Raw genomic sequence first — 55,142 nt, 5'->3', positions numbered from 1 at the left:
AACTGGGCCCGCATGACCGCGTCGCCGCCCACCGGCCGGCTGATCACCGCCTCATCGAGCACCACCCACAGATCGATCGGATCGTCCGGGTCAAGTAACGACTGACGGCCCAACCGGACACGCACCCGCTGGTCGACTTCCTCGGCGACCCAGTCCGGCCGGGCGGACCGGATCATCGCCTGGGCGTACTCCTCGGTCTGCAACAGCCCCGGCACGGTCTGCTGCTCGTACGCCCGGATCGAGGCGGCAGCCGCCTCCATCCCGACGTACGCCCCGGCGAGCACCGGGCTGTACGGATGCCACCAGCCCTTCTGTCGGGCCTCTCGGGCGATCTGGATCAGCTCGTCGCACTCGGCGCCCGTCACGCCGTAGATGCCGAGCATGTCCCGGACGTCCCGGACGGTGGCCGTGGTGTGGCCGGTCTCGATCCGGGACACCTTGGACGCGGAACATTCCAGCAACTCGGCGACGGCCTCGATCGTGACTCCGGCCTTCTCCCGGCGCTGGCGCAGCTCGGCTCCGAGCCGGCGGCGGCGGATGGTCGGGCTCCGGCGCTCGGTCACCGGGTCACCTCCGGACGATCAATTAGGGAGTCGGATTGCCGCCGCGCCTTCGACCGCCAACCGGCGGGGGATCATTCGCGGCGGATGGAGCGATGACCCTGTCGGCCGCAGGGGCCGAAACCGGGTCCAGTCTGCCGGTTCGACGCGCGGCGCATCAAGCGCCGTACAGACCACTATCGCCATCCCGGAGCAAAGGGCAAACTGCAACTTGCATTGATCATGTTCTTGATGCACCCTGTCCGTATGGCTCGGGCTACGCAGCGTTCCCCTCTGGTCAGGCGACGCAATGCTCCCCCATTCTCGCCTGACCGTGGGGACGGTCGTGCCGGCGGTACGGCGAGAAGCCCCGCTCCGGGGTAAGAGCCCCCGCCGCTGTATGCCAGGGCCGCTACGGCGGCTGGCGCGTCCCGGAGTCGACAGGTGTTGGCCGGGGCGATGTGATGGCAACGACGCATCGCCCCGGCCGACGCCCCACTCCGACCGGCCCCTGGTGTGACCTCAACCGCTCAGGACCATCCACCAGACCCCCGCCCGCCACTCCCGCCGGACCCGACCGGCGCCAGTCGGACAGGAGCTGATGTGCCCCTTCCCCGTTCCGGTGATGTGCTCCACGTGACCCGCGCGGCGAGCGTCCAGTTCGCCGAGCCGATCTACTTCCGGGTGATCCGGGTGCACGACTGGCAGACCTACCACGGCTGGGTCTGGCTCGACGGCTACGAACTCAACCCGAGCGGCGACGCGGTCGAGCGACGGTCGATATTCGTGCAGGTCAACGGGCTACGTCAGCTCCAGACCAACGCCGGGCGGCACAACTACCCGCAGGCCCGGCGGCCCGTCCGGACCAACTCCAGCACGCTCGCCGCGCGGGTCCGGGTCGGCTGAGCCGCATCTCCGCCGAACGCCGGGCGGCGCCCCGGTCACCGCCCTAGACTGGGCGTACCACCCCACGGGTTGACCAACCCGCACGTCGTCGAGGGCCCCTCACCTGGGAGCCGCCGATGGCCGTTGAGACCTCCGACCGACACCGGACGACGTGTCGGAGCATGCGGGTCAGCGTGTTGCTGATCCTGATCACCGTCGGCCTGCCCGGCTGCGCGAGCGGCACCGGCATCAGCCGCCCGGCGTCCGTACGACACCCGGCCGCCAGCCCGACGCCGCCGGCCGAGGCGGGGCGTCCCGAACCCGACCGGGGGCCCGCCGTCCCCGCCGACCCCTCCGGGCACGGCGGGGCGGCCACCTCGGCAGCCCCCGCCGACACCGAGCGGGGCTGGCTGGGCCGCCGCACCGGGCCGTGGCACCGGTTGCCGGCGCAGAGCGCCCGGGAGACACCGGACGCCGTCGGCACCGCCGACCAGGCCACCGATCCGGCCACCGGACCGGACGACAACCAGGATGCCTACCCGGCTCCGGCCGGTCGGGACCGAGAACCGGACGGTGCCGAGGAACAGCGGGCCGGGCCACCACTGTCCACCGACGGACCGCCGCCGGGCTATCAGCGTTCACTGGCGTACTCCGGCCTGCTCGGCCTGGTCATCTCGGCCGTCGGGCTGGTCATGGTGGGTACCAGACGCCGCTACTGGTGACCGGTCCGGACCCGTCTCCGGGCCGGCGACCGTGCCACCTCTCGCACGCCGCCCGACCGGACCGCTCGGGCCCGCCTCGCCTAGCTCATGCCCGCCTCGCCCAGATCGTTCCTGGGTCGTCCGGTCCTGCCGGGGCTGTGGCGGTGCCGAGGGCTCAGCCGTCCGGCGTGGGTTGGGTCGGGCCGGTGGGACCGGGTGCCGTGCTCGGCGGCGGGGTCGGCGGCTCGGCGACCACGAGGACGACCTCGCCACCCGGCTCGACCTCGGTACCGGTCGATGGCTCCGTGTCCAGCACGGTCCCCGGCGGCCGGCCGGAGGTCCGCGGCACGATCCGGGGCACCAGCCCCAGCCGCTCCAGCTCCGCCACCGCCTCCTGCTGGGACAGTCCGACGAGCGGAGGCAGCAGTACCGGTGCGCCGGTCGTGACGCTCGGGGTGGCGCTCGGCGTCGTCGCGGCGCTGGTCGGCGGGGCGGTGGTGGGCGTGGTGGGCGCCGCCGAGGTGGTCACCACCGGGGACGGCGAGCTGGGTACGTCGCGTCGGGCCGAGTCGACGATCGCCCAGCCGGCGACCACCAGGACGCCGAGCAGGATCACCGCCACCGTCCCGAGCAGGATCGGCATCCACCAGCGCCGGTCGTCCGGCTCGGCGCCGTAACTCCAGTCCGGCTGCGGCGGGCGGGGCGGATCCGCGCCCCGGGGCGGCACTCCGGCCCGGCCGGACCAGGCCGGCTCGCGGGGCGGGATCGGCGCGGTGGCGTCCGCCGTACCGGGCTGCTGGGCGGTCTCAGCGACCCGGGTGGCATCGTCCGGACCGGGCTGCCGGACAGTCTCACCACGCCGGGTGGCGTCTGCGGCGCCGGGCTGTTGAGCGGTCTCGCCGAGCCGGGTGGCGTCGTCCGGGCCGGCACCGGTGTCGGTGGGCGGCGCGCTCGGGCTCTCGTCCTCCGGCCGGCCGTCGGGTACGCCCCGGTCTCCGTCCACACCCCGGTCGTCCGGAGGCTGCCGCGGATCGTCGGCCATGCCACGTCCTCTCGCCATCGGACCAGGCGAACCGCGTCAAACCTATCCGGCCGGACGTGCTGCCGACCATCGTCGCGAGTCCGGGCGTGTCTGCCCGTTCGACGCTGGGTAGCCGGGTTACGGCGTCGGCGTTCCGCCCGAGGCGGGACCGTCGGAGCAGTAGAGCCGGGCTACGGCGTCGGCGTTGCGCCGGAGACGGGACCGTCGGAGCAGTAGAGCCGGACCCGGTCGTTCCAGCGCAGCACCGTACCGCCGGGCGGCTCCTGGTCGCGTACCTCGCCCCGCTCACCGGTCGGATAGTTGGGATAGAGGCCGTCGTCGACCAGTCGCCGTGCGGCCTGCTTGCACGACTCGCCGGCAAGTGCCGGTACCACCACCTCCGGTGCCGCGCCCACCACGGTGACCCGTACGGTGATGCCCCGCTTCACCGCGGTGCCACCCCTCGGGTTGGTACTGGCGACACTCGGGTCGTCACCCGCGCTGCCGAAGACGAACTGCACCCCGAGGCCGAGCCCGCGCAACTCCTCCCGGGCTCGCTGGAAGTCCTTGCCGACCAGGTCGGGCAGGATCATCTGGCCGATCGGCGGCGGGGTGCTGCTCGGCCGGCGGCTGGGGGTCCGGCTCGGCGTACTCCGGGGCGACTGCTCCGTCGCCTCCACCGTCGGGGTGGTACGCCCGGCGTCGAAGGGCGGCTCCGGGTCGCCGCCGCCGGCCAGCAGGTAGCCGCCGAGGGCACCGACGACGGCGCAGATGACCAGCCCGACCGCCGCGCCCGCGAACAGACCCGTCCGGTTCGAGGGATCGCCGTCCAGGTCCGGGTGCCTCGCCACAGCCTCATCCGTCATGCCGACCCTGCCTCACCATCCGGCGTACGAAAGCCACGCCGTTGTTCCGACCCGCCCGGTGGAAGTGTGTTGCCCGACAGCATCGGTGGCCCGGCCCTCGGAGCGCAACCGGCCACGGTTCGTGTCGGTGCGACTGCCCCCGGTTCGCGGCTCGCCCCCAGCGCCGGATGGACGCTACGCTGCCCCGCATGGCCGCACGAGGCTGGGGAGGATCCGTCGCGACGGCGGTCGGCGTTGCCGCCGGCGCCGGCGCCGCTCAACTGGGCTTCGGCTACGGGCTCGGCATCATCGCCTGGCTGCCGTCGGCCGGCGGCACGAGCGAGGCGGCCTGGGTCGCCAGCCTCACCTGGGCCGCCTGGATAGCCGCCACCTCGACCGTCGCCGGTGCGGTCTGCGCGCACCGGCTCGGCGGAGGTGGCCGACGTTCCGCCGGCCGCGCCGGGGATCCGCCGCCGACCCTGGCCACCTTCCTGTGGCGGGCCGCGCTCGCCGTCTCCAGTGCGATCGGCGCGTTGGTCACCGTGGTGCTGGTCGCCGTACCCGCCCGGGCGGCGGTACGGGCCGACACCTCCGCGCCACAGACCGTCGCGGCCGGCTACGCCATCCTCGGCATCCTGCTCGGGCTGGTGGCGGCGCTCTGGGCGATCTCGTCACCGGCGGTCGCCAGCAACGTGCTCGGTACGGTCTGCTGGCTCTGGGCACTCGCGGTGATCGCGGTCGTCGACGGCGTACTCTCCGGGCGCGGGCTCTCCGCCGCCCAGCTCGGGGTCTGGCAGTTGACCTCCGACGGCGAACGCTTCTGGTTCCGCGAATACTTCTACTGGCCCGGTGCCGCGCTGTCGCTCGGTTCGGCGCTGCTGATCGGTGCGCTCGCCGCCCGCTCGGCGGCCCGCCGGCCGGCGGCCCGGGTCGGTGCCGCCATCTCCGGCATCAGCGGGCCGTTGCTGGTGGCGATCGCCTACTTCCTCGCCGCACCCCGGCTGGTGGGCATCCGTCCCGAGCAGGTGTCGGCGCACCTGATGGCACCGTACGCGGTGGTCGCCGGTCTCGCCGGGTCCGCGCTGGTGGCGGCGCTGGCACAGCGATCGGAGACGATGGCCCGACGGGCGGAATCCGTCGACTCCCCCGCCGTGCCGCTCCCGCCCGGGACCGGGACGGACGCACCACCGGCCGCCGGCGGCAGCCCGGCGACCCCACCGCCCGGCACGGGCACCCGGTCGGGGAAGGCCGACCGGAAGGCCCGGCCGATCGACGCCCCCGTCCCGTCCACCGACCCTGGGCAGGAAACCGACCGCAGCGGCGATCCTGGGAGCGGTCCGTCGGGCGGTGCCGGCCGATCCGCGCGGCTGCCGGGTCAGCCCGGCCGCAAGGCGCGGCGCGGCGCCGACCAGGCCGACACCTCCGGGGTACCGTCGACCGCCGCCGCCCCCGCCCAGCGCCAGGACTCCGGGTCCGACGGCGTACCCGCGCCGGTCGGCGCCAAGCCGGAGGGTGCCACCGACGGGGCGACCGGGCCGGAGGAGTCCGCCGAGCCGGTCGCCGGGGGCGGTCTGAAGGGCAGGCTGGGCCGGTTGGGTCGCCGCTCCCGCTGACGGTGGCCGCTCTGTGGTCGCCGTGCTCGTCGAGGTCGTCAAGCGGGTGGTACGCCGACACGCGGAGTCAGTCGACCGGCCAGGTGTGCACGGGCTGGGCGGTCCGCTGGAGTTCGCCGTACCGGCGCAGCATGTGGTGCAGGGCCTGGGACCGGTCCATCCCTCGACCACGTTCGGCGGACTGCACCGCCTCGACCTGCCACACCGCCCCGTTGCGGCCGGTACGGCAGCGCTGCTCGATGATGCCGAGCAGCCGGTCCCGGTGGTCGGCACCGACCCCGAACCGGTCCAGCCCGGCCGCCGCCCTCGGCAGCAGTACGTCGAGTACCAGCTCGGTCACCTTCACCTCACCGAGCCGGGGCCAGGCGACGTGGGCGTCGATTCCGCGCCGGGAAGCCGAGTGGAAGTTCTCCTCGGCCGCGCTGAACGTCAGTTGACTCCAGATCGGCCGTTCGCCCTCGGCCAGGTCACGGGCCAGCCCGAAGTAGAAGGCGGCGTTGGCCAGCATGTCGAGCACGGTCGGCCCGGCCGGGAGTACCCGGTTCTCCACCCGCAGGTGCGGGCGGCCGTTCATGATGTCGTAGACCGGCCGGTTCCACCGGTAGACGGTGCCGTTGTGCAGCCGCAGTTCGGGTAGGCGGGGAATGCCGCCGTTGTGCAGCACCTCGACCGGGTCCTCGTCGTCGCAGATCGGCAGCAGCGGCGGGAAGTATCGGACGTTCTCCTCGAAGAGGTCGAAGATCGAGGTGATCCACCGCTCGCCGAACCAGACCCGGGGGCGTACCCCCTGGGCCTTGAGTTCGTCCGGCCGGGTGTCGGTGGCCTGCTCGAAGAGGGCGACCCGGGTCTCGGCCCAGAGCTGCCGGCCGTGCAGGAACGGCGAGTTGGCGCCGAGCGCGACCTGGACTCCGGCGATCGCCTGCGAGGCGTTCCAGTAGTCGGCGAAGCTGTCCGGCGCGACCTGGAGGTGGAACTGGAGACTGGTGCAGGCGGCCTCGGAGACGATCGAGTCGGTGTGGGTCTGCAACCGCTCGACGCCCCGGATGTCCAGTTCGATGTCCTCGCCCCGGGCGGCGACGATCTGGTCGTTGAGCACCTGGTAGCGCTCGTTGCTGGAGAGGTTGTCCCGGACCAGGTGCCGGGGGGTGAGGGTGGGCAGGATGCCGATCAGGATGATGTTGGCGTCGGACTTGACCGCCAACTCCTCCGCCCGGCCGAGGCTGGCCCGCAGGTCCTGCTCGTAGTCGGCGAAGCCGGCTCCCTCGATCAGCCGGGGCCGGGCGTTGAGTTCCAGGTTGAACTGGCCCAGCTCGGTCTGGAAGCTCGGGTCGGCGAGATTGTCCAGCACCTCCGCGTTGCGCATCGCCGGCTCGGCGTTCGCGTCCACCAGGTTCAGTTCGATCTCCAGGCCGGTGGTCGGCCGGTCGGCGTCGAAGCCGAAGTCGTCCAGCATGAGCGCGAAGACGTCCAGACAGCGGCGTACCTTCTGGCGGTATCGGATCCGGTCCTCCCGGGTGAAGGGGACCTCCGACACGTCCTGGCCCATCAACCCTCCCGCCGCGAGGCGCTGTCTGCGCAGTTCCGCAGGGCCGTGTCCAGCGGAAGCGCGTCCGGATCATTACCGTAGGAGCGCCGCGCACACATGGCCACAGCCACGGCGCCCGCCGGCCCAGGGTGAGCGAACGGCAGCGCTGCGTCCACCATCGCACACGATCGAGCTGCTCTCTCCACCGGGCGGATTACCCAATGAGGCGCCCCGGTCACCATCTGATCGGCGACCGGGGCATCCTCGTCTCGACCCGACCCGCGGTCGGGCGGCGGAAGTCAGCCCTGGCGGATGGCCTCGCCCTCGATCTCAATCTTGATCTTCTTGCCGACCAGTACGCCGCCGGTCTCCAGCGCGACGTTCCAGGTCAGCCCGAACTCCTCGCGGTCGATCTCGGTGGTCGCGGTGAAGCCGAAGATGTCCTGGCCGAACGGGCTGCGGCCGGCGCCCTCGAACTCGACCTCCAGGTCGACCTGCTTGGTGACGTCCTTGATCGTGAGGTCACCGGTGAGCACGAACTCGTTGCCGCTGTGCGACTTGACCCCGGTGCTGCGGAACTCCAGGGTCGGGTACTTCTCCGACTCCAGGAAGTCACCGCTGCGCAGGTGGTTGTCCCGGTCGGTCTGGCCGGTGTCGATGCTGCCGGCCTGGATGGTCGCGGTCACCGCGGACTCCAGCGGGTTCTCGGAGACGGTGACCGTCGCCTCCGCCTCGCGGAACTGGCCGCGGACCTTGCTCACCATCATGTGCCGGGCCACGAACCCGACGCGCTTGTGCGCCTGGTCGAGCAGGTAGGTGCCGGCGGTGGGGATCGTCAGCCCTTCCCACGTACGGGTGGTGGCGGGCTCGGCGCTGCTGGTCATGGTATGCCTTCCCAGGAATAGGTTGTATAGCCGATGACTGACGGAGCAACTATAGTCGTAGCAATATTCCCTGTGTCAACGACTGCTACGATGGCGGCGTGACCAAGAACCTCTACGACGACGCCCGGATCACGGCCGTGGGGCTGGTGATGGAGGTGTACGCCGGGCTCGCCGCCAGATTTGCCGCCCAGTTCGAGGAGCACGGGCTGTCGACGGTGGAGTTCGAGGTCCTGATGCGGCTGGCCCGCTCGCCCGAGCACCAACTCCGGATGACCGATCTCGCGGCGCAGACCTCGCTCTCCACCAGCGGCGTGACCCGGGTCGTCGACCGGATGGAGCGGGACGGCCTGCTCGGCCGCCGCGCCTGCCCCTCGGACCGGCGCAGCGCGTACGCGGTGGTGACGGAGTCCGGCATGGCACGGCTCGACGAGACGCTCCCCGGCCACATCCAGCTCATCCAGGACTGGTTCATCGGTCAACTCGAACCGGCCGACCTGGCGAGCCTGCTCGACTCGCTGCGGATCGTCCGGGACGCGGTCCATCCCGGGGCCACCGCCGGCAGCACCGGCGCCGCCGCCGGGGCGAACACTGCCTGTTGAACTCCGGGCACGGAGTGCCGACAATCGCCACGGATCCTGCTTATCACCCCGGAGGGGACGACGGATACCTCCAGGGACCACCGGCAGAAAGACCGGCAGAAGTCACGCACGTATCGCCAGTTCATCCATTAATCGGAAAAAACGGGCGCCTGCTGCTGGTTAACCTTCAGGCAGCCGGGGGGCTCTGGGGACGTGGCGCGGGCGGGTATCAGTGAGGGGCTCTGTCGGGGGGCTGTCCCGCTCGCGCCACGGCCCCAGTGGCGAAAGCCGCGCCACCGCCCAGGCGACGCGGTCCCGGTGGCAGAAGCCGACGCGGCCCCGAACTGGTGAAGGAGCCGGCCGGGGATCCAGGGTGTGGCGGAAGAGCCGCCCAGGCAGTCAGCTCTCGGCCCGTTCCACGTCCGGCTCGGTCCGCTCCACGTCCGGCTCGGCCCGGGCAACGTCCGCCGCGTCGACCAGCGCCCGCTCCCGAGGCAGCAGGACGATCCCGCCCTCCCGGCACACCTGGTCGAGGCGCTTGACCGCCGCCTCCCGGGCCGCCGGGTCGTCGGTGCTCGCCACCAGCCCGACCAGCGCCTCGGCCACGTCCCGCAGGTCACGGGACCCTTCGCAGGCCCGCACGGCCGCCGCGTACCACTCGGCCGCCCACTCCCGGTCGCCCCGCTGCACCGCCAGGCTCGCCTCGATCAGGGCACAGATCCCGTCGCCCCGGGGAGCGGTCTCGTCCGTCCGGGAACCCCCGGGCTCCCACTCGACCGGGCCGGTCCCGTCACCCGCCTTCCGGGCACGCAACTCGGCGAGTACCGCCGTCGCCTCGTCGATCCGGCCGTCCTGGGCGAGCGCCAGAGCGACCGTGCCGAGTACCCGCCGACGGTGCCCCGGGTCACCGAGGTCGGCCAGTGCCGCCACCACCCGACGACCGTGCCGGACCGCGTCCGCGTACCGGCCCTCCAGGCGGGCCACCTCGGCCAGGTTCGCCCGGGCCAGCACCCGGAGCCGCTCCTCGCCACACTCTCCGGCGAGCCGGTCCACCGCCGCCAGCCGGCGTCGGGCTGCGGCCAGGTCGCCGACCCGGATCTCGTGCCAGGTCAGATTGTTCTGCGCCACCGCCATGTCCCGGATCCGTCCGGTACGGGTGGCCAGCTCCAGGGCCGCCTCGCCGTGCTTCCGCGCCTCGTCGTGGCCGCCGATCGCGGTCCACAGTCCACAGAGCACGTTCCGGGCCGCCAGTTCACCGGGTACGTCGGCCAGCCGTTGGAACGCCGCCACCGCCGCCTCGGCCGCCGGCAACTCCTGCGGCCCGGCACCGTGCTCCTGGGCGAGTTGCGCGACACCGACCTGAGCCCACGCCCGGGCCGCCGGTTCGGCGTCAGCGGTACGCGGATCGTCCAGCAGCCGGCGCAGCCACTGCCGGCCGGCCACGTCCCGCCCCCGGTAGCGCCACCAGCGGGCGAGGTACCCGGCCAGCCGCAGCGCGGTCTGCGGATCGTCGTTCGCCGAGTACGCCAGGGCGGTCCACAGGTCACCGGCCACCTCGTCGAGCCGGCCGACCGCCTCGACGAGCCGCGCGCCGGCCAGATCTGGCGCGACCCGGGCGGCCAGCCCGGCGAATACCGACGCGTGTCGTCGGCGGATCCCGGCGAGTTCGCCGTTGGCGGTGGCGCGTTCGGCGGCGAAGTCCCGCACCACGTCCAGTACCCGGAACCGGAGCGGTCCGGTGCCCCTGGCGCCGATCATCCCGTGTGCCAGCAGACGGTCCAGCAACCGGACCGGATCGACCGGGCCGACCGGATCGTGGCCGGCACCGTGACCACGATCCCGGAGAAGCGCGGCATCGCTCCCGTCGCCGGGTGGCGCGTCGCCGTCGGTGAACTCCGGGTCAGCGGGCGAGGTCGGAGCGTCGGACGGGGCCGGTTCGGGGGCGAGCATCGCCTCGGCCAGCTCCACCGACCAGCGGTTGCGCAGCACCGAGAGGCGGCGCAGCGCGGCACGCTCGTCGGCGTCGAGCAGACGGTAACTCGCCGCCACCGCGTCCCGCAGCGTCACCACCGCCTCACGGGCCACCGATGGAGCACCGAGGTCGAGCAGGCGGTTGCCGTACCGGTCGAGGAGTTCGGGCAGGTTGAGTACCCGGCCGTGCGCGGCGGCCAGCTCGATGGCGAGGGGCAGTCCGCCGAGCCGGCGTACCAGCTCGACGAGCGCGACCACCTCGTCGGGCTGCGGGGGCTCGCGGCCGATCTGGCGCAGCCGGGCGAGCAGCAGCGCGACGGCCGGATAGTCCGCCACCGCCGCGAGCTCGGCCGGGACGTCGGCCGGCGGCACCTCCAGCGGGGTGACCGGGCGGACCCGTTCGCCGGAGAGCCCGACCGGGTGCCGGCCGGTGGTCAGCACCCGCAGCGTCGGCGCGATCTCGGCGAGCCGGTTCAGCCCCTCGGCAGCCGCACCGGGTGCCCGCTCGACTGCGTCCACCAGCAGCAACGAAGGCGCGTCCGAGAACCGGCCGGCGAGGTCACTGGCCCGGCCGACGCCGAAGACCGTGGCGACGACCGACAGGAAGTCGCCCTCGGTGGAACCCTCGATCATCACGATCCCGCTGGCACCGCCGGGAAAGTCGTCGGTCACCTCGCGGGCGACCTTGAGGGCCAGCCCGGTCTTGCCGACTCCGGCGAGGCCGACCAGGCTGACCACCCCGCGCGCCACCCTCGGCTGCTCGGTCAGCATCGCGGCCAGGTCGGCCACGTCCCGGTCCCGGCCGATCAGCTCACCCGGATCCGGCAGCCCGAAGCCGCGCGCCGGCAGGCGCCAGGACGTCGGCACCGCGAGGCTGCCCACCTCCAGCACCGGCCCGGCCTGGCCCCGGGCCAGCGCGACGAAGTCAGCCCGGTCCTGCCCGGCCAGACCGAGCGCGGCGGCGAGCAGCTCGACGGTCGTCCGCTGTGGCCGGGACGCCCGCCCCCGTTCGAGGTCACGGACTGTACGGATCCCGACGGCGGCCCGTTCGGCGAGTTCGGCCTGGGTCAGCCCGGCCGCCAGCCGGCACCGACGGAGCAACTCGGCGAAGCCACCCGGAACCCGGTCAGAGCCATGATCCGGAGTCATGGGCAGGAAGACTACGCAGCCGGGTACGGCCCGGGCATAGATACGTCGCGCTACCGACGGAAGAGGACATAGATATCCGACAGATCACTGATGGGGCGATCCGGCCCGTAACCGAACCCTCACGGTTCGCCACAAACCAGCCCTTCAGACGTGACGGAGGCCAGCCTTCAGGCGTGCGGGAAACCGGTCCTTCAGGGCGCGGTGGAAGTCGGTCTTTCAGGGCGTGGTGCCGTCGGCGCCACCCCGGCCCAGGTCGCCGAAGCGGGTACCGGAGCGGGCGGAACCGGTGCGCCGGCCGGCCGCTCCGAGTCGCCGGAGAACCGCTGGTGCAGCCGGCGCAGCGGGGCCGGCGCCCACCAGTTCCACTCGCCGAGCAGACTCATCACCGCCGGCATCAGCAATCCACGGACCACCGTGACGTCGAGCAGTACGGCCACTGCCATGCCGAAGCCGATCTCCTTGACGGCGGTCAGGTCGCCGAGCAGGAAACCCAGGAAGACGATGGTGATGCAGACCGCCGCCGAGGTCACCACCGGGCCGGTACGGGTGATCCCGGCCAACACCGCCCGCTGCCCGGCCCGGGTACGGGCCGCCGGGGTACGCAGACCCGACCGGCGGCGCCACTCCTCGCGGATCCGGGCCAACAGGAACACCTCGTAGTCCATCGACAGTCCGAAGACGAAGACGAAGAGCAGTACCGGGGTGGTGAGGTCGATCGCCCCCCAGGACTCCACTCCGAGCAGGGCAGCCCCCACACCCCACTGGAAGACCACCACCAGTACGCCGAGCGTGGCGAGCAGGGTCAGCACGTTCATCACCAGCGCCTTGACCGGGATGACCAGCGAACCGGTGAGTACGAAGAGCAGCCCGGTGGTGACCAGCAGCAACACGAGTGCGGCGTACGGGAGCCGGTCGGCGAGCGAGGACCGGTAGTCGACCACCTCGGCGGCGGGCCCGCCGACCAGCAGTGGCAGTGGCTGGTCGAGGGCGCGGACCGCGCGTACCAGGTCACGGGACTCGGGGCCGCCGGTCGCGCCACGCGGGGTCAGGTCGATCACCACCGCCGGACCCGGCACGTCGGGGCGGGGCTGCATCCGGATCACCTGGGGCAGGGTGTTGAGCTGGTTCATCAGGTCCCGCACCTCGGCACTGGCCGGGTCCGCCTCCACGACGACGGTGACCGGGGTGGCCCGGCCCGCCTCGAAGTCGCGCAGCAGTACGTCGTGCACCTGCCGGGCCTCCATCGACCGGGGCAGCGCCCGGGCATCGGAGTTGGCCAGATTGGCGCCGGCCAGGAACGGCAGGGCGAGCAACAGCAGAGCGGCGGAGACGCCGAACGCCACCGGGCCGGGCTTGCGCTGTGCGTACCCGGCGAGCCGGCCGAGCGGGCCGGGGTCGGCGGCCGGCGTACCCGATCGGGTCGTTGATCCCGGGCGGGTCGGGACGATCCGGGGGAGCGGGCGGGTGGCGGTGGCCAGGGCCCGGCGCACCCAGGTCCGGGCACCGGGTGCCGGGACGTGCCGGTGCGCGACGGCGATCAGCGCCGGCAGCAGGGTCAGCCCGGCGAGGGTGGCCAGCGCCACCGCGAGCGCGCCGCCCAGGGCCATCGCGGCGAGCAGCGGCTCGGCGAACGCGTAGAGGCCGACCATCGCCGCCGCGACCGCCAGACCGGAGATCAACACGGTACGACCGGCGGTCGCCATCGTCCGAGCCAGCGCCTCGACGGGATGGCTGGGATCGCCGGTATCGCTGGGATCGGCGGGCTCCGATCCGTCGCCGCGTTCCTCGCGGAACCGGGCGATCAGCAGCAGCGCGTAGTCCACGGTCAGGCCGATGCCGAGCAGCGTGACCACGTTGACGGTGAACTCGCCGACTCCGGTGACGGCGGTCAGGCCGTAGAGGCCGAGCAGGGTCACCGCGACGGCGGCGAGCGCGGCGAGCAGCGGAAGCACCCCGACCAGCAGGCCGCCGAGGATCACCACCAGCGCCACCAGGAGTACTCCGAGCGCGATCGACTCTCCGACGGCCGCGTCGTCGATCGCCTGTTCGGCGAAGGCCCGCTCGGCCAACTCCTCGCCGCCGACCAGTACCTGCGGGGCGTCGATGCCGCGCAGCAGGGCGGCGACCCGGTCCTCGGCGGCCTCCCGCTCGGCCGTCGGCAGCCCGTCGGCCAACTCGACCCGGACCAGCGTGCTGCGGTTGTCGGCGCCGATCCGGCCACCCGCCGCGTTGTAGAGGTCCTCGACCTCCTTCACCCCCGGTACGGCCCGCACGTCGGTGCGTACCCGGTTGACGCTGGCCACCAGCGCCGGGTCGTACGGGTCCCGGTCCCGGACGATCGCGACCACGGTCGGGCCCTCGGGGAGGAGTTCGGCGACCCGGCGGTCGGCCCGCTGCGACTCGGCGTCCGGGCGGAGGTTGTCGGTGTCGACCAGCCGGTCGAAGACCTGCCCGCCGAGGGTGGCTCCGGCCAGCACGAGTCCCAGCCAGCCGACCAGTACCGGCCAGCGCCATCGCCACAGCGACCGCCCGAACGCAGCGAACATGCCCCGAACCTCCCCGGCGCGACGCCTGCTCGTCGCCCTCGGCGCACATGCAAACACCCTGAGCAGTCAACCGTCAGCCGCTATCCGGTCAGAACTGACTGTCCGGTGTGTCGGGTCCGGTCGGGACGGGTCCCACTCGCGGGGAGCGGCCAGCCGCGCTCGGTGGCACGACCGGACCGGTCAGCCGCGTTCGATGGCGCAGCCGGCCTGGTCAGCCGCGTTCTGTGCCGCGGCGGGCGCGGTCAGCCTCGTTCGGAGGCGCGGCGGGCGCGGTCAGCCTCGTTCGGAGGCACGGCGGGCGCGGAGGCGTTCGGCGAGGGCGCCGAGTGCTGGAGCGGCGTCGGCCAGCTCGGCCCGCTGCTCGTCGCTGATGTCGGCCATCGCGTCGGCGAAGATCCGGGCCCAGGCGTCCTCGATCCGGGCCGAGCCGTGCGCCGCGTCGAGCGTCGCGTGCAGTCGTACGGCCCGCCGGTCGTTCGGGTCGGGCTCGCGGCGTACCAGGTTGCGGGCCACCAGGGCGCGGACGGTCGCGCTGACGTTGCTGGCGTGCAGGCCGAGGTCACGGGCGAGGGTGCTCACCGAGACGCCGGGGGCGTCGGCGACGTACCGGAGCACCTCCAGCTCGGAGGGCGGCAACTGGCCCAGCCCGGCCTCGTCGACGCCTTGCATCCGCATCACCCGGCTCAGTTGGTACAGAACCGGTACGAGTGTCCTCGCCTGCCGGAGGACCGTCTCGTCCGCCACGATCACTCGTTTCACTTCACGAGGATAACGCTAGACATAGTTATATAGGTATAGTAATTTGCCGTGGTGACTTCCGCCCCCTCGCGAAGCGAAGAGTCCAGCCCGCCGTCTCCCGCCGAGCAGCCTGAGCCGCCCGAGCCGCCCGAGCCCGCCGAGCGCTCCGGCCTCGCCGAGCAGCCCGAGTCGGAGTCGGAGTCGGAGTCGGAGGAGCCGCCGGTCAGGCGGCCCCGGCTGCTGCTTCCCGCCCTGGTGCTGCTGGCCTTCGTGCCACCGATGGGCATCGACATGTACCTGCCGGCCTTCCCCCGGATCGCCGACGAGTTCCGCACCGATCCCTCCGGGGTCCAACTCACCCTCACCGCGTTCGTGATCGGGCTGGCACTCGGTCAACTCGTGCTCGGCCCGCTCTCCGACCGGTACGGCCGCCGGCTGCTGATCCTCGCCGGTACGGCGGTCTGCGCAGCCTCCGCCGCAGCCTGCGCCTTTGCCCCGACCCTGGAGACCCTCACCGCACTCCGGTTCGTGATGGGATTCAGTGCGGCAGCCGGAGTGGTGGTCGGTCGGGCCGTCATCTCCGACACCGCCCAGGGGCCGGCCGCCGCCCGGATGTTCGGCATCCTGATGGCGCTCAGCGGCATCGCCCCGATCACCGCACCGCTGATCGGCGGCGTGGTGACCAGTGCCGCCGGCTGGCGCGCGGTGTGGTACACCCTCGCGGTCGGACTGCTGCTCACGCTGCTGGTCGCGCTGGTCGGCGTACCCGAAAGTCTGCCGCCGGAGCGCCGGCATGCCGGCGGGTTGCGCGCCACCCTGGCCACCGCGCGGTCGTTGCTGACCGACCGGGTCTATCTCGGCTACACCTTCGCGTTCGGCTTCGGGTTCGCGGCGCTGTTCTGCTACATCGCCGCCTCGCCCTTCTTCCTCCAGTACGTCCTGGGCCTCTCCGTCCGGCAGGCCGCCGTCGCCTTCGCCGCCGGCGCGTTGCTCGCCACCCTGAGCAGCGCGGTCAACGCCCGGGTCGTCGGCCGGGGCGCCTCACCGGCGATCCTGCTCCGGATCGGCCTGGCCATCATGCTGGCCACCACCGGCGGCCTGCTCGCCGCCACCCTCGCCGGCCAGCTCGACCGGGCGGTGGCGGTCGCACTGCTGCCCTTCTTCGTCGGACTGGGCATGATCATGGGGAACGCGACCGCGCTCGCGATCCAACGCGTACCGAAGGCGGCCGGCAGCGGGTCGGCGGTGCTCGGCACCCTTCAGGGCGTACTGGCCGCCGTGGCCGCCCCACTGATGGGCCTCGGCGGACGGAACAACGCCATTGCGCTGTTCCTGGGCATGACCATCTGCGTCACCATCGCCTGCCTAGCCCTACTACTCACCCGCGCCAACCAGCAAAACGCAGCATGATTCTTGGCGAGTTGTGGTTCGCCACGCGCCACAACTCGCCAAGAATCATGGCAGCCGGGCAAGCCACCTCGCGGTTGGTCAGCGGGGTGGGGGTAGCTCGATCGCGGTCAGGCCGCGTCGCCGGTAGACGTCGGGATGTCCGGTGAGCACGGAGCGGCCGGTCGGCCACTCGGCATCCGGCCACGCGACGACGACCGCGTGTGCGGTCCGCCAGTCCACCGCACCGGCGACGAGCCGTCCGACCATGGTCGCCGCCGAATAGCCGAGTTCGACGACCTCCATCGCCGGTAGCGCCCCGACGTGCTCACCGAGCGCCGGACGGTCGGCCGAGGCCGCCGCCAGGCAGAGTGCGGGGACGTAGATGTGCCGCCCCGCCTCCTGGTGCGCCGCCGCGACCAGGCCGGAGAGCAGCCGGTGGCCGGCGCCGAGCGCGAGCAGGGCGGTGTGGTCGAAGACGACCGCCGCCGCGAGCGGAGCGGTCACGCTCGCGGATCGTCGGACGAGGCGGCGCGGTCGAGAGTGGACGGTACGGCTCCCGACTCGACGTCCCGCCAGAAGTCTTCACCGGCGGAGACGTCGTCACCGTCGAGGTCGACACCGATCCGTGAGCGCAGGTATCGGGCCGCGCTGGCCGCGCGTTCCCGCAGCTCGGCGGCGGTCGGTGTGCCGTTGGACAGCTCGGCGACCAGATCCCGCACGGTCATGCCCCGCTCCCGTGCGATCGTGGCGAGCCGGTCCCGGACCACCGCGTCCACCTTGATCGTCGTGTCCACGGCGGAAGTATACCGACGGTATACCAGCGCCCGAGGTACCTCGCCGGGCGTGGCGGCCCGATATCCGAATCTGCCACCCGTACGGATGACGGAAGTTACTCTCCGGAGTATGACGCGAGGTTTGCTCATACTCAGAGTAGCCAGCGCCGTCCTGGTGCTGCCGTCGGTGACAATGGCCGGCGCACCCGGAGCCGCGATGGCGAGAACTCCGGCCCAGGCCCGAGCGGGTACGCCGTCCCGGCCCTGTCCGGCGCCGAACCCGCCGGTGGCCCGGCCGACCCACCCCGCCCCGCCACCACTCGACCCGGCAAGGGCAGCGGTCGGCGGTCCGGCGCTGGCCACCGCCGGTCTGGTCACCACGTCCGGCGTCGCCGAGCCTCCCGAGGTCACCGCCACCTCGTGGCTGGTCGCCGATCTGACCAGCGGCGCGGTACTCGGCGGCTGCGGCCCGCACGAGTACGGCGTACCGGCGAGTGTGCAGAAGCTGCTGCTGGCGGCGGCGGTGCTGCCACACCTCGACCCGCACCAGATCATCGAGGTGACCGAGTCGGATCTCGACTTCGAGCCGGGCAGCTCGGCGGTGGGGCTGGTACGCGGCGGCCGGTACTCGGTCGAGACGCTCTGGCTCGGCCTGATGCTCAACTCCGGCAACGACGCGGCGAACGTGCTGGCCCGGCTCGGCGGGGGGATCGGTGGCCAGGCCGGCGGGGTCGCGGCGATGAACGCCGAGGCGGCCCGGCTCGGCGCGTACCAGACGCACGCTGCCACACCGTCCGGACTGGACGGACCTGGGCAGTACACCAGCGCGTACGACCTGGCGCTGATCGCCCGCGCCTGCTTCGCGCACGCCGACTTCCGGCGGTACGCCGGCGCGAAGATGGCGGAGGTGCCGGCGCAGGCGGCGAACAACACCAAGGGTTACCCGATCTGGAACGACAACCAGCTCCTGCACCGCTATCCGGGTGCGCTGGGCGGCAAGACCGGCTACACCGACCTGGCCCGGCACAGCTTCGTCGGGGCGGCCGAGCGGAACGGGCGTACCCTGCTGGTCACCCTGCTCGGCGCGGAGTCGCAGCCGGCACCCGGCTGGCAGCAGGGCGCGGCGCTGCTCGACTGGGGATTCGGGCTGCCCGCCGACGCGACCGTCGGCCAGCTCGTCCCGCCGGCTCAGGCCGACTCCCGGAACCAGGTCTCGTCGGCGGCGGGCGGCGCCACCCGGGTACGTCCGGAGCGGGGCTTCCGCACCGACTGGCTGCTCGGCACGGTCGCCCCGGTGATCCTGGTCGGTACCCTTCTCGTGCTCCTGCTCCTCCAGCGGCGCCGGGCCGCCCGCCGCCGGGACGGCCGCTGACGGGACGGCCGCTGACGGGACGGCCGCTGACAGAACGGCCGCTGACCCGGGGTCCGGCTAGTGCGTCGGACGGGCCGCCGGGTCGACCTCGGAGACCTCCAGGACCCGGCCGGCGAGCGCGACGCCCGGCAGCTCCTCGTCCCGGTACGCCGCCCGGCGCGGATCGTCCAGATAGGACTGGTACCCGTCCCGCCCGGTGAACGACAGCAGGTGCACCTCGGTCCGGCCGTCCCCGGTACGCAGCCGCTGCTCCAGCCGGCCGCCGTGCTCGGCCAGCAGCGGCAGTACCCGGTCCTCGTAGCGGCCGAAGGCGGTCAGGTGCTCCTCGGGGACGTCGAGCAGCACGACCACCCGTACCCGCGACCGGGGTTCCGAGCCGTCCAACCGCTTGATGAAGTGCAGGTCGGCGTACCCGCCGGGAAAGCCCTCGCTGCGGCCGACCTGGACGTAGCCGTGCCGGCGGTAGAACGGCGGTGCCTGGAACTCGAAGGACGAGACGATCATTCGGTCACAGCCGCGCCGCCGCGCCGCGTCCTCGGCGGCCCGCAGCAGCCGGCCGCCCCAGCCGTGCCGCCGGTGCTCCTCGCGGACCCAGAGCATGCTGATCCCGCCGCAGCCGCCCCAGGTCCAGCCGGTCAGGCCGCCGACCAGCTCACCCGCCCCGTCGGTCAGCCGGACCGAGAGGTCGGCCTCGTCGGCGGCGCCGGTCGCCCGGTTGTTGAACGCACTCAGCTCCGCGTTGAGCCGCTTGGACAACTCCGGGTCGTCCCCGCCGACCGCGACCGCGAGCGGGGCGTCAGATTCCGTCGTCATCCGCGAAGTATGCGCAACGATGATCACCGGCGCGTCCCATCTCTCCGGGCACCTCTAGACATTCCCAAGGCACCAACAGGGCGGGGATAGGCTGCTCACCGGCGGGCAGGGTCGACCGAGGAGGCGGGATGGGTCGGTACGCGGCACTGCTCCGTGGCGTCAACCTCGGCTCGTACAACCGGATCGGCATGGCCGACCTGCGCCGGATCGTCACCGACCTCGGCCATCACGACGTCAAGACCTACCTACAGAGCGGGAACGTCGTCTTCGGAGCCGGGGCGGGGGACGGGGACGGGGACGGGGACGGGGACGGGGACGCCGATCCGGAACGGCTGGCCGGCGACATCCGGCGGGCCCTCGCCGACCGGTTGAGCATGGACGTGGCGGTACTGGTCCGTTCCGGACCGGAGTTGGCGGAGCTGACCGGCGGCAACCCGTACGCACCCGCCGAGCCGGACGAGGTCAAGTTGCTGGTGGCGTTCCTCGCCGAGCCGCCCGACGCCGACCGGGCGGCCGAGCTGTCCGTGCCGGGCGGCGAGACCTCCGAGTTCAGCTTCGCCGGCACCGGCCGGGACCTCTACCTGCACTACCCGGACGGGTACGGCCGGAGCAGGTTCAGCAACGCCTACCTGGAGAAGCGGCTCGCGGTCGCCTCGACCACCCGGAACTGGAAGACCGTCCGTGCCCTGGCCGAGCTGACCGCCACCGACTGAGCGGGGAGTCTCGGCGACCGGGCAGCAGCTCGGCAGGTCGACAGCTCGGCAAGGTGCCCCGGGTTGACCGGCCGGCCGAGCGAGCCTGAGTCGGCCGGCCGGAGCATTCCCGGCTACAGTCCCAGGTCGCGGGCGATGATCATCCGCTGCACCTCGGAGGTACCCTCGCCGATCTCCAGGATCTTCGAGTCCCGCCAGAACCGGGCCACCGCGAACTCGTTCATGAACCCGTACCCGCCGTGGATCTGGGTGGCCTCCCGGGCGTTGTCCACCGCGCACTCGCTGGCGTGCAACTTGGCGATGGCGGCGTGCCGCTTGAAGTCCTCGCCGGCCAGCATCCGGGCCGCCGCGTCGTAGTACGCCAGCCGGGAGGTGTGCGCCCGCCGTTCCATGTCAGCGATCTTGAACTGGATGGCTTGGAAGTTGCCGATCGGCTGGCCGAAGGCGTGCCGGTCCTTGGCGTACCGGACGGACTCGTCGACGCAGCCCTGGGCGAGGCCGACCGAGAGCGCCGCGATGGCGATCCGCCCCTCGTCGAGGATCCGCAGGAACTGGGCGAAGCCCCGGCCGCGCTGGCCGAGCAGGTTCTCCGCCGGCACCCGGCAGTCGTCGAAGGTCAGCTCGTGGGTGTCCGAGGCGCACCAGCCGACCTTCGAGTAGCCCGGCGCGACGGTGAAGCCCGGCGTACCGGACGGCACGATGATGGTGGAGAGTTCCTTGGAGCCGTCCGGGTTGGTGCCGGTGACCGCGGTGACCGTGACCAGGGCGGTGATCTCGGTACCGGAGTTGGTGATGAACGCCTTCGAGCCGTTGATCACCCACTCGTCGCCGTCCAGTACCGCCCGGGTGGCGGTGCCGCCCGCGTCGGAGCCGAAGCCCGGCTCGGTCAGCCCGAACCCGGCCAGCGCCTCGCCGGTGACCAGCTTCGGCAGCCACCGGGCGCGCTGCTCGGCGGTGCCGAACCGGTAGATCGGCATCGCGCCGAGCGAGACCGCCGCCTCCAGGGTGATCGCCACACTGGAGTCGACCCGGGCCAGTTCCTCCAGGGCGAGGCAGAGCGCGAAGTAGTCGCCGCCCATCCCGCCGTGCTCCTCCGGGAACGGCAGGCCGAACAGGCCCATCTTGCCCATCTGCGCGACGATCTCGTACGGGAAGGTGTGCCGCTCGTAGTGTTCGGCGATGACCGGTGCGACGACCTCGCGAGCGAAGGACCGTACGCTCGATCGCAGCGCCTCGTATTCCTCGCTGAGCCGGAAGTCCATGGGTTCCTCCATCGGGTCGGTCCGCCGGAAACGCTTGTGGCGCTACGGGCGGGGCTGCTGCTGCGGGGTGGACGGTTCCGCGTTCCGGTTCCGCGTTCCGGTTCCGGGTTCTGCGTTCCGGGTTCTGCGTTCCGGGTTCCGGGTTCTGCGTTCCGGGTTCCGGGTTCCGGGTTCCGGGATCCGCGACGGGCGGAACGTCGGGCCCGGGGGGGTCGGGCTGCTAGACGGGTGTGACGCCGTGCCGTCGGCGGGAGAACGTGCGGTCCTTGTGTCGGGCGGCGGCGAACCGCCGGACCAGTTCGGTCCGCAGGTCGGCCGGCTCGACGATCGCGTCCACGACCAGCTCGCTGGCCAGCCGGACGATGTCGATGTCCTGCTCGTAGTCGGCGCGCCGCTCCGCGACGAAGGCCGCCCGCTCGTCCGGGTCCTCGATCGCGGCGATCTTGTTGGCGTAGACGGCGTTCACCGCCGCCTCGGCGCCCATCACCGCGATCTTCGCGGTGGGCAGCGCGATCGTGGCGTCCGGCTCGAAGCCGGGACCGGCCATCGCGTAGAGCCCGGCACCGTACGCCTTGCGGACCACCACGCAGATCTTCGGTACGGTCGCCTCGCTGATCGCCGTGATCATCTTGGCGCCGTGCCGGATGATGCCCTGCTTCTCCACCGCCGTACCGACCATGAACCCGGGCACGTCGGAGAGGAAGAGCAGCGGCACGTTGAAGGCGTCGCAGAGCTGCACGAACCGGGTCGCCTTGTCGGCCGAGTCGACGAAGAGCACGCCGCCCTTGAACATCGAGTTGTTCGCCACCACGCCGACGACCTGGCCGTCCAGCCGGCCGAAGCCGATCGTCAGCTCCTTGGCCCAGAGCGCCTGGATCTCCAGGAAGGAGTCGGCGTCGAGCAGGCCCTTGACGTACCGGCGCATGTCGAACGCCTGTCGCTCGCTCGCCGGTACCAGCCCGGCCAGGTCGACCTTCTCGGGGGCGGCGACGGCCGGCGCGGCGGGCGGCGGAGACGTCCAGTTCGCCGGCAGGTACGACAGGTAGCGCCGGACCACGTCGAGCGCGTCCGCCTCGGTCTTGCAGAGGAAGTGCCCGACGCCGGACTCGGCGCAGTGCACCCGGGCCCCGCCCATCTCCTCCAGCGTGGTCTTCTCCCCGGTGACCATCTCGACCATCCGGTCGGAGCCGAGATACATGCTGGCGTTGCCGTCCACCATCGCCACCACGTCGCAGAACGCCGGAATGTACGCCCCGCCGGCCGCGCTCGGCCCGAACAGCGCGCAGACCTGCGGGATCGAGCCGGAGGCGCGTACCTGGTTCCAGAAGATCTTTCCGGCGCCACGGCGCCCGGGGAAGAGGTCGACCTGGTCGGTGATCCGGGCACCGGCCGAGTCGACCAGATAGACCATCGGCTGGCCGTTGGCGTACGCCCGCTCGATGATCCGGATGATCTTCTCGACCGTACGGGCGCCCCAGCTTCCGGCCTTGACCGTGGAGTCGTTGGCCATCAGGCAGACGGGTCGGCCGTCGATGCTGGCCTGGCCGGTGACCACGCCGTCGGCGGGCAGCCCGTCGGCGAGCGCGTTCGCGTGGAGCCCGTCCTCGACGAAGGAGCCCTCGTCGACCAGCAGCGCGATCCGTTCCCGGGCGAAGAGCTTGCCCTTGGCCGCGTTGGCGGCGTGGTATTTCTCCGCGCCGCCGGCTCGGACCCGCTTGCCGAGTCGCTCCAGCGCCGCACCGTCAAGTGTCACGCCGACCCCCTCGTCCGGACCGGGGTCCGTGACCCCGCGCCAACCGACCTGAACGATCGTTAGGCTACTGCATCCGGTCAGCCCCGGGCCACCCGACCGGCCCGCCATACCGAACGACCACGTATCCGGACAGGATGTTGTAATTGACATTTGTCTATAACTAGGCTGCTGGCACCCCCTACGCCCACCGGATCGGAGAGTGAGTCATGACCTCACGAATCAGCCGGCTACTGGTCGCGGTCGTCGCGACGGCAGGTGCCACCCTCGGCGTCACGCTGGCCAACCCGTCTCCCGCGTCCGCCGCCATGACCATCTGCTACAACACCAGCCAGGCGGGCAGCTTCGTCGGCGTCGCCGGCCAGGCCGCCACGATCTGGAACAACGCCACCTCGAACCTGACCCTCACGGCGAACTGCGGCTCGAACCTCCGGATCTACTCGATCACCGGTGGTGGCTCGTACGCGGTCCGGACCAGTCTGGGCAACGGTCGGGTCTACATCGACACCCAGCAGGCGCAGCAGTACAGCCCGCTGCGGATCATGAGTCACGAGATCGGGCACATCCTCGGGCTGCCGGACAACTACAACGGCAACTGCGCACTGCTGATGTCGGGTGGCAGCGCCGGCACGAGCTGCACCAACCCGTACCCGAGCAGCGCCGAGGCCAGCCGGGTCACCCAGCTCTTCGCCGGTACCCGGGTCGGGCCGGACCGGGCCGACAGCGTCGGTGGCCAGGTCTTCCGGGACAGCTGGCCCTCGACGATGCTCGCCCCGATCGGCTGAACTGCCGGACGAGGACCAGCACGTGACGGAGGGGCCGGCGGAACCGCCGGCCCCTCCCGCCGTCCACATCGACACTGATGGGGCAGTGCGGTGCGGTGCGGGACAGGGGCGGGGCGGGGGCGGGTCAGTCGAAGGTCACCGACTGGCCGGGCGGGATCCGGGAGTATTCGGTCTCGGCCTTCTGCTCGAACCAGCGGTCCACGATCGGCGCCCCGCGCTCGCTGACCACCGCGTCGTGGATCGAGTACGCCCGCCGGGGCTTGACCGCCCGGACGAAGTCGAGCGACTCGGCGACCTTCAGCCACGGCGCGCTGGTCGGCACCAGCAGGGTCGCCACCGGCAGATCGGGTACGAAGAACGCGTCGCCGGGGTGGTAGAGCCCGCCACCCGTCGTCCCGACGTCGACCACGAAGCCGAGGTTCGGAATTCCGGGCAGCCCCTGGTAGATCTCGGCGTGGTCCCGACCGACCGCCCGCACCCGGAAGCCGCCCGCGTCGAACTCGTCACCGGAGGCGACCGGAACCACCGCCGGACCGAGGTCGGCCAGTTGCCGGGCCACGTCCGCGTGGGTGTAGATCCGCAGCGCCGGGTTGGTGGCCACCGCCGCGCTGATCCGCTCGGTGTCGAGGTGGTCGAAATGCTCGTGCGTGACCAGCACGTGGTCGACGGAGTCCAGCGCCTCGGCCTCGGCCCAGATGCCCGGATCGATCAGCAGTGACCGTCCGTCCGCCTCCAGGCGTACGCAGGCGTGGGTGTACTTGATCATCCGCATTTGCCGAGCCTATCCCGGTTCGTCGGTGGTTACTCCGGTTACGCCGCCAGTCTGCTGCTTACGCCGCCAGTCTGCTGCGCGGGCCGGCCCGGAGCACCCCGGAGGGCAGCTCCCGGCCGACGAGCTGCTCGGCGTAGGCCGCCACCTCCAGCAGCGCGTCCAGGTCGACACCGGTCTCGATGCCCATGTCGTGCAGCATGTGCACCACCTCCTCGGTGGCCACGTTCCCGCTCGCCCCCGGGGCGTACGGGCAGCCGCCGAGCCCGCCGACGCTGGCGTCGTACTCGGTGACGCCGAGTTCGAGCGCGGTCAGCAGGTTCGCCAGCGCCGTACCCCGGGTGTTGTGGAAGTGCAGCAGCATCGGGATGTCGGGCTGGCGGTTCCGGACCGCGGTGACGAGTTCCCGGACCCGGCGCGGGGTGGCCATCCCGGTGGTGTCACCGAAGGCGACCCGGTCCGCCCCGTCGGCCACCACCCGGTTGACGATGCCGGCCACCCGGGACGGGTCGACATCCCCCTCGTACGGGCAGCCGAAGCTGGTCGCCACGATCACCTCGGCGGTCGCCCCGGCATCGTGCAACAGCGAGATCAGCCCGGCGATGTCGTCCAGCGACTCGGCGGTGGAGCGGTTGACGTTGCGCCGGTTGTGCGTGTCGCTGGCCGAGACCACCACCTCGATCTCGGTGAAGCCGGCGGCCAGGGCCCGCTGGGCGCCCTTCGAGTTCGGCACCAGCGCCGAATAGCGCACCTCCGGCGCCTTCCTCGCCCGGCTCCACACCTCGTCGGCGTCGGCCATCTGCGGGATCGCCTTCGGGTGCACGAAGGAGACCGCCTCGATCCGGCGTACGCCGGTGGTGCCGAGCAGGTCGAGCAGGCGTACCTTGCCGTCGGTCGGTACCACCTCCTCGTTCTGTAGGCCGTCGCGCGGTCCGACCTCCCGGATCGAGACCGCGCCCGGCAGGTCGGTCGTCATGCCGTCACCTCGTTCCGTCCACTCACTTCTTGGCCCGCATCCGGGCGACGATGCCGGTGTCGTAGTCGCCGCCGAGGAACTCGGGGTTGTCGAGCAGTTCGGCGAAGAACGGCAGGTTGCACTTCGGTCCGGCGATCTCGAATCCGGCCACCGCCACCCGGGCCCGGTCGATCGCCTCGGCGCGGTCGGCGCCGTACACGATCAGTTTTGCCATCAGCGAGTCGTAGAACGGGGTGACGGTGGTGCCGAGGGAATATCCGGAGTCGACCCGCACCCCGTCACCGGTCGGCTCCGTCCACGCGGTCACCGCACCCGGGCCGGGCAGGAACCGCTTCGGGTCCTCGGCGTTGATCCGCAGCTCGATCGCGTGTCCGCGCGGGGCGAGCGCGTCCGGGTCGAAGTTCGGGGCCAGCCCGGCGGCCACCCGGAGCTGCTCCTCGACGAGGTCGAGGCCGTGGACCAGCTCGGTCACCGGGTGCTCGACCTGGAGCCGGGTGTTCATCTCCAGGAAGAAGAACTCCCCGGTCGTCGGGTCGAGCAGGCACTCGACGGTGCCCGCGTTGCGGTAGCCGACCGCCTCGCCGGCCCGGACCGCCGCCGCCAGCAGCCGCGCCCGCAGCTCCGCCGAGACCGCCGGGGACGGGGACTCCTCGACCAGCTTCTGGTTGCGCCGCTGCACCGAGCACTCCCGCTCGCCGAGCGCCACCACCCGGCCGTCGGCCAGGCCGAGGATCTGCACCTCGACGTGCCGTACCCGGGGGAAGTATCGCTCGATCAGCACCGAACCGTCCCCGAACATCCGCTCGGCGAAGGCGCGCACCTTGTCGTACTCGGTGCGCAGGCTGGCCTCGTCGGCGGCGACCGCCATGCCCATCCCGCCGCCCCCGGCGGCGGCCTTGACCATGACCGGGAAGCCGATCTCCTCGGCGGCGGCGAGCGCGGCCTCGACCGTGCCGGCCGGGTCGGTGCTGCCGGGCGCGACCGGCACACCCGCGGCGGCCATCAGGTTCCGAGCATTGATCTTGTCGCCCATCGCGGTGATCGCGTCGGCGCCGGGTCCGACCCAGACCAGGCCGTTCGCCTCGACGGTACGGGCGAAGTCCGCATTTTCCGACAGGAAGCCGTAGCCGGGGTGGATCGCCCGTGCGCCGGTCGACTTGGCGGCGGCGAGGATCGCCTCGGAGTTCCGGTAGCTCTGCGCCGGGTTCGCCGGCCCGACACAGACCGCCTCGTCGGCCTCGCGGACGAACGGCAGGTCGGCATCTGCCTCGGAGTAGACCGCGACAGTCCGTACGCCGAGTCGCCGGGCGGTCCGGATGATCCGGCGGGCGATCTCGCCACGGTTCGCGACGAGCAGGGACTCGATCATGCTGGTGCTCCGCCTCTCAGTACTCGACCGGCCGCACCTCGTTGTACGGCCGTCCGCGACCCGCCTCAGTGAGCCTTCTTCAACCTCCCCCTGCGGTCGGGCGGACCGCAAGGTCGGACGCGGCGCCCGAGCGCCACGCGATTCGGGTCGAGAAAGGTTCAGTCGTCCGGGTCGGCGAGCAGTGCGGCCAGGGTAGCGGCCCGGAGCAGCGCCGCCCGGCGCTGGCGGTCCACCTCGCCACCGAGGAACGGCGTGGAGTTCATCAGACCGAACGCGGCATGGGCCAGCACCCGCGCCTCGCCCGCCGACAGCTTCGGGTGCAGCGCGGTCAGCACCCCCACCCACTCCTCGACGTAGAGCCGCTGGAGCCGGCGGATCTGTCGGCGGGGCTCCTCCGGCAGCCGGTCCAGCTCGTGCAGGTGCAGCGCGATGACCGCCGGGTTGGCCAGGGCGAACTCGACGTGGAAGTCGATCAGGGATTCGAGGGCCGTCCGGGCGCTGTCCGGATGCTCCGCGACCCGCTGCCGGCCACCGGCCAGCAGCCCGTCACTCACCGGCATCAGCGCGGCGACGAGCATCGCCTCCTTGCCGGCGAAGTGATGGTAAAGCGCCGGGCCGGTCACCCCGGCGGCCGAACCGATATCGTCCATCGAGACCCCGTGATAGCCGCGGGCCGCGAAGAGGCCGACCGCGATCTCCAGAATCTCCTCGCGCCGGGACCGCCGTCGCCGCACGCCGCTGGCGGGTGCGCCGGCCCCCGTCGCCATCACCTGCTCCTCCACCGTCACCCGACCAGCCTAGTCAGTTGTCAATCGCTGACTCTCCGCCGAGTGTCGGCCGCCACGTCGCGGGCAGCTCCGTCCGACCGGCGCGGGCAGGTCCGTACAGCCACCACCATTACCGGGCCGGCCGGGCCAGCCTGGTGCTCGGACGTGCGGGGTCCGGCCAGCCTGGTGCTCGGCCGGACGTGGATCGGGCCGGGCTGGTGCTCGGCCGGGCGAGGATCGGACCCGGCTGGTGCTCGGCCGGGCAAGGATCGGGCCGGGGCGGGCCGGGGTAGGGCCGGCTAATCGTCGTCGGAGTCGAGGTCGTAGCTGGCGCGTAGGGCGTCGGCCTCCGCCGTACGGCCGAGCGCGGCGAGCGCGACGGTGAGCAGCCAGGCTGCCCGGCGTACCGGCTCGGAGTGCGCGGGCAGGCTGTTCAGGGTGGCCCGGAGCAGCGGTTCGGCCTCGGCCGGGCGGTCCAGCCGGAGCAGTATCTCCCCGGTGAGCAGGTCCACGAGGAGCGCCTCGCCGAATGCCTGGATCGACCGCAGTGTGTCGGCGGCGCCGTCCAGCCGGGCCAGCGCCTCGTCCGGCCGCTCCGCGCCGAGGAACGCCCGGGCCGCGACGTCGGCCAGCATCGCCCGCTCCCAGTGCGCCGCCGCCGCCTCGTCGTCGGCGTCGTCGGAATCCGGCGTACCGGAGCCGTTCGGCAGGGCCGCCGCCACCCGGTCGGCCACCTCCAGCGCGGCCAGCGCCGCCGCCGGGTCGCCGGCCCAGTGCTGGGCGGCTACCTCCCGGCGCCGGACCCGCAGCTCGTCGAGGGGCAGCCCGGCGAGCCGGAACGCGGTCGCGGCGGCGCCGAACCGCTGCGCCGCGAGATTGTCCCGATCCTGGGCGTAGAGCAGCTCGCCGGCCTCCTCCAGCACTCCGGCCCGGGCGGGCAGGTTGTCGGGTCCGTCGAGGTTGTCGGCGAGTTCGTCCAGCAGGGTCAGGGCCGGGCCGTCCTCGCCGAGCGACCGGTAGACGGTGGCGAGCAGGTGCCGGCACTGGTCCGCGTCGGCCTGTCGTCCGAGCCGGTCCAGCTCGCCGACCGCCTCCTCCGCCGCCTCGGCCGCCTCCACCGCCCGGTCGGCCCGCCGGTAGGCGTCGGCCAGCTCCCAACGCAGGTAGGCGGCGCCGTCCACGATGCCCCGCTCGACGCAGAGCGCGACCGCCTCCACCAGGTCGTCGACCGCCTCGTCCGGGCGGCCGGCGGCGACCAGCGCCCGGGCCCGCCCGGTCCGGGCCGGCAGCGCCAGCTTGTCGGTGGCCAGCCGTACCGCCTCGTCGTACGCCGAAACCGCCTGCTCCGGGTCGTCGAGCGAGTTGGCGTAGCCGAGGGTGGCAACCGCCCGATGCTCGGGCAGGCCGAGTTCCTCGTAGAGGTCCCGGGCCCGCAGTGCCGCCTCGCCGACCTCGGCACCCCGGTCCAGCAGCTCCAGGACCCGGACCCTGGTCAACGCGACCCGCGCCACCAGATACCGGTCGTCGGAACCGGCCGCCTCGGTCGACGCCCGGTCCACCGCCGCCAGCGCCTCGGCACCCCGCCCCTGCTCGGCAAACGTGATCGCCAGCCGGTCCTGCGCGGCGGCCCGATGCCAGACGTCACCGTGCGCCATCAGGTGGTCGGCGGACTCCTCGACCAGCGGCACGCCCTCGTCCGGCTCGCCCGACATCACCAGCAGTACGCCCAGCCGGCCGGCCACCACCTGGGCGCGGAGCGGATCCGGGACCTGCCGGTGCAGCGCCAGCGCCTCCCGGTTCGCCGCCACCGCTCCGGCCACGTCGCCGGCCACCTGCCGCTCGACCGCCCGGAACTCGGCTCGGCGGGCGACGACGGACTGCTGCTGCGGCTGCCCGCCGAACCGTTCGTCGAAGACCGCCAGTATCCCGAACAGGTCGTCGTCCCGCTCGGTACGCCAGGCCGCCTCGGCCAGGTCGAGCAACCGCTCCGGGCCGGCGTCCGCCGGTACGTCGAGCGGGGCCGGTCGGTGAACGGACGCCGACCCGCTGGACGCTCCACCCGACCCCTCGGACGCTCCGCCGGCCCCGGTGTCTGGGCCGGACCCGGCCGGAGCAGACTCGTCGGTGCCATCGCCGCCGGGCCGGGCGACGCTGGTGGACGTGCCCGCACTGGCGGCGGGAGCCGGGCGGCGGCGGGCGGTCGGCGACAGCGGCAGATAGTCGCCGACCGGTTGCCGGGCGAGCACCTCCGCGACGATCGCCGACTGCGCCCCGGTGCCGTTCCGGGCGTCGAACCGGGCGGCCAGCTCCCGGGCCGTACCGGCCAGCTCGTCCGCCAGCACCGTCACCGGTACCTCGGCCGCCGGCCGGTCCAGGTGAGCAGGGCGCCGTACCGGCAACTCCCCGTGGCCGTCGGCGGCGAGCCGGTGCAGCAGCAGCGCCCCGCTGGCGGCGAAGGCCATCGCGTCGCCCGGCGAGGGTGCCTCGTCCAGCCAGCCCAGGTGCCGTTCCAGCAACTCCAGCCCGCGCGCCTCGTTGCCGGTCGACGCGCAGAACGCCAGGTGGTCACCGACCAGCGACATGTCCGCGATGTTGGTCCGGTGCCGGCGGTACGCCCGCAGGTGCGCGTCCCGGGCCTGCTCCCGCCGGCCGGTGTGCAGGTACGGCAGCAGCAGCGCGCTGAGGACGCACTGTGGCTGCTCGACACAGCCCAGCCGGCCCGCGAGCACCGGCTCGGCCAGCGCCACCGCCTCCTCGTACCGGCCGAGTGAGCCGAGGTATTCGATCCGGTCCGTCGGGTCGCAGCCGGCACAGTCGGAGAGCTCGTCCCGGGGTGCGGTGGTCCACCGGCGGTACCACTCGGCGGCCTCCTCCGCCGCACCGACGTGCACCGCCACCTGGTGCCGGTATTTGTAGACCATCTGGAGGCTGTGGCCGCTGTCGCGGTAGCGCCGCTCCATGTCGTCGAGTACCGCCATGGTGCGGTCCAGCGGCACCTCGGGAAACTCCAACAGCCCGCTGACCATGTGCTTGAAATACCAGAGCAGGGTGTGCAGGTGTCGCTGGTGGTAGGGCTTCGGGTCGCGGTCGAACTCGGCCAGGCACCAGGAGAAGGTGACGAACGACCGGGCCGGCTCGCCACCGTAGTAGTAGGCGGCGGTGCCGAGCATCCGGGCCGCGAAGGCGAGCTGCTCGTCACCGGTGGCGTCCACCTGCCGGAGGAGCTGTTCGGCGGCGGCGATCTGGCCGCTGCCGTACGGCATCTCACCGACCCGGTCGATCGTCCGCCAGAGGTCGTCGGTTTCCCCGCCCATGGTCACTCCTGTTCTGGGACGGCCCGACCGAGCAGGCCGAGGAACGAGCTGTTCAGCAGGGCGGCGTCGGCGGGGCGGATCGGGTGGTAGCCGAGCAGCAGCGCCTGGCCGTAGAGGGCCTCGACGGCGAGCCCGACCAGCGCCGGGTCGCCGAGCGCGCTGACCCGGCGGACCAGCGGGTTACGGTGGTTGAGCACCAACTGTGGGCGCTCGGCCGGGCCGGAGGCGGCGAGCGCGTCGAGTACCCCGGCCCAGGTCTCGTCGGCCCGCTCCCGGGTCGCCCGGAGTTGCTCCTCGAAGGCCGCCGACCGGCTCACCAGATAGAGCGCCGGAAGTGACGCCGGGGCGTACGACCGGAGCACCACCTCGACACCGAGCCGGTCCAGGGCACGCTGGGCGGCGACGACGAACGGCCGCAGCGCCAGCTCCGCACCCGGGTCGAGGGCGTCGAACCGGGTGGTCAGGTCGTTCGGCTCCAGCCGTTCGACCAGCACCGACCGGTCCACGGTCGGCAACCGCTCGATGATCTCGGTGTCGTACGTGTAGCCGGCGTTGACCACCGGCAGGTCCTGCGCCGCCGCGACCCCGGCGAGCTGGCGGAACTCGTCGATACTGGCCGCGTAGCGGATCAGGCCGTGCCGCTCGCGGAACTCGGCCAGCGTGGTCTGCCCGGTGTTGGTCTCCATCGGCCACCAGCGCTCGACCAGCCGGAGCATCTCGTCGTCGTGCAGGGCCAGCGCCTTCACCCCGAGGTGGTGCACCTGGAGGAACTCGGCGAGCCGGCGCGGCGCGCTGCCGGCCAACCGGACCAGCCAGCCCCGGAGCTGGTCGCCGAGCGCCTCCCGGGTCGCCTCCAGCAGACTGTCCTCGTAGAGGGCCTCGCGGCTGGCGGTGGGGCGCAACTCGGTGGAGTCGACCACGCAGCGGGCGAAGAACGCCCAGTCCGGCAGCAGCCCCTCGGCGCCCTCGGTGAGCAGCATCCGCTTCAGGTAGACCCGGTGACCGGCCCGAGCCGCCGGGTTGACCGGGGTCGGCAGCACGAAGGCCGCACCGGTCAGCCCCGCCTCCGGCACCGACAGCGGTACGACGTCGAACGGGGTGAAGTCAAGCACCTCGCGGGCGTACCGGACGAGGTTCTCCCGGCGGTCGGACGGCGACGTGCCGGCGGGGGCCGACCACGGCGGCGGCCCGGTGGTGGTCTCGACCTCGCCGACCAGCACCTTAACGGGCAGCAGCGAGCCGAACAGCCGGGCCAGCTCGGTCACGGTCGGCCTGGTCAGCCACTGGTCGGCGTCGCGGCGCGGGACCAGCGTGACGCTGGTACCCGGCTCGGCGCGCTGCGCGTCGACGGCGGCCAGCTCGACCCGGTAGCGGCCGTCCGCGAACCCGGTCCAGAGCACGGTGGGCTCGTCGCCGTGCCGGGTGCGGACCCGGACCTCGTCGGCGACCAGGAAGCAGGAGAGCAGGCCGATGCCGAACTGGCCGAGGAACTCGTGGCGGGCGAAGCCCAGCTCGTCCCGCTTGGAGCTGCGGCCGATGGTGGCCAGCAACTCGTGCACCTGGGACTCGGTCAGCCCGATGCCGGTGTCGTGCACCCGCAGCGTGCCGTCGCCGGTCAGCTCCGGTGGCTCGATCCGGACCACGGCCGGTGCGCCCGGGTCGGTGGCCCGGCGGGCGGTGATGGCGTCCACCGCGTTCTGCAACAGCTCCCGGACGTAGACCCGGGGACTGCCGTATAGGTGATGGCTGAGCAGGTCGACCACGCCACGGAGGTCGACCTGGAAAGCGCGGTCCACGTCCTGTCCACTCCCTGGTCCGATGCCGGCGCTCACCGTACCGGGCCGGGGCGACGCTTGGCATTCCCGTTAGCGCCCGACGACCCGATCCCGACCCTGTGCCCGTACCCGTCCGACGGCTCGGCAGGGTTCACTGTGGTTGGCGGTTCGGCGGGTTCAGTGTGGCTGGCGGCTACGGATCTCCGCCCGCACCGCCCGACCGATGCGGCGGGCTTCGATACCGGCTTCGCGGAGCGACCCGCCGAGGGAGATCCGGTAACCCGCGAAGTACAGTCCCGGCGCCACCGCGCTGCCCCCGCTGACCCTCGGCATTCCCCGCTCGTCGAGGACGTCCAGGTGGCCGACCATCTTCTCCAGGCCACGCCGGTATCCGGTCGCGGCGATGATGACCTCGGGGGTGATCACCGACCCGTCGACCAACCGCACCTCGGCATGGTCGAAGCCCGCGACCGCGACCACGGGCCGGACCCTGCCGGACAGCACCGCGTCGATGAGGCCGACATCCTGGACCGGCGACGCGTGGTCGCGCAGGAGCCGCGTGTAGAGACCGTCCTGCGGCCGGGGCAGGCCGTGGTCGGCGAGGTCGGGCACGGTACGCGAGGCCACCCGCGCGGACAGTCGGTCCACAATGGTCGTAGGCAGACGACGCAACAGGATTCCACTGCCCTGGCTGGGCCAGCCCGCCACGTCCCGCCGGACGATGTGCGGTGGCGTCCGGACCGCGAGACGGACCCGACCCGCGCCGCCCTCGGCGAGGTCGACCGCTATCTCCGCACCCGTGTTGCCGGTTCCGACGACGAGCACGTCGCGGCCGACGTACGGCGCCAGGTTGCGGTAGTCCTTCGCGTGGCGCAACTCGCCGGTGAACGTCTCCCGGCCCTGCCACGGCGGCACGTACGGAGTGTGGTTGTATCCGGTGGCGATGACGACCGTTCCGGCCGGCAGTTCGTCGCCGCCGACGGTGCCCAGCACCCACCGCGTACCGTCCGGTCCGGTGTCGTCCCCGGTGTCGACGCGACACACCTCCGTACCGGTGCGCACGTCGAGGTCGTGGTGGGCCGCGTACTGCTCCAGATATCGGACGAGGTCGTCCCGGGCGACCCAGCGGCCGTAACTGCGCGGGATCGCCAGGCCGGGCTGGCCCGACCACCGGCGGATCGTGTGCAGGTGCAACCGGTCATAGTGGGAGCGCCAACTCGTCGCGACCGCGTCTCCGCGTTCCAGCACGGTGGCGGGCACTCCGCGTCGTCCCAGCAGGGCTGCCACGGCGAGCCCGCCGGGACCGGCGCCGATCACGTACACCGGTGCGACGCGACGCGGTCGAACGGCACCCACTGGCCAACCTCGCGTTCCTTGCTTCCTGGATCGTTCCTTGCGCTTCCTGGATTCCGGCCCCTGCCGGACCGGCCTGCCGTCGTGCTCGGCGCCCACCGTATCGGCCCCGAAGCCGCTGCGCATTCCTCCGCCTCGATGGGTCGGGTCCGACACCCGGATGGCCGGTGTCCGACGGCTTGACTCTCCACCTGTTGACTCTCCACCTGGTCGAGCCAGCAGGGTGCGCGGATGAGTTCCTGGCCACGGTACGGCAGCTTCTGGACACTGTGGACGGCGGCGGTGTTCTCCCGACTCGGCGACGCGCTGCGGGTCCCCGCCCTGGCCCTGCTGGCCGCGTCACTGAGCCGGGACCCGCGCGCCGTCGCGGCGGTGGTGGTCGCAGGGCAGCTTCCACCGCTGCTGTTCGGCCTGGTCGGCGGCGTCTACGCCGACCGGTGGGACCGGCGGCGCACCATGGCCACAGTGGACGGGCTGCGGGCCGTCCTGGTCGCCGGCTTCGCACTGCTGGTCGCCACCGGCGACGCCGGGATCGGCACGCTCCTCGGCTGCGCCTTCCTGCTCGCCAGCCTCGGTGTCGCGTTCGACGCTGCCGCGTTCGCGGTACTGCCCGACATCGTCCCCGCCGACCGACTGGCCACGGCGAACGGCCGGCTCCAGGCGGGTACGGCGGTGGCCGGTGGATTCGTCGGCGCCCCACTGGCCGGGGTGCTCTTCGCGCTGGCGGCGGCCCTGCCGTTCGCCGTCGACGCGGCAACGTTCGCCGTCGCCGCCCTGCTGGCACTGACCCTGCGACCGTCGACGTCGGCCACCCCGGGCAGGCCGCCGCTGGGTTCGCCCCGCAGCGCGGCGAAGTCGCGGCCGCCCGGCTGCTCGTCAGGATCTGCCGGCGTTCTTCCGGATCGACGACCCGGTGGCTCATCACCGGCCAGGCCCGACAGCCTGGCTCTGCCCTCCGCCGCTGGTGATCGACCTGCTGTCGGCTCGCCCGGGAGAGCACGTGCACCAGGTGCATCGGTGGCCGGTCGCCGGGTGCACCGGATGCGGCGGATCTGGCGGGAGTCCGGGGACGGGCTGCGCTGGATCTGGCGGGACGGCACGCTGCGCCTGATCACCGGTCTGACCGTGGTCACCAACCTGGCCACCAGCGGCCTGATCGCGGTCACCGTGCTCTACGCACTGGAGGTGCTGGGGGTGCCCGCCGCCGGTTACGGGCTCTTCATGTCGGCGGCGATCGTCGGCGCGCTGGCGGGTGGACTCTGCGCGGGCCGGGTCGCCGCCCGGCTCGGCACCCTGCCTGCCCTACGCTGGGTGCTGGTCGCCGAGACGTTGGCGGTGGCCACGCTGGCGGTGGCCCGACATCCGGTGCCGGGCGCCATCGCACTCGCCGTCTTCTCCGCCGGCACCGCGACCTGGAACGCGCTCTGGTCGGCGTACGGGCAGCGGAACGTCCCCGCCGAACTGCTCGGCCGGGTCGGCGGCGCCCAGCGTACGGTCGGATCGCTGGCCGCCCCGGTCGGCGCGATCGGTGCCGGCCTCCTCGGCTCCGCCGCCGGCCTGCCCTCGGTGTCGTACGCCGCCACCGCCGTCTTCGCCCTCGTCACCGTCGCCTCGTGGCCCGCTCTCCGCAACCGGGCAACCCGTTAGGTCTCCGCTGACGTAGGGCTTCCCGGGCGGTGTGACAGATTCGTGGCCATCACGGGGCGGCGGCGATACCACAGATCACACCCGCCCCACCGAGCCGGGCGCGTTCGGGGCTTGTATCGCGTGACTGGGCACCGTGCACACCCCGCGGAGGAATCTGAGCATCGTGCACGGTAGCTCCGGCAGGATGCCGCGTCATACCGTGCTCCCTGTCCTGATGGAGATCAGCATTTCCATGAGCGACTAGCCGGTTGGATCGACATCGACGAAAGCGGGAAAAGGCATGCGAAGAGCTTCGATGAAGGTGACTGCCGCCCTACTGCTCGGCGCCGTGGTGGCCACGGTGACCGGTGCCGTCCCGGCCAGCGCGGCCAACGTGCGGTACCGAGCAGCCAAATCCTGCTTCGTCGACGGACGGGAGTTCCGCGCCGACATCCACACCTACGGCAAGCCGACCCAACCGAACACGTGGACCGAGGTCCAGCTCTGGGGATACAAGATCGAGTCCGCCGGCGGAGACACCCGCAACAGCGACGTCATCGCCGCGCTGGCGTACTGGAACGGCAACGCCTGGCAGCATTTCCAGGGGATCGGCTGGGTCGAGAACGGCATCGAGGACAACGCTTATCACAATGGCCCCTTCGAGACCGGCCGCCCGATGGAGATCGGCTACCGGTCCGACGGCAAGCCCGTCTCGGTCCAGATCCAGGTGTGGTTCGACGGCAACTCCAGCAAGATGTGCAGCGTCCACCTCAGGCCATACGACCTCGAATGGATCGGCTAGCCCGCCCCTGACACCCCAGCACCAGGGTGCCCGTCGCATGATGGGCACCCGGTACTACAAGCCCGCCGTGTCTTGAAAAGGGCCACAGCCGTGGTAGTAGAGCACCCCGAGCAGGCACGACCAGGTGTTCTACTACCACGCGGGCAGCGAGCGGGACTTCCCGCACGATTCGGAGATCCCGCTCGACCTCATCCGGCAGACCGCTCAGGAGTTCCTGGTCGCAGGCGGGAAGCGTCCCACCTGCGTCTGCGGACAACGGATGCCGCCACCCGACCTCACATAACATGTCGCGCCGCTCGTCGGCGGCGTGCCGATGCGGTGCGAGCGGTCAGCGGGTGGCGACGCCCCGGACGAACGAGCGCCACGCCTGCGGTGCGAAGGTGAGCGCGGGCCCGCTCGGGTCCTTGCTGTCCCGCACCCCGACGACCTCCGGCAGGTTGTCCGCCACCTCCACGCACGCACCGCTGGCTCCGTTGCTGCGGGTGCTCTTGCGCCAGGCCGCCCCGGTCAGGTCCATTTCTCCTCCACTGCCAATATCAACTCCTAGGCACGTACGACATCGATTTTGCGGCATATGCAGAGGCGCGGTAAAGGACACAACTGCATCCAGCCACCTCGATAGAGTTGTCTGACTGGCACGTCAGAACGTTCCCCACAGCTCAACCCGCACAGTTGGCACTTCCGGCACCAACCGGGCCGGAACCCTTCCGCGAGGATGATCTATGGCGACGCTCCGCAAGGAATGCGAGGATATCCTCGACCGGTTGCCTACCTCCGCGCTCGCCCGGACGGCAACCGAATTGCAGGCGACCAGCCAACAGTTGGCCGCCGTCCTGCATGGCACCGATCACGACAGTGCCCGCGACGCAGTGCGGGAGGTGGACGCGGCGGTGGCCGCACTCGTCGAGGCGGTTCAACGACTCAGCCGCTCCGCTTCGGTCGGTCGCCGGTTCGCGGAGTCACTGTGATCGGGGCGATCATGAGCGAACTGCGTCGCGCGCTGGCCGCACTGCCCATCAGGACGCTGGTCGGCGTCCGGCAGGAGATCCAGACCAGCTACCTCCGCTGGCACCGGACCACGAGAGGGTCGGCGAGGCAGGAGCCACTCGACGCGCTGACCGAGATGCGCCTGGCCCGCAGGCTGGTCGACGAGGCGATTCAGCGGCTACGGGCGGCCGGCGAGGGCATCGAGACGTACGCGAGCCGCATCGACGGGCGGCCCGCGCAGCCGCTACCCGCGCAGACGGATCATCGCAGCGCGAGCAGTTCGTCGCATCCACCGGCCGATCCACCGGGCTTCGACCCGGTCCCCTACCTGCCACCGGCCGCACCGCCGCGTACCCGGGGTGGCACCTACACCAAGACTCGCGGCAACTACGTGCGCGGGAATCGGGTCGAGGAGTTGGTGAGCGGCGAACACGACGACTATTCGACGCAGGTGGACCAGCACGCCCGCCGGCTTGGCCTCGTTGAGTCGGGCGAGGGGTTACGGACAGCCGGCGACGTGGAGCTGCGGTTTGCCATGCGGATGCACGAGGAAAAGATCGACTCGGCGACGATCCTGCTCAACCGAGCACCCTGTAAAGGACGGCTCGGCTGCGACAGCCTGCTGAGTCGATTCCTGCCACCACGCGCGACGTTGACCGTCTACTGGCCCGATCCGGAGACGACCTATCGGTACAAGACCTACCGGGGAGTTGAGTAGGGATGACGGGCGAGGTGACCGCGTACTACCTACACGAGCACGGCGACGGGCCGGTCGTGATCCGGACTCCTGGCGAGATGGACCGGCTGATCGACGACCTGTTGGCGCAGCCCTTCGACAACAGCGTCTGCACGATGTATTCCTCGGCCCGCCCCGACCGGGCGAACGGCTTCCCCGATCACGAGTTCGCGGTCGCCGTCAACATGGAGGACGCCGTCGGCGGCCTCTGGTTCAACGGCGACGGCGCGAACTGGTACACGCTGGGCGCCCCGAGCAGGCACGCCCAGGTCTTCTACTACTACATGGAGAGCGAGCGGGACTTTCCGCACGACTCAGAGATTCCACTCGACCTGGTCCGGCGGGCCGCTCAGGAGTTCCTGGTCACCGGCGGGCAGCGTCCCACCTGCGTCTCCTGGCGCCGGATGCCGCCGTCCGACCTCGCGTGACACGCCGCGTCGCTCGTCGCTGGCGGCATGGTCAGTGCGGGCGGGTCAGCGGGCGGCGACGCCCCGGACGAACAACCGCCACGCCTGCGGTGCGAAGGTGAGCGCGGGCCCGTGCGGGTCCTTACTGTCCCGCACCCCGACGACCTCCGGCAGGTTGTCCGCCACCTCCACACAGTTGCCGCTGTGCCCGTTGCTGCGGGTGCTCTTGCGCCAGGTTGCCCCGGTCAGATCCATCTCTCCGCCGCTTCCAATATCAACTTGGAGGACTGCTGGTGTGGCAGTGCCTCGCTTCGGACGACCTCCCACGCCTTGCCCATCGACACTACGTCCGACGGTTCCTGCACCACCACACCCGTCAGGTAGTTGTCCAGAAAGGCGAGGTTCTCGTCGCCAGGAAGGGTGGCGACCACGAAGGGTCCAGTCAGCCCGGCATAGGCGCCGACCGAGGTGGGCACGACCTGCAACCGGACGTGCGGCATCTCGGCTACCACCTTTGTCAGGTGCATCAACTGGTCGCGCATCACTGCCGGGCCGCCGACGGGCCGGTGCAGCAGCCCTTCGTCCAGCACGGCGATGAGCTGCGGCGGCTTCTCCGAGCCGAGCAGCGCCTTCCGCTCCATCCGAGCGGTGACCCGAGTAGTAATCTCGTCGGCGCTCAGCACGCCAGTTCCGGCGAAAACAGCCCGTGCATACGCTTCGGTCTGTAGCAGGGCCGGGATGAGGGCGTACTCGTACCAGCGGAGGGTTTCGGCCTTTCGCTCGATCTCGATCCACTCCCGCAGCCAGCTCGGCTCGCTGTCCAGGCTGAGCTTGATGAGCATCCGCTCGAAGAGCCCGCCCGTCGCCAAGGCACGGTCGGCACCCTGGACGAACTCCCGGGTCAGCGCCCGAGTGCCGTTCTCCACCGCACTCACGTGTGACGCGGAGAAGTTGGCGACCCGGCCGAAGGCGTCCTGGGTCTGGTTGGCGACCACCCGGGCCCGCCGGATCTCGTCGGCGATAAACGCGATCATGGATTGCTGAAGCGCCGTCAACATTTCAGTCCCCTCGAACAATTGATCAACTATTCAGTGCTACTCAATGCAGCCCAGGACGGATCGCCGAAGCGCCGGTTAATCGCAACGGCGATCGACGCCTAACGAATTTAGGGGATAGCCGTCCAGAGTGGAAGGCAGCGGGACCGCTCGGGGTCGGAATAGGACGGGCGGAACCGGGCGGGGTCGTTCCGTCCGCCATCGGAACGACCCCGCATCCAGTTCGCAACGGGAGAACGAGAAGAAAGGATGATCAATGTCCAGACGCCATCGCCTACCCTTTCGGCATTACCGTGCCTGGTACTTCCTCTGGATCTTCTGTTCCTGCGGTCGCCGCTGGCGCTGCCCGCGTAGCATCCCGACACCGCGCCGGCTCGGGCCACCGCCGGCCCCTCGTCCGGCGCTGGTCCGGGTCCCGCCGGACCCGCCACCACCACCGGCCCGTGCCCGACACACCAACAGCCACCCGACCTGGGAGACGCCCATCCGAACCGGACACCACCAGCACCGGGCCGGGCGCACCCGACAGGTCGAGTACCGGTGACCGGGAAACCCCGATGTACGGCCCGCACGCGCGGTTCCGCCCGCACACACCCGCACGCCCGTCGTTCCGGTGCCGAACCTGCGGCGCGCCCTGGCCGTGCCAACCCGCCCGGCTCAGCCTGCTGCGCGCCTACCGCAACGACCGGATCGGACTGCTGGTCTACCTCGCCAGCCAACTCCAACGCGCGCTACAGGACCTGCCCACCACCGACCCCCGCGAACTCGCCGCCCGGATCGTCTACTGGCTCCCCGCTCCCGCTGAAAAGCCACCCACAACCCGGGACCACCAAGATTCTTGGAGAGTTATGGCGAGCTGCTAACCCCAAGTCGCCAAGAATCTTGAAAACCGCCCCAGCGGGGCGGCGGCGGGGCGGGGCGACGGTGGGGCGACGGTGGGGCGACGGCGCGGAGGGGAGAGGGCGGAGGGGGCGGCGGGGGCGTGGCGGGGCGGAACCGGCGGCGGGCGTCATGCCTCTACCGGGCATGACGACGACGAGGCGTGACGTGTTGCGGCTGACCGGCGCGCTGCTGGCCGGGACCGCCGGGATCGGGGCGGTCGCGGCCAGCGCCGGCTGCCAGTTCCGATCCGGTGACGGGGACGACGGGGACGGCGACCGGGCCGACCAGGAGGCCACCCGCCGCAAGCTGGGTGCGGCTGAGGCGCTGGTGGTGGAGTTGGCCGACGGCAAGCTGGCGGTGGTCGACGCGGCGACCGGGCGGATGCTGGTCCAGCCCGCCCTGGCGGTGATCAGCGGTGACGGCCGCCGGCTGGTCCGGGTCGAGCGCCCGGACGGGGGTACCCGGTTGACGAGTCATCGGCTGCCGGACGGCGCGGCGGTCAGCGCCGGTACCCTGACCGGCGCGCTCGCGGTCCGCACCACGTCGGCCGACGGCGACCTGGTGGCACTCGCCGACGATGTTGGGCCGGGGCACACGCCCTACCGGCCGGGGCCACGGGAGCGGACGACGATCGTGGTCGCCGACGGGGCTGGCCAACGCCGTCGGCTGGACCTGCCCGGCAATCTCGAACCGGAGGCGTTCGACGCGTCCCGCACGTCACTGTTCGTGCTCGACTACCTGCCGCCGACCGCGCCGGACCGCTATCGGGTCCGGGTCGTCGATCTCGCGTCCGGGCAGGTGCAGCCGTTGCTGACCCGGGTCAAGGCGGTCGTGCCGGCCGGTGCCGAGGAGGAGATGCGCGGCGAGGGCCGGCAGGCGGTGTACGACTCGCGGCGCAGCCGGCTGTTCACCCTCTACACCCACCAGCCGGACCACGTACACACCCGGGACCGGATTGCCGCAGCCGCAGCCGCAGCCGGCCAGGACGCCGCCGGGGCCCGGGACGACGCTCCGCACGTGCACGCCTTCGTGCACACCCTCGACCTGACCGAACGCTGGGCGTACTGCGTCGACCTGCCGGCGCCGTTCGGTGAGCGGCCGGCGGCCGGGCACACGATCGCGTTGAGCCCGGACGGCGGCCGGCTCTACGTGGCGGACACCAGCTCCGGCGCACTGGCCACGATCGATCCCGAGGGGTTGACCGTGCTGGACAGTGTCCGGTTCGACGCGCTGGCCGGCACCACCGGGCCGGGCGACGCCGTACCGGCCACCGCCGCCGTACCGGCCACCGCCGCCGCGAGCTTCGACGCCGCCGGGACGCTGCTGGTCGGGGCCGGCCGCGAGGTGGCCGGGATGGCGGCCACCTCGGGCGGGGGCACGGTGCCGCGCTGGTCCACCCCGGCCGAGGTACGCGGACTCGCCGGCCCGCCCGACGGCTCCCGGCTGTACGTCGGCCAGCCCGACGCCGTACTCCGGGTCGACCCCGGCACCGGGGCGGTACGGCACCGTATCGACGTACCCGGGTTGGTGGCTCTGCGCCACGTCGTCGCCACCGAATCCTAGTTCGTCGGCGAACCGCCCCTGCGGGCTGTTGACCAGCGACGGCGTCCGGGTTTACCGCCCTGGAACGCAGCTCACCAGGCTCAGGTACGCGGTTGCCACCCAGCCACTCTTGCCGTGCCGAGAGCTGTACACCAGGTGGAAGCCGTTCTGGTTCTCCTCCCAGTGCCCGTTCACGCGGTCACCACGGTAGAGCAGGCCCAGCACGGTCGACGTGTTGTTGGGCTGAGTCCGGAGCCGGACCCCGTCACCGGTGACCTCGTAGGTGCACATCTGAAGAATCTGGACCGGATCCTGGGCCGTGGCTGAGGCCGTCGTCGTGGTCGTCGTCGTGGCCTTGGTCGTGGTCGTGGTCGGCTGCGCCGTCGCCGGTGCGGCGCCGACGAGGAACATCCCGGCGGCAGCGACGAGTACGATCGCCGGCTTGACAGGGGTGATCTTCATCTTCTCTCCAACTCCTGTGTTCAGGCGGACGCGACAACCCGACGGGACACGTCAGGTTGGTGGTTTTCCGGACCACCAGCGCGTTCCGGGAGAAAGCTAGAGATCTTGTCTTTCAAACAGCTTTCACGAGCGACTCGTTCCCCCGACGCCGACTTGTGGCGCCAGGCCCGGCGCTCACCTGCGCCGGACCGGGTAGCTAGCCGAGGCCGCCCGGCTGGTCGCCCTTGACCACAGGTGCCCGGACCAGGTTGCCCCACTCGGTCCACGAGCCGTCGTAGTTGCGCACCCTCGGGTAGCCGAGCAGGTGCCGCAGCACGAACCAGGTGTGGCTGGACCGCTCGCCGATCCGGCAGTACGCGATCACGTCGTCGTCCGGCGACAACCCGAGCTGGTCGGCGTAGATCGCCCGCAGCTCGTCGGGGCCCTTGAAGGTGCCGTCGTCGTTCGCCGCCGACTTCCACGGCTTGCTCAGCGCGCCCGGGATGTGCCCGCCGCGCAGCGCACCCTCCTGCGGGTATTCCGGCATGTGCGTCAGCTCCCCGGTGTACTCCTTCGGAGAGCGGACGTCGACCAGCGGCCGGGCCGCCGCGATGTGCGCCAGCACCTGGTCCCGGTACGCCCGGATCGGCGCGTCGTCCCGCTGCGGCGTCGGATAGCCCGCCGGAGGCCGCTCGGTCCGCTCCCGGGTCAGCTCCCGCCCCTCGGCGACCCACTTCTGCCGGCCGCCGTCGAGCAGCCGCACATCAGGATGGCCGAAGAGGGTGAAGACCCAGAGCGCGTACGTGGCCCACCAGTTGAAGTTGTCGCCGTAGAAGACGATCGTGTCGTCCCGGCCGATCCCCTTGGCCGCGCAGAGCCGGGCGAACGACTCGGCGTCGAGGTAGTCCCGGGTCACCTGGTCGTTGAGTTCCAGGTGCCAGTCGACCTTGACCGCGCCGGGGATGTGCCCGGTCTCGTAGAGCAGCACGTCCTCGTCCGACTCGATCACCACCAGCCCGCGCTGGCCCAGGTGCTCGGCCAGCCACTCGGTGGTGACCAGGCGCTCCGGGTCGGCGTAGCCCTGGAGGCTGGGCGCGGGATCGCTCGGGATCGGCATGATCTCCACCGTACGCCGGGCGCCTGCTGGAGGAGGCCGGCTCTCTTCGGTTAGCGTCGTCACGTGACCGAGCCGACCCAAACGGGCGTGCGACACGAGGGTCGGACCTTCCGACGCGACGACTGGTACGGCGACGAGCTCGTCGAACACGAGTACGTCGACTGCGAGTTCTTCGACGTCGACCTGACCGAGGCGACCCTGGACCGGGTCAGCTTCACCAACTGCGTCTTCGGCAACGTACGGTTCAACGCCTCCCGGCACACCGACTCGGCGTACCTGCGCTGCACCTTCACCCGGTGCAACTTCTTCGAGGCCGAGTTCGCCGGCTGCAAGCTGGTCGGCAGTACGTTCGTCGACTCGGCGGTCCGGCCGCTCACCGTACTCGGCGGGGACTGGTCGTTCGTCGGTCTCTCCGGCGCCGACCTGCGCGGGGTGACGATCCAGGGGGTACGGATGCGCGAGGCGGACCTGACCGGCGCGAACTGCACCGACGCGATCCTGACCAACGTCGACCTCTCCGGCGCGCAACTGCGCGCGGCCCGGTTCGTCCGGTGCGACCTGCGCGGCAGCGATCTCAGCACGCTCGACCCGACCACCGTCGAACGCTCCGGCGCGATCGTCGACGCCACCCAGACAATCGTGCTCGCCCAGGCCCTCGGCTTCCAGGTCGGCTGACCACCTAGCCAGGAAGGCCGACCGCCTCGCTTCGAGATTCAGTCCACGGAGGGGTCAGTCCACGAAGGGCCGTCGCTGGGCGTACGGCGCCAGCAGCGGGCGCTTGGCGGTGATGGTGTCGCCGGACGACCGGCCGGTGAGTCGGCGCCTGATCCAGGGTGCGAAGTGCTGCCCCACCCAGCGCAGGTCGGCGCCCCGGGCCGCCAGCCACGGCGTCGGCGCCGGCCGGGGCGGCACCACCAGCCAGCCCTCGTCCGGCGCCACGCCGAGGGTGGCCAGTACCCGGCCGGCGACCCGGCGGTGTCCGGCCGCCGACAGGTGCAGCCGGTCGGGGCTCCAGAGCACCGGGTTGAGGAACACCTCGTCGCCGTAGAGGTCCACCAGCTTCGCCCCGTGCCGCTCCGCCGTCTCGCCAACCGCCCGGTTCAACATCGCCACCCGGGGCGCGACGAGCCGCTGCCCGGGGAGCCGGGACATCACGTCGGCGAACCGGAACAGCAGCACGTCCGCCCCGGCGGCCCGGAACTCGGCGACCACCTGGTCGAAGCGCGCGACCAGAGCCTCCGGGTCGAAGTTGCGGCGCAGTACGTCGTTGCCGCCGGCCGCGAAACTGACCAGGTCGGGGCGCATCTCCAGCGCGGCGGGCACCTGCTCGGCCACGATGTTGCCGAACAGCCGGCCCCTGATCGCCAGGTTGGCGTACCCGAAATCCGGCCCGGCCTCGGCTGCCAGCGTCGCGGCCACCAGGTCGGCCCAACCCCGGAAACTGCCGTCCGGGTACGCGTCGTCCAGTCCCTCGGTGAAGCTGTCGCCCACCGCCACGAAGTTGCGCCAGCGCATGTCGCGCCTCCCCTGCACTACTTCCGACTCCCACCGGTGCCGGCCCCCGCCGGCCCGGGCAAGTCTTCCAGCCGGCACCCGTCCCGGGTACGCCCGCCGGGCGAAGGTGACCGGCACCGCACGCCCGGATCCGGCCACCCGGATCGGGCTCGGATCGGTACGACACCCGCTCCGACCGACCAGACAATCCGGATGCTTCGTCCCCGTACCGGGTCTAGGCTGCCCGGATGCTGCTACGGATGTCCACGCTGTTTCTGCGTACGCTGCGCGAGGACCCGGCCGACGCGGAGGTGCCGAGCCATCGGCTGCTGGTCCGGGCCGGTTACATCCGTCGCGCCGCCCCGGGCGGCTACACCTGGCTGCCGCTCGGCCGACTGGTGCTGGACCGGGTCACCGAGGTGGTCCGGGCGGAGATGGTCGCGATCGGCGGCCAGGAGGTGCTCTTCCCGGCTCTGCTGCCCCGGGAGCCGTACGAGACGACCGGCCGGTGGACCGAGTACGGCGAGGACATCTTCACCCTGAAGGATCGGCGGGGCGCCGACTATCTGCTCGGTCCGACCCACGAGGAGATGGCCGCGCTGCTGGTCCGGGACACCTTCACCTCGTACCGCGACTTCCCGGTCTCGATCTTCCAGGTGCAGACGAAGTACCGCGACGAGGCGCGCCCCCGGGCCGGGCTGCTGCGCACGCGCGAGTTCCTGATGAAGGACTCCTACTCGTTCGACCTGGACCGGGCCGGGCTGGCGGCGGCGTACGACCGGCACCGGGCGGCGTACCAGCGGATCTTCGACCGGCTCGGGTTGGCGTACACGATCGTGGCGGCGACCTCCGGCGCGATGGGCGGCTCGGCCTCGGAGGAGTTCCTCGCCACCACCCCGGTCGGCGAGGACACCTTCGTCGGCTGTACGGCCTGCGACTACGCCGCCAACACCGAGGCGGTGACCACCCCGCCGGCCTCGGCCGGCGACCCGCACGCCCACCCTCCGGCGCAGGGGCACGACACCCCGGAGACGCCGACCATCGAGTCCCTGGTCGCGCTCGCCAACGACCGGCAGCTCACCGGCCGGACCGACTGGACGGCCGCCGACACCCTGAAGAACGTCGTGGTCGAGCTGCGCCGGCCCGGCTTGGACGAGCCGGAGCTGCTGGTCATCGGCATACCGGGGGACCGCGAGGTCGATCTCAAGCGGCTCGCCGCAGTGCTGAGCCCAGCCACCGTGTCGATGTTCGACGGCTTCGCCGACCGGCCCGAGCTGGTCCGGGGCTACATCGGCCCGCAACTGCTGGCCAAGCTCGGCATCCGCTATCTGGTCGATCCCCGGGTGGCGCCGGGCACGGCCTGGCTGACCGGCGCCAACGAGCCGGGTCGGCACGCCACCGACGTGGTCTGCGGGCGGGACTTCACCCCGGACGGGACGATCGAGGCGGCCGAGGTCCGGGCCGGCGACCGCTGTCCGGCCTGCCGGCCGGGAGTGCTGACGATCCGCCGGGGCGTCGAGATCGGGCACGTCTTCCAGCTCGGCCGCCGCTACACCGACGCGTTCCGGGTCGACGTGCTGGGTCAGGACGGCAAACCGGTCCGGCTGACGATGGGCTGCTACGGCATCGGGGTGTCCCGGGCGGTGGCGGCAATCGCCGAGCAGCACCACGACGAGCGGGGACTGGTCTGGCCGGCGGCGGTGGCGCCGTGCGACGTACACCTGGTGGCGGCCGGGAAGGGGCCGCAGGCGGAGGCGGCGCTGGAGCTCGGCGGGCAGCTCGCCGGGCGTGGCCTGCGGGTGCTGGTCGACGATCGGACGCACGTCTCGGCCGGGGTCAAGTTCGCCGACGCCGAGCTGATCGGCATCCCGCGCGCCGTCGTGGTCGGCCGCCGCTGGGCCGACGGGTACGTCGAACTGCGCGACCGCGCCACCGGCGAGCGCACCGAACTGTCGGCGCCGGAGCTGCTGGCGCGGCTGACCGGTCCAGCGGCCGGCTAACCGCTGACCCGGCCTGCCCGCAATGCCTGGTAGAGCCGCTGGCACTCGTCGTACCGGGGCAGCAGGTCGGCGGCGCGCAGCTCGGCCAGGCTCGGCGCGCTGGCGTCGCGCTCGGAGAGGATCGGGTCGAGGTCGGCCGGCCAGGGCAGCGCCAACTCCGGGTCCCGGACGTGCACGATCCGCTCCCGGGCCGGGGCGTACCGGGCGGAGCAGAGGTAGCTGACGGTGCTGTCGTCCTCCAACGCGACGAAGGCGTGGCCGAGCCCCTCGGGCAGATAGACGGCACGGTTGTCGATGGTGTCCAGCCGAGTCACCTCGTACCGGCCGAAGGTCGGCGAACCGACCCGCAGGTCGACCATCATGTCGAGTACGGCGCCGCGCGGGCAGTAGACGTACTTGGCCTGGCCGATCGGCACGTCGGCCCAGTGCACACCCCGGATGACGCCCCGCCGGGAGACACTCTGGTTGGCCTGTGCCACCGACAACTCAAAGCCGAGCGCGTCGGCAAAGACCTCCGCGTCGTACCAGACGACGAGCCGGCCCCGGTCGTCGGAGAACTGCTGCGGAAGGAACTCCCAGGCGCCGGAAACGGACAGCTCGGTGGCCTTCACTCGCACCTCACAGAGTCGCTCGGATCATCCGGCTTATCGGGGCCAACCGCACCATACCGTCCAACAACCGAGAGTGGCCGATCGGAAACCCGACAGGGTGTTAGCGTGCCGGCCAGGGGGTAGCAGGTGCTATCGGGAAACCGGGGGTACGGAGGAACATCGTGACCGAGGTCAGAGTCCGCGACGTCATGACCAGGAGGATCGTCTATCTGCCCGCGGCCACCACCCTGGACGAGGCCGCCCGGGCCATGCGGGACGCCGACATCGGCGACGTGGTGGTGACGGACGGGTCGAGCCTGTTCGGCATGGTGACCGACCGGGACATCGTGATCCGGGCCGTCGCCGAGGGCCGGGACGCCCGGCGGACCACCATCGGCTCGGTGACCCCCCGGGACATCGTGATGATCGAACAGAACTCCACCGCCGCCGAGGCCGCGACCCTGATGCGGGACCGGTCCGTACGCCGGATCCTGGTCTGCGACAACGACCGGCAACTGGTCGGCATCGTCTCCCTGGGCGACCTGGCGCCACGCCTGGACCCGTCGTCGGCGCTCAGCAAGGTCAGCGAGGCCAGCCCGCGCCGGTGAGGCACCTCGGTAACCTGGGGCCCATGCCGCAGTCGATGCCACCGAAGCTCGCCGAGATCGTGGCGGAGTTCGCCGCCGCACCCCGGGACGTGGTCCTCGAAATGCTGCTGGAGTTCTCCGACGCGGTGCCGCCGCTGCCGGCGGAGTTGACCGGCCACGCCGGGATGGAGCAGGTCCCGGAGTGCCAGACCGCATTCTTCCTGCGTGCCGAGGTGGCCGCCGACCGCACCGTCACCACCTGGTTCGACTGCCCGCCGGAGGCGCCCACCACCCGGGCCTTCGCCGGGATCCTGGCCGAGGGACTGGCCGGGGCGAGCGCCGACCAGGTGCTGGCCGTACCGGACGACCTCTACCAGCGGATGGGGCTGGCCCAGGCGATCAGCCCCTTGCGGGTACGCGGCGGCAACGCCGTCCTGGCCCGGCTCAAGCGACAGGTCCGGGAGCAGCTCGACTGAGCCAACCGACGGCGGTCGCGGGGTCGGGGTCGGAGTCGGGGTCGGGCTCGACGAGGGCCGCGCCGGGCCGAAACCCAAGGCCGGGCAACGTTTCACGTGCAACAGTATCGACAGGTGTCGCTCTGCTGCCGTCAGCGGCGGCACTGTCAGAGCACCGCTCCGGCCGCCCGTTCCACCTCGGCCAGCATCAGCCGCAACGACAGGCTGTGCCGCTCGGGTGGCAACCGGTCGAGCGCCCGCCGGGCGTAGCCGAGGCCGCCGGCCGCGTCTCCGGCGGAGGCCATCATCAGCCCCCGGTGCAGTTCGATGTGGGTGGCGAACCGGGGCAGGGTGTCCGGCCGGGTCCGGTCCGCCGCGTCCTGTGCGGCCACCGCCCCGGGGTGGCCGAGCCGGGACAGCAGCATCGACTCGAAGGTGTGGAACCGCCACTGCGGCACCGCGAAGTCGGAGATCTGCTCCGAACTGCCGGCCGTGTCGAAGACCCGGCGGGCGTCGTCCAACCTGGCCAGACCGGTGCCGGTCTCGCCCCGGCAGGCGGCGACGTGCGCCTGCGCGGCCAGCGCGTTCAACCGGCCCAGGGTCGGCCGGTCGGAGAGCGCGACGGCCTGCTCGGCGAGGCGGGCGGCGACCGGCAGGTGCGCCCCCTCGTACGCCAGCGCCAGGGCGGCCCGGCCGCGTACCCAGACCCGGGTCGCCAGGTCACCGGAGCGATCCGCCGCGACCGCGGCCATCTCGTACGACCGGATCGCTCCCCGGCCACCGTCGTTTCCGGGCAGGGTCTTGCCGTGCACCGTCATCAACCGGGCGGCGACCCCCCACAGGTGTGGACTGTCCAGCTCCTGTTGCAGTACCACGAGGTCGGCGGCGAGCCGGGCCTGCACCTGTGCGGCACCGAGCGACATGTAGTCCTGCCCGTACGCCTCGGCCCGGGCAACCCACTCGTCGACGTCCCGCCGTGGCCCGATGGCGGCGGCGAACCCGTGCTGGACCAGCTCGGCCACGGCAGAGGAGGCAACGACGGTCGCGGCGAGCGCGAGGGCACCTCTACGGTTCACGCTGTCTCCCAACACCCGCTCGTAGGCGAGGACCAGGTCCAGGGTGGCCGGCCGCTTGCCGAGCTCGACGTTGCACAGATGGCTCTTGCTGTAGTTGGTGCGGGCCGCCATCTGGGTCAGGGTGACCTGGGCGTCCGTACGTGCCACCCTCAGCCTTGCGCCGACGTGATCCATCCGTCTACCGCCTGTGCGCTCCGGAAAACACCTGAAAACCGCGCCTACTATCGGTAGTTCTCTGGTTACGAGAACGTGGGGATGTGGATCGCTCCAGTTCAATGTGGCACCGGTCAATGTTTTACCGCTTCCGGGCGCAGAACGTAAGCCTGGGATGACCTCGGGATCGGTGCCGGGACGGAAGTTCCACGGCCCGCGGGTATGACACGGCTCGACCTCATCGGCCTCCAGGTCGGCTCGTGATCGGTCCGCGCGGTGCCGGGGCGCGTACCCGCTGTCTTCCCCCTGGGAGGCGGGCAGCGCCCCACCGGGTGCGGCGGTCGTGCCGGCGACCGCCGCACCTCCCGGCAACCCTTTTCAACCTTCCCTTGCGGACCCGCCGTGGCCCCAGGTGTGAGCCGGGCGCCCGCACCGCGCGGTTCAGGTGGAAAAGCCTTCACTCATCGTGAGAGAACACGGGCCGCGCCACGACGGCCCTTGCCCTATCCGTAAACCGCCGGGTTGCCGCCCACTGGCGACGGCACGCGTCTTATTGAGAAATGGTGAACGATCAATTCGTACCCGCACAGCCGGTTGCCAATGTGGTAGACATCGACGGTTGCGCTGGCCCCTCGGCGGGGTGACCGGCGGCGAGCCGGTCGGCGGGGGCGAAGGAGAGTGTCCCGGATGAGCGAGACGACGCTGTGCCTGCCGTGCGCGCTCGCCCTGCGCCCGCCGGTGACCGAGCCGCCGCACCACTGCCCCGGGCAGGTACGCCTGGTCTCCGGCACCGGTCAGGTCCGGGTGGTCCTCTGCGGATGCCGGATCTGCTGGCCGGACCGCGCGACCGGATCGTCAGAGCGGCAGTTGACCGGCCGATCGAGCCGATCCTCGGCCGACCTCCCGGACGACTCGTCAGCCGACCTCCCGGGCGACTCGTCAGCCGACCTCGCGGGCGAGTCCCTCGACGACCTCGGCGTTCGGCAGGAGCCCGAGGGCGGCGCCGGGTAGCGCGATCTTGCTGTGCCGGACGCCGGACCCGACGATCACGTACGGCGTGCCGACCACCCGTGAGTCGACCAGGATCGGCCACGAGCCGGGCAACCCGATCGGGGTGATGCCGCCGTACTCCATGCTGGTCAGCTCGACGGCCTCGGCCATCGGGGCGAAGCTCGCCTTGCGTACGTCGAGGTGGCGGCGGACCACCCCGTTCACGTCGGCCCGGGTGGTGGCCAGTACGACGCAGGCCGCGTACCGGACCGTGCCCTCCCGCTTGCCGGCCACCACCACGCAGTTCGCCGACACGTCCAGCCCGACGTCGTAGGCCGCGCAGAAGGCGGCGGTGTCGGCCAGGGTGGCGTCGATCGGCGCGACCAGGATGTCGTCGACGCCGACCGGGGAGTCGGCGGGCCAGCGGTGCAGGGCCTCGGTCACCGGCGGCGCGAGCAGATCCTGGCGGGTCCGGGCCGGCTCCGTCTTCAGCGTTCCCATCACGCCCGTGATCCTCGCACCGACCGCACCGGCCGAGCACACCGACCGCGATCCGGGGGCGCCTCGGCTGCGGCCGAGACCCGTCGACCGCAGCCGGGGTCGCGGCGACCTCGACCGCAGCCGGGACGGCGAGGGCGAGTGAGGAGTGCCGAGCGACGGCGGAGTGCCGGGCGAAAGATGCAGTGCCGGGCGGAGGCGGTCAGCTACCGGCGAGGAAGGCGTTGTCCGGTACCAGGGTGCGCTCCCGGAGCCGGTCCAGTTCGGGCGCCTGGGCGGCCCGCTCCCGCCGCAGTTCGACATCCTCGATCGCGTGCCGGACGGCGAACCGGACCACGCCGTAGAGGAAGACGAAGCCGCAGACGTAGAACATCGCGGCCAGAGCCATGTAGATCATGCGTTCGAGGCTAGGCGCCAAATCTGGAAATTTTTCGCGTACTGGGCGCGGGTCGCCCGGTCGGGTGGCGAGGGGCGAGGGGCGAGGGGCGAGGGGCGAGGGGCGAGGCGCCGACCCCGGCGCGCGGATCAGTCGGACCGGGTGGACGGCTCCGGTGCCGGGTGCCGCAGTACGGCGTCGAAGACCTGGGCCAGCTCCGCCGCGTCCTCGCCCGCGTGGTGGGTGTGCGGGATCCCGGTCAGGCCGAGCGCGTGCTTGATCTTGCCTTTGTGCGTACCGACCCACTCGGCACCGGTCCGCCCCATCCAGTAGCTGCGCAGGTCCACCCCGGAGCCGGTCGCCCCGAACGGACTCCGGCCGGTGAACCGGACGAAGTACCAGTGCACGAACATCCCGTCCCAGACGGCGGGAGCGGCCAGGAAGACCGGCCGGCCCTGCTTGCGCAGCCCGTTCACCCACCTGGCCGCGGCGGCCATCGCCACCTCAGCCGGCGGCGCCTCGCGGAGCAGGCGTTCCCGGTCCAGCCCGGAGACGGCCAGCGCCTGCGGCACGAACTCGTCGGAGATCGGGCGCAGCTCGGTGTAGAAGGCCAGCTCGGGCCGCCCGGCCACCGCCATGCCCAACGAGATCATGCTGTACGGCCCGGGGATCGGCCCGTCCGCCTCGACGTCGACCGCGACGTACAGCTCCGGAAGATCAGCCACGGGATCAGCTTGCGGTGCGGTGCCGACCCGGTCCACCGAATTCCGCCCCGCCGGCCCGGCTGCGGGGTACGCCACACCTGAACATTAGTTGAGCTATTCGGGATACCCTCGACCGGTGACCGAACCCGCACACACTCTCACCGTGGGACAGCTCGCCGAGCGCAGTGGTGTCGCCGTCTCGGCCCTGCACTTCTACGAGGCCAAGGGGCTGATCACCAGTACCCGGACCAGCGGCAACCAGCGCCGCTACGGCCGCGACATCCTGCGCCGGGTCGCCTTCGTCCGGTTCGCCCAGCGGGTCGGCGTGCCGCTGGCCCAGATCCGGGAGGCCCTGGCCAGCCTCCCCGAGGAGCGCACACCGACCCGGGCGGACTGGGCCCGACTGTCGGCGAACTGGCGCGGCCAGCTCGACGAGCGGATCGTCGCCCTGCAACGGCTCCGCGACGACCTCGCCGACTGCATCGGCTGCGGCTGCCTGTCGCTGGACCGGTGCGCGCTCTCCAATCCCGACGACGTGATGGCCAGCACCGGGCCGGGGCCGCGCCACCTGCTCGCCGGCCTCACCGGGCCGGCAGCCGCGCCCGAAAGTCCGGCGGACGACCGGTCCGGTGACTGCGGCGGACCGGACGTCTGCACCCCGGACGGCTCGGCCGATCCCGCCCTGGCCGGGGTCTGACGGCAGGGAGATTTAACGCCGGAAGAGGGCATAGGGCCGCGCCGACCGGGAACGCAGGGCCGATCTACGGCTCTGGGAGGGCGAGATGCGGTACCCGAGTGCGGCCAGCGACAGCCGTCCCGCCATCCTGGCCACCCTGGTCGCGCCGACCGTACCCGACTCGGGGCGCAGCGGCCGGCCGGCCGGCGGCTCCGGTCGATGACGCCACTCGGGCTGCGACTTCCCGGCGTGGACCTGCGCCGCGTCCACCTGCCCGCCCTGCCCGAAGCCCTGTCGCCGCGCAGCGTGCCGCAGCTCGTCGCCGGAGTCGCGCAGAACGCCGAGTCGATGGTGACCCGGGCGGCCCGGGCCGCCGGACTCAAGCGCCGTGCGGTCTGGTCCCGGCCCGGCCGGCACCACATCGAGGTGCACGGAATCGCCCAGCCCGGCGGCGAACGGCTGGCCGCGCAGATCGAACGGGCGCTGGAGGAGCTGCCCGGGGTCGAGTGGGCCCGGGTGAACGCCCCCTCCGGGCGGGTGGTGGTGGCGGTCGGTACGCCCGCGCCCCGCGTACGGGAGCTGATCGCGGTGATCGGCGCGGTGGAGCGTACCGACGGACGGGACCGCGACCCGGACTGCGCGGAACCGCATCCCCCGGAGGAGGGCCCACGGACCCGGCGGGCGATGACCCGGATCGCGACGGACGCGTTCGGGCTCGGCCTCTCGGCGGCGGTGCGGATCCTGCCGTTCACCCGGGCACCGGGCGAACTCGCCGGCCTGCTGCGCGCGGTGGACCTGCACCCGAGGCTGCACGCGCTGGCCGGACGGGGGCTACGCGGCGACCATCGGGCCGACTCCTGGCTGCCGCTCGCCACCGTACTGGCGCAGGGCCTGACCGGCGGCTGGGCCGGGATCCTGCTCGACGGCGCCCAACGGGTGCTGCAATGGGGCGAGGCCCGGGCCCAGTTGGCCGCCTGGGAACAGGCCGAACCGCTGCTGGCCGGTACTCCGGAACGGGCCGGGGCGGCACCGCCGAGGGACGAGCGACCGCGCCCGAAGCCGGACGGCCCGGTCGAGCGGTACCTGGCCCGGGTACTGGAGTCCGGCACCGTCGCCGGGGCCGCCCTGCTCTCCCTGGCCGGCCGTAAGCGGGCCGCCTCACTGGCCCTGGCCAGCATCCCGAGCGCCGCCGTCGCCGGCCGGGAGGGGTACGCTGCCCGGCTCGGCTGGCTGCTCGCCCGCCGGGGCGTGATCGCCATGGACCGTACGGTGCTGCGCGAACTGGAGCGCCTCGACGTGCTGGTACTGGACGCCGCCGCGCTGCGTTCCGCCCGGGGCGCCCTCACCGACCTGGTACCACTGCCCGACGCCGACGCCGAGCAGGTGGCGGCCCGGGCATTCGACCTCTTCGACCCGGAAACCCCGGACCGGGTACGCGACGCCGACGGCTGGACCCTCGGCCCGCTCGACGCGCTGCGGCTGCCCGACGGGGTGGGCGCCGAGCAGGTAGACCGGCTCCGCCCGGACGGTGGCACCCTGCTCGGGCTGACCGCCGACGGCCGGCTCACCGCGGTGGTACGGGTGGCCGCCGAGCCCGCCCCCGGCATCGACGCGCTACCTGCGGCGGCCCGGCGGGCCGGACTGCGCCTGCTGATCGCCGACGACCGCGACGGCGCCGACGTCGGCGGCAACGGCAACGGCAACGGCAACGGCAACTCCAACGGCAACGGCAACGGCAACGGCAACGGCAACGGCAACGGCAACGGCAACTCC

The 55,142-nt window shown here is 72.2% G+C and carries 52 protein-coding genes and 3 pseudogenes (1 of these 55 running past the window's edge); 24 read left to right on the top strand and 31 right to left on the bottom strand.

All coding sequences use genetic code 11. The features are described 5' to 3' along the window. Positions 1-563 carry the 5' portion of a helix-turn-helix domain-containing protein gene (locus Pma05_RS23320; protein WP_203859594.1) on the bottom strand. 319 nt of this gene lie to the left of the window's left edge, so the window shows 563 of its 882 coding nt (coding positions 1-563); the start codon lies at positions 561-563; its stop codon lies beyond the left edge, outside the window. A gap of 579 nt (positions 564-1,142) precedes the next feature. On the opposite strand from Pma05_RS23320, the gene Pma05_RS23315 reads away from it, so the two are divergent. Together Pma05_RS23315 and Pma05_RS23310 are read left to right on the top strand one after the other, a co-directional pair. Next, a complete protein-coding gene (locus Pma05_RS23315; RefSeq protein ID WP_239312925.1) occupies positions 1,143-1,445 on the top strand; it encodes a hypothetical protein in 303 nt (100 codons plus the stop codon). Positions 1,446-1,606: 161 nt separating this feature from the next. Beyond that, positions 1,607-2,146, top strand: coding sequence for a hypothetical protein (locus tag Pma05_RS23310; protein ID WP_203859593.1), 540 nt, complete (start codon positions 1,607-1,609; stop codon positions 2,144-2,146). A 154-nt stretch (positions 2,147-2,300) separates the two neighbouring features. On the opposite strand, the gene Pma05_RS23305 is transcribed toward Pma05_RS23310, so the two are convergent. Beyond that, on the bottom strand, positions 2,301-3,167 hold the full coding sequence (locus Pma05_RS23305; RefSeq protein WP_203859592.1) for a Stk1 family PASTA domain-containing Ser/Thr kinase: 867 nt from the start codon (positions 3,165-3,167) through the stop codon (positions 2,301-2,303). Positions 3,168-3,337: 170 nt separating this feature from the next. Next, on the bottom strand, positions 3,338-4,012 hold the full coding sequence (locus Pma05_RS23300; protein WP_203859591.1) for a PASTA domain-containing protein: 675 nt from the start codon (positions 4,010-4,012) through the stop codon (positions 3,338-3,340). 188 nt (positions 4,013-4,200) lie between these two features. Here Pma05_RS23300 and Pma05_RS23295 point away from each other — a divergent pair, with 188 nt between their 5' ends. Continuing rightward, positions 4,201-5,604, top strand: coding sequence for a hypothetical protein (locus Pma05_RS23295; protein WP_203859590.1), 1,404 nt, complete (start codon positions 4,201-4,203; stop codon positions 5,602-5,604). Between the two features lie 67 nt (positions 5,605-5,671). Here the strand turns inward: Pma05_RS23295 and Pma05_RS23290 are convergent, their stop codons facing one another. After that, positions 5,672-7,150 carry a glutamate-cysteine ligase family protein gene (locus Pma05_RS23290; protein ID WP_203859589.1) on the bottom strand — a complete coding sequence of 493 codons (1,479 nt, stop codon included), beginning with the start codon at positions 7,148-7,150 and terminating at the stop codon, positions 5,672-5,674. Positions 7,151-7,428: 278 nt separating this feature from the next. Beyond that, entirely contained in the window at positions 7,429-8,013 is a 585-nt protein-coding gene (locus Pma05_RS23285) for a YceI family protein (RefSeq protein ID WP_203859588.1), read from the bottom strand. Between the two features lie 149 nt (positions 8,014-8,162). Between Pma05_RS23285 and Pma05_RS23280 the strand changes: the two genes are divergently transcribed. Then, positions 8,163-8,612 carry a MarR family winged helix-turn-helix transcriptional regulator gene (locus Pma05_RS23280; RefSeq protein WP_372441542.1) on the top strand — a complete coding sequence of 150 codons (450 nt, stop codon included), beginning with the start codon at positions 8,163-8,165 and terminating at the stop codon, positions 8,610-8,612. A gap of 378 nt (positions 8,613-8,990) precedes the next feature. Here the strand turns inward: Pma05_RS23280 and Pma05_RS23275 are convergent, their stop codons facing one another. From Pma05_RS23275 to Pma05_RS23265, 3 genes are all read right to left on the bottom strand, one after another. Next, the gene (locus Pma05_RS23275) at positions 8,991-11,711 is read right to left on the bottom strand and encodes an ATP-binding protein (RefSeq protein ID WP_203859586.1); all 2,721 of its coding nucleotides are present in this window, start codon (positions 11,709-11,711) and stop codon (positions 8,991-8,993) included. A gap of 191 nt (positions 11,712-11,902) precedes the next feature. Then, a complete protein-coding gene (locus tag Pma05_RS23270; protein ID WP_203859585.1) occupies positions 11,903-14,257 on the bottom strand; it encodes an MMPL family transporter in 2,355 nt (784 codons plus the stop codon). A gap of 273 nt (positions 14,258-14,530) precedes the next feature. After that, positions 14,531-15,016 (bottom strand): MarR family winged helix-turn-helix transcriptional regulator, encoded by a 486-nt coding sequence (locus Pma05_RS23265; protein ID WP_203859584.1) that lies wholly within the window; start codon positions 15,014-15,016, stop codon positions 14,531-14,533. 48 nt (positions 15,017-15,064) lie between these two features. Between Pma05_RS23265 and Pma05_RS23260 the strand changes: the two genes are divergently transcribed. Next, positions 15,065-16,405 carry a multidrug effflux MFS transporter gene (locus Pma05_RS23260; protein WP_203859583.1) on the top strand — a complete coding sequence of 447 codons (1,341 nt, stop codon included), beginning with the start codon at positions 15,065-15,067 and terminating at the stop codon, positions 16,403-16,405. 78 nt (positions 16,406-16,483) lie between these two features. Here Pma05_RS23260 and Pma05_RS23255 read toward each other — a convergent pair whose 3' ends face one another. Beyond that, entirely contained in the window at positions 16,484-16,888 is a 405-nt protein-coding gene (locus tag Pma05_RS23255; RefSeq protein ID WP_203859582.1) for a PIN domain-containing protein, read from the bottom strand. Continuing rightward, a complete protein-coding gene (locus Pma05_RS23250) occupies positions 16,885-17,178 on the bottom strand; it encodes a cupin domain-containing protein (RefSeq protein ID WP_203859581.1) in 294 nt (97 codons plus the stop codon). The genes Pma05_RS23255 and Pma05_RS23250 overlap by 4 nt, the downstream gene beginning before the upstream one ends. A 109-nt stretch (positions 17,179-17,287) precedes the next feature. Here Pma05_RS23250 and Pma05_RS23245 point away from each other — a divergent pair, with 109 nt between their 5' ends. Continuing rightward, entirely contained in the window at positions 17,288-18,529 is a 1,242-nt protein-coding gene (locus Pma05_RS23245) for a D-alanyl-D-alanine carboxypeptidase family protein (protein ID WP_372441538.1), read from the top strand. Between the two features lie 57 nt (positions 18,530-18,586). On the opposite strand, the gene Pma05_RS23240 is transcribed toward Pma05_RS23245, so the two are convergent. Continuing rightward, positions 18,587-19,342, bottom strand: a complete 756-nt coding sequence (locus Pma05_RS23240; protein WP_203859579.1) for a GNAT family N-acetyltransferase — start codon at positions 19,340-19,342, stop codon at positions 18,587-18,589. Between the two features lie 128 nt (positions 19,343-19,470). Between Pma05_RS23240 and Pma05_RS23235 the strand changes: the two genes are divergently transcribed. Beyond that, positions 19,471-20,055 (top strand): DUF1697 domain-containing protein, encoded by a 585-nt coding sequence (locus Pma05_RS23235; RefSeq protein WP_203859578.1) that lies wholly within the window; start codon positions 19,471-19,473, stop codon positions 20,053-20,055. Positions 20,056-20,168: 113 nt separating this feature from the next. Here the strand turns inward: Pma05_RS23235 and Pma05_RS23230 are convergent, their stop codons facing one another. Beyond that, positions 20,169-21,317: an acyl-CoA dehydrogenase family protein gene (locus tag Pma05_RS23230; RefSeq protein WP_203859577.1), complete on the bottom strand. Its 1,149-nt coding sequence runs from the start codon at positions 21,315-21,317 to the stop codon at positions 20,169-20,171. 220 nt (positions 21,318-21,537) lie between these two features. Next, a complete protein-coding gene (locus Pma05_RS23225) occupies positions 21,538-23,070 on the bottom strand; it encodes an acyl-CoA carboxylase subunit beta (protein WP_203859576.1) in 1,533 nt (510 codons plus the stop codon). 206 nt (positions 23,071-23,276) lie between these two features. Here Pma05_RS23225 and Pma05_RS23220 point away from each other — a divergent pair, with 206 nt between their 5' ends. Continuing rightward, positions 23,277-23,852 carry a snapalysin family zinc-dependent metalloprotease gene (locus tag Pma05_RS23220; RefSeq protein WP_203859575.1) on the top strand — a complete coding sequence of 192 codons (576 nt, stop codon included), beginning with the start codon at positions 23,277-23,279 and terminating at the stop codon, positions 23,850-23,852. A 124-nt stretch (positions 23,853-23,976) separates the two neighbouring features. On the opposite strand, the gene Pma05_RS23215 is transcribed toward Pma05_RS23220, so the two are convergent. The 7 genes from Pma05_RS23215 to Pma05_RS23185 form a co-directional block, all read right to left on the bottom strand. Next, complete coding sequence (locus tag Pma05_RS23215; RefSeq protein WP_203859574.1) at positions 23,977-24,624, bottom strand: MBL fold metallo-hydrolase; 648 nt, start codon at positions 24,622-24,624, stop codon at positions 23,977-23,979. A 58-nt stretch (positions 24,625-24,682) separates the two neighbouring features. Beyond that, positions 24,683-25,585: a hydroxymethylglutaryl-CoA lyase gene (locus Pma05_RS23210; RefSeq protein ID WP_203859678.1), complete on the bottom strand. Its 903-nt coding sequence runs from the start codon at positions 25,583-25,585 to the stop codon at positions 24,683-24,685. 34 nt (positions 25,586-25,619) lie between these two features. Beyond that, on the bottom strand, positions 25,620-26,966 hold the full coding sequence (locus Pma05_RS23205; protein WP_203859573.1) for an acetyl-CoA carboxylase biotin carboxylase subunit: 1,347 nt from the start codon (positions 26,964-26,966) through the stop codon (positions 25,620-25,622). A gap of 158 nt (positions 26,967-27,124) precedes the next feature. Continuing rightward, entirely contained in the window at positions 27,125-27,733 is a 609-nt protein-coding gene (locus Pma05_RS23200) for a TetR/AcrR family transcriptional regulator (protein WP_203859677.1), read from the bottom strand. Positions 27,734-28,032: 299 nt separating this feature from the next. Continuing rightward, on the bottom strand, positions 28,033-31,047 hold the full coding sequence (locus Pma05_RS23195; protein ID WP_203859572.1) for a hypothetical protein: 3,015 nt from the start codon (positions 31,045-31,047) through the stop codon (positions 28,033-28,035). Between the two features lie 2 nt (positions 31,048-31,049). Next, positions 31,050-32,843: an HSP90 family protein gene (locus Pma05_RS23190; protein WP_203859571.1), complete on the bottom strand. Its 1,794-nt coding sequence runs from the start codon at positions 32,841-32,843 to the stop codon at positions 31,050-31,052. A 156-nt stretch (positions 32,844-32,999) separates the two neighbouring features. Next, positions 33,000-34,178 (bottom strand): flavin-containing monooxygenase, encoded by a 1,179-nt coding sequence (locus Pma05_RS23185; protein WP_239312921.1) that lies wholly within the window; start codon positions 34,176-34,178, stop codon positions 33,000-33,002. Between the two features lie 228 nt (positions 34,179-34,406). Here Pma05_RS23185 and Pma05_RS23180 point away from each other — a divergent pair, with 228 nt between their 5' ends. The 3 genes and pseudogenes from Pma05_RS23180 to Pma05_RS23170 form a co-directional block, all read left to right on the top strand. Continuing rightward, entirely contained in the window at positions 34,407-35,822 is a 1,416-nt protein-coding gene (locus tag Pma05_RS23180; protein ID WP_203859570.1) for an MFS transporter, read from the top strand. 295 nt (positions 35,823-36,117) lie between these two features. Then, on the top strand, positions 36,118-36,603 hold the full coding sequence (locus Pma05_RS23175) for a hypothetical protein (protein ID WP_203859569.1): 486 nt from the start codon (positions 36,118-36,120) through the stop codon (positions 36,601-36,603). A 115-nt stretch (positions 36,604-36,718) separates the two neighbouring features. Then, positions 36,719-36,886: pseudogene (locus tag Pma05_RS23170) on the top strand (Imm1 family immunity protein); the annotation flags it as partial. A gap of 45 nt (positions 36,887-36,931) precedes the next feature. Here the strand turns inward: Pma05_RS23170 and Pma05_RS23165 are convergent. Continuing rightward, positions 36,932-37,120 carry a DUF397 domain-containing protein gene (locus Pma05_RS23165; protein WP_203859567.1) on the bottom strand — a complete coding sequence of 63 codons (189 nt, stop codon included), beginning with the start codon at positions 37,118-37,120 and terminating at the stop codon, positions 36,932-36,934. Positions 37,121-37,325: 205 nt separating this feature from the next. Between Pma05_RS23165 and Pma05_RS23160 the strand changes: the two genes are divergently transcribed. The 3 genes from Pma05_RS23160 to Pma05_RS23150 are packed head-to-tail and all read left to right on the top strand — an operon-like array spanning position 37,326 to position 38,754. Then, positions 37,326-37,571 carry a hypothetical protein gene (locus Pma05_RS23160; RefSeq protein ID WP_203859566.1) on the top strand — a complete coding sequence of 82 codons (246 nt, stop codon included), beginning with the start codon at positions 37,326-37,328 and terminating at the stop codon, positions 37,569-37,571. Beyond that, positions 37,568-38,308 carry a DddA-like double-stranded DNA deaminase toxin gene (locus Pma05_RS23155; RefSeq protein WP_203859565.1) on the top strand — a complete coding sequence of 247 codons (741 nt, stop codon included), beginning with the start codon at positions 37,568-37,570 and terminating at the stop codon, positions 38,306-38,308. The genes Pma05_RS23160 and Pma05_RS23155 overlap by 4 nt, the downstream gene beginning before the upstream one ends. 2 nt (positions 38,309-38,310) lie before the next feature. Next, complete coding sequence (locus Pma05_RS23150; protein ID WP_203859564.1) at positions 38,311-38,754, top strand: Imm1 family immunity protein; 444 nt, start codon at positions 38,311-38,313, stop codon at positions 38,752-38,754. 45 nt (positions 38,755-38,799) lie between these two features. On the opposite strand, the gene Pma05_RS23145 is transcribed toward Pma05_RS23150, so the two are convergent. Together Pma05_RS23145 and Pma05_RS23140 are read right to left on the bottom strand one after the other, a co-directional pair. Further along, positions 38,800-38,988 carry a DUF397 domain-containing protein gene (locus Pma05_RS23145; protein WP_203859563.1) on the bottom strand — a complete coding sequence of 63 codons (189 nt, stop codon included), beginning with the start codon at positions 38,986-38,988 and terminating at the stop codon, positions 38,800-38,802. Next, the gene (locus Pma05_RS23140) at positions 38,979-39,767 is read right to left on the bottom strand and encodes a helix-turn-helix domain-containing protein (RefSeq protein WP_203859562.1); all 789 of its coding nucleotides are present in this window, start codon (positions 39,765-39,767) and stop codon (positions 38,979-38,981) included. The genes Pma05_RS23145 and Pma05_RS23140 overlap by 10 nt, the downstream gene beginning before the upstream one ends. Positions 39,768-40,345: 578 nt before the next feature. On the opposite strand from Pma05_RS23140, the gene Pma05_RS23135 reads away from it, so the two are divergent. Further along, positions 40,346-40,651, top strand: a complete 306-nt coding sequence (locus Pma05_RS23135) for a hypothetical protein (protein ID WP_203859561.1) — start codon at positions 40,346-40,348, stop codon at positions 40,649-40,651. A 163-nt stretch (positions 40,652-40,814) separates the two neighbouring features. After that, the gene (locus Pma05_RS23130; RefSeq protein ID WP_203859560.1) at positions 40,815-42,233 is read left to right on the top strand and encodes a hypothetical protein; all 1,419 of its coding nucleotides are present in this window, start codon (positions 40,815-40,817) and stop codon (positions 42,231-42,233) included. Positions 42,234-42,284: 51 nt separating this feature from the next. On the opposite strand, the gene Pma05_RS23125 is transcribed toward Pma05_RS23130, so the two are convergent. Both Pma05_RS23125 and Pma05_RS23120 read right to left on the bottom strand, forming a co-directional pair. Next, positions 42,285-42,674 (bottom strand): SH3 domain-containing protein, encoded by a 390-nt coding sequence (locus Pma05_RS23125; protein WP_203859559.1) that lies wholly within the window; start codon positions 42,672-42,674, stop codon positions 42,285-42,287. A gap of 196 nt (positions 42,675-42,870) precedes the next feature. After that, positions 42,871-43,770: a sulfurtransferase gene (locus tag Pma05_RS23120; protein ID WP_203859558.1), complete on the bottom strand. Its 900-nt coding sequence runs from the start codon at positions 43,768-43,770 to the stop codon at positions 42,871-42,873. Between the two features lie 63 nt (positions 43,771-43,833). Between Pma05_RS23120 and Pma05_RS23115 the strand changes: the two genes are divergently transcribed. Then, a complete protein-coding gene (locus Pma05_RS23115) occupies positions 43,834-44,445 on the top strand; it encodes a pentapeptide repeat-containing protein (protein ID WP_239312919.1) in 612 nt (203 codons plus the stop codon). A gap of 54 nt (positions 44,446-44,499) precedes the next feature. On the opposite strand, the gene Pma05_RS23110 is transcribed toward Pma05_RS23115, so the two are convergent. Further along, complete coding sequence (locus Pma05_RS23110; protein WP_203859557.1) at positions 44,500-45,285, bottom strand: SGNH/GDSL hydrolase family protein; 786 nt, start codon at positions 45,283-45,285, stop codon at positions 44,500-44,502. A gap of 227 nt (positions 45,286-45,512) precedes the next feature. Between Pma05_RS23110 and Pma05_RS23105 the strand changes: the two genes are divergently transcribed. Next, positions 45,513-47,264, top strand: coding sequence for a proline--tRNA ligase (locus Pma05_RS23105; RefSeq protein ID WP_203859556.1), 1,752 nt, complete (start codon positions 45,513-45,515; stop codon positions 47,262-47,264). On the opposite strand, the gene Pma05_RS23100 is transcribed toward Pma05_RS23105, so the two are convergent. After that, positions 47,261-47,875 carry a dTDP-4-dehydrorhamnose 3,5-epimerase family protein gene (locus Pma05_RS23100; protein ID WP_203859555.1) on the bottom strand — a complete coding sequence of 205 codons (615 nt, stop codon included), beginning with the start codon at positions 47,873-47,875 and terminating at the stop codon, positions 47,261-47,263. The genes Pma05_RS23105 and Pma05_RS23100 overlap by 4 nt on opposite strands. Before the next feature lie 161 nt (positions 47,876-48,036). Between Pma05_RS23100 and Pma05_RS23095 the strand changes: the two genes are divergently transcribed. Together Pma05_RS23095 and Pma05_RS23090 are read left to right on the top strand one after the other, a co-directional pair. Further along, positions 48,037-48,462, top strand: coding sequence for a CBS domain-containing protein (locus tag Pma05_RS23095; RefSeq protein WP_203859554.1), 426 nt, complete (start codon positions 48,037-48,039; stop codon positions 48,460-48,462). Between the two features lie 23 nt (positions 48,463-48,485). Continuing rightward, complete coding sequence (locus tag Pma05_RS23090) at positions 48,486-48,917, top strand: SufE family protein (RefSeq protein WP_203859553.1); 432 nt, start codon at positions 48,486-48,488, stop codon at positions 48,915-48,917. A 146-nt stretch (positions 48,918-49,063) separates the two neighbouring features. Here the strand turns inward: Pma05_RS23090 and Pma05_RS23085 are convergent, their stop codons facing one another. Continuing rightward, on the bottom strand, positions 49,064-50,146 hold the full coding sequence (locus Pma05_RS23085; RefSeq protein ID WP_203859552.1) for a helix-turn-helix domain-containing protein: 1,083 nt from the start codon (positions 50,144-50,146) through the stop codon (positions 49,064-49,066). A 666-nt stretch (positions 50,147-50,812) separates the two neighbouring features. Here Pma05_RS23085 and Pma05_RS23080 point away from each other — a divergent pair. Continuing rightward, positions 50,813-51,136 carry a hypothetical protein gene (locus Pma05_RS23080; protein ID WP_203859551.1) on the top strand — a complete coding sequence of 108 codons (324 nt, stop codon included), beginning with the start codon at positions 50,813-50,815 and terminating at the stop codon, positions 51,134-51,136. Here the strand turns inward: Pma05_RS23080 and Pma05_RS23075 are convergent. Then, entirely contained in the window at positions 51,065-51,616 is a 552-nt protein-coding gene (locus Pma05_RS23075) for a YbaK/EbsC family protein (protein WP_203859674.1), read from the bottom strand. The genes Pma05_RS23080 and Pma05_RS23075 overlap by 72 nt on opposite strands. Before the next feature lie 7 nt (positions 51,617-51,623). Here Pma05_RS23075 and Pma05_RS43535 point away from each other — a divergent pair, with 7 nt between their 5' ends. Continuing rightward, entirely contained in the window at positions 51,624-51,758 is a 135-nt protein-coding gene (locus tag Pma05_RS43535) for a hypothetical protein (protein WP_275414740.1), read from the top strand. A 57-nt stretch (positions 51,759-51,815) separates the two neighbouring features. Here the strand turns inward: Pma05_RS43535 and Pma05_RS23070 are convergent, their stop codons facing one another. After that, positions 51,816-52,010, bottom strand: a complete 195-nt coding sequence (locus tag Pma05_RS23070) for a hypothetical protein (RefSeq protein WP_203859550.1) — start codon at positions 52,008-52,010, stop codon at positions 51,816-51,818. Between the two features lie 128 nt (positions 52,011-52,138). Next, the gene (locus Pma05_RS23065) at positions 52,139-52,714 is read right to left on the bottom strand and encodes an exonuclease (protein WP_203859549.1); all 576 of its coding nucleotides are present in this window, start codon (positions 52,712-52,714) and stop codon (positions 52,139-52,141) included. A 115-nt stretch (positions 52,715-52,829) separates the two neighbouring features. Here Pma05_RS23065 and soxR point away from each other — a divergent pair. Further along, a pseudogene (soxR, locus tag Pma05_RS23060) lies at positions 52,830-53,267 on the top strand (redox-sensitive transcriptional activator SoxR); the annotation flags it as partial. Positions 53,268-53,588: 321 nt separating this feature from the next. Continuing rightward, positions 53,589-55,142, top strand: a pseudogene (locus Pma05_RS23055) (haloacid dehalogenase); the annotation flags it as partial.

The organism is Plantactinospora mayteni, from assembly GCF_016862935.1.
In the GTDB taxonomy this organism is placed as follows: domain Bacteria; phylum Actinomycetota; class Actinomycetes; order Mycobacteriales; family Micromonosporaceae; genus Plantactinospora; species Plantactinospora mayteni.
Note: the sequence above shows the minus strand (reverse complement) of the source record. Positions and strands in the feature narration are given on the sequence as shown.

Excerpts from the sequence above, each read along its gene's own strand:
- Pma05_RS23230 (WP_203859577.1), bottom strand. The coding sequence starts at position 21,317 with ATGGACTTCCGGCTCAGCGAGGAATACGAGGCGCTGCGATCGAGCGTA.
- Pma05_RS23105 (WP_203859556.1), top strand. The coding sequence starts at position 45,513 with ATGCTGCTACGGATGTCCACGCTGTTTCTGCGTACGCTGCGCGAGGAC.
- Pma05_RS23130 (WP_203859560.1), top strand. The coding sequence starts at position 40,815 with ATGACGACGACGAGGCGTGACGTGTTGCGGCTGACCGGCGCGCTGCTG.
- Pma05_RS23175 (WP_203859569.1), top strand. The coding sequence starts at position 36,118 with ATGAAGGTGACTGCCGCCCTACTGCTCGGCGCCGTGGTGGCCACGGTG.
- Pma05_RS23120 (WP_203859558.1), bottom strand. The coding sequence starts at position 43,770 with ATGCCGATCCCGAGCGATCCCGCGCCCAGCCTCCAGGGCTACGCCGAC.
- Pma05_RS23125 (WP_203859559.1), bottom strand. The coding sequence starts at position 42,674 with ATGAAGATCACCCCTGTCAAGCCGGCGATCGTACTCGTCGCTGCCGCC.
- Pma05_RS23275 (WP_203859586.1), bottom strand. The coding sequence starts at position 11,711 with ATGACTCCGGATCATGGCTCTGACCGGGTTCCGGGTGGCTTCGCCGAG.
- Pma05_RS23135 (WP_203859561.1), top strand. The coding sequence starts at position 40,346 with ATGTACGGCCCGCACGCGCGGTTCCGCCCGCACACACCCGCACGCCCG.
- Pma05_RS23140 (WP_203859562.1), bottom strand. The coding sequence starts at position 39,767 with ATGATCGCGTTTATCGCCGACGAGATCCGGCGGGCCCGGGTGGTCGCC.
- Pma05_RS23110 (WP_203859557.1), bottom strand. The coding sequence starts at position 45,285 with ATGCGCTGGCGCAACTTCGTGGCGGTGGGCGACAGCTTCACCGAGGGA.
- Pma05_RS23280 (WP_372441542.1), top strand. The coding sequence starts at position 8,163 with ATGGAGGTGTACGCCGGGCTCGCCGCCAGATTTGCCGCCCAGTTCGAG.
- Pma05_RS23300 (WP_203859591.1), bottom strand. The coding sequence starts at position 4,012 with ATGACGGATGAGGCTGTGGCGAGGCACCCGGACCTGGACGGCGATCCC.
- Pma05_RS23165 (WP_203859567.1), bottom strand. The coding sequence starts at position 37,120 with ATGGACCTGACCGGGGCGGCCTGGCGCAAGAGCACCCGCAGCAACGGA.
- Pma05_RS23285 (WP_203859588.1), bottom strand. The coding sequence starts at position 8,013 with ATGACCAGCAGCGCCGAGCCCGCCACCACCCGTACGTGGGAAGGGCTG.
- Pma05_RS23070 (WP_203859550.1), bottom strand. The coding sequence starts at position 52,010 with ATGATCTACATGGCTCTGGCCGCGATGTTCTACGTCTGCGGCTTCGTC.
- Pma05_RS23310 (WP_203859593.1), top strand. The coding sequence starts at position 1,607 with ATGCGGGTCAGCGTGTTGCTGATCCTGATCACCGTCGGCCTGCCCGGC.
- Pma05_RS23160 (WP_203859566.1), top strand. The coding sequence starts at position 37,326 with ATGGCGACGCTCCGCAAGGAATGCGAGGATATCCTCGACCGGTTGCCT.
- Pma05_RS23080 (WP_203859551.1), top strand. The coding sequence starts at position 50,813 with ATGAGCGAGACGACGCTGTGCCTGCCGTGCGCGCTCGCCCTGCGCCCG.
- Pma05_RS23295 (WP_203859590.1), top strand. The coding sequence starts at position 4,201 with ATGGCCGCACGAGGCTGGGGAGGATCCGTCGCGACGGCGGTCGGCGTT.
- Pma05_RS23150 (WP_203859564.1), top strand. The coding sequence starts at position 38,311 with ATGACGGGCGAGGTGACCGCGTACTACCTACACGAGCACGGCGACGGG.
- Pma05_RS23215 (WP_203859574.1), bottom strand. The coding sequence starts at position 24,624 with ATGCGGATGATCAAGTACACCCACGCCTGCGTACGCCTGGAGGCGGAC.
- Pma05_RS23180 (WP_203859570.1), top strand. The coding sequence starts at position 34,407 with ATGAGTTCCTGGCCACGGTACGGCAGCTTCTGGACACTGTGGACGGCG.
- Pma05_RS23085 (WP_203859552.1), bottom strand. The coding sequence starts at position 50,146 with ATGGATCACGTCGGCGCAAGGCTGAGGGTGGCACGTACGGACGCCCAG.
- Pma05_RS23200 (WP_203859677.1), bottom strand. The coding sequence starts at position 27,733 with ATGGCGACGGGGGCCGGCGCACCCGCCAGCGGCGTGCGGCGACGGCGG.
- Pma05_RS23235 (WP_203859578.1), top strand. The coding sequence starts at position 19,471 with ATGGGTCGGTACGCGGCACTGCTCCGTGGCGTCAACCTCGGCTCGTAC.
- Pma05_RS23205 (WP_203859573.1), bottom strand. The coding sequence starts at position 26,966 with ATGATCGAGTCCCTGCTCGTCGCGAACCGTGGCGAGATCGCCCGCCGG.
- Pma05_RS23290 (WP_203859589.1), bottom strand. The coding sequence starts at position 7,150 with ATGGGCCAGGACGTGTCGGAGGTCCCCTTCACCCGGGAGGACCGGATC.
- Pma05_RS23220 (WP_203859575.1), top strand. The coding sequence starts at position 23,277 with ATGACCTCACGAATCAGCCGGCTACTGGTCGCGGTCGTCGCGACGGCA.
- Pma05_RS23195 (WP_203859572.1), bottom strand. The coding sequence starts at position 31,047 with ATGGGCGGGGAAACCGACGACCTCTGGCGGACGATCGACCGGGTCGGT.
- Pma05_RS23305 (WP_203859592.1), bottom strand. The coding sequence starts at position 3,167 with ATGGCCGACGATCCGCGGCAGCCTCCGGACGACCGGGGTGTGGACGGA.
- Pma05_RS23245 (WP_372441538.1), top strand. The coding sequence starts at position 17,288 with ATGACGCGAGGTTTGCTCATACTCAGAGTAGCCAGCGCCGTCCTGGTG.
- Pma05_RS23240 (WP_203859579.1), bottom strand. The coding sequence starts at position 19,342 with ATGACGACGGAATCTGACGCCCCGCTCGCGGTCGCGGTCGGCGGGGAC.
- Pma05_RS23145 (WP_203859563.1), bottom strand. The coding sequence starts at position 38,988 with ATGGATCTGACCGGGGCAACCTGGCGCAAGAGCACCCGCAGCAACGGG.
- Pma05_RS23270 (WP_203859585.1), bottom strand. The coding sequence starts at position 14,257 with ATGTTCGCTGCGTTCGGGCGGTCGCTGTGGCGATGGCGCTGGCCGGTA.
- Pma05_RS23075 (WP_203859674.1), bottom strand. The coding sequence starts at position 51,616 with ATGGGAACGCTGAAGACGGAGCCGGCCCGGACCCGCCAGGATCTGCTC.
- Pma05_RS23090 (WP_203859553.1), top strand. The coding sequence starts at position 48,486 with ATGCCGCAGTCGATGCCACCGAAGCTCGCCGAGATCGTGGCGGAGTTC.